Source organism: Photobacterium sp. Alg240-V54 (assembly GCF_900537155.1).
Taxonomy (GTDB): Bacteria; Pseudomonadota; Gammaproteobacteria; order Enterobacterales; family Vibrionaceae; genus Photobacterium.
In genome coordinates, this window is sequence record NZ_UNRL01000006.1 from 1 (window position 1) to 57,671 (window position 57,671).

The 57,671-nt window shown below is 42.4% G+C and carries 52 protein-coding genes, 14 tRNA genes and 1 pseudogene (1 of these 67 running past the window's edge); 44 read left to right on the forward strand and 23 right to left on the reverse strand.

What is annotated here, in order from left to right; all coding sequences use genetic code 11:
• Window positions 1-152: iron-containing alcohol dehydrogenase (locus tag G6R09_RS19985; RefSeq protein ID WP_163923231.1), on the forward strand; the 152-nt coding region annotated here is incomplete at its 5' end.
• Between the two features lie 46 nt (window positions 153-198).
• Here the strand turns inward: G6R09_RS19985 and G6R09_RS14500 are convergent.
• Together G6R09_RS14500 and G6R09_RS14505 are read right to left on the reverse strand one after the other, a co-directional pair.
• A pseudogene (locus G6R09_RS14500) lies at window positions 199-1,128 on the reverse strand (iron-containing alcohol dehydrogenase); the annotation flags it as partial.
• Between the two features lie 256 nt (window positions 1,129-1,384).
• Window positions 1,385-1,627: a hypothetical protein gene (locus G6R09_RS14505; protein ID WP_087845491.1), complete on the reverse strand. Its 243-nt coding sequence runs from the start codon at window positions 1,625-1,627 to the stop codon at window positions 1,385-1,387.
• A 558-nt stretch (window positions 1,628-2,185) separates the two neighbouring features.
• On the opposite strand from G6R09_RS14505, the gene G6R09_RS14510 reads away from it, so the two are divergent.
• Window positions 2,186-3,754 carry an SIR2 family protein gene (locus tag G6R09_RS14510; protein ID WP_163923234.1) on the forward strand — a complete coding sequence of 523 codons (1,569 nt, stop codon included), beginning with the start codon at window positions 2,186-2,188 and terminating at the stop codon, window positions 3,752-3,754.
• A gap of 197 nt (window positions 3,755-3,951) precedes the next feature.
• Here G6R09_RS14510 and G6R09_RS14515 read toward each other — a convergent pair whose 3' ends face one another.
• Window positions 3,952-4,296 carry a hypothetical protein gene (locus tag G6R09_RS14515; protein ID WP_065177065.1) on the reverse strand — a complete coding sequence of 115 codons (345 nt, stop codon included), beginning with the start codon at window positions 4,294-4,296 and terminating at the stop codon, window positions 3,952-3,954.
• Between the two features lie 633 nt (window positions 4,297-4,929).
• Window positions 4,930-6,942 (reverse strand): transketolase, encoded by a 2,013-nt coding sequence (gene tkt, locus G6R09_RS14520; RefSeq protein WP_163923237.1) that lies wholly within the window; start codon window positions 6,940-6,942, stop codon window positions 4,930-4,932.
• Between the two features lie 393 nt (window positions 6,943-7,335).
• Between tkt and metK the strand changes: the two genes are divergently transcribed.
• From metK to ruvX, 6 genes are all read left to right on the forward strand, one after another.
• Complete coding sequence (gene metK, locus G6R09_RS14525; protein ID WP_163923240.1) at window positions 7,336-8,490, forward strand: methionine adenosyltransferase; 1,155 nt, start codon at window positions 7,336-7,338, stop codon at window positions 8,488-8,490.
• Window positions 8,491-8,643: 153 nt separating this feature from the next.
• On the forward strand, window positions 8,644-9,132 hold the full coding sequence (locus G6R09_RS14530; RefSeq protein WP_163923243.1) for a SprT family zinc-dependent metalloprotease: 489 nt from the start codon (window positions 8,644-8,646) through the stop codon (window positions 9,130-9,132).
• Between the two features lie 127 nt (window positions 9,133-9,259).
• Window positions 9,260-9,991, forward strand: coding sequence for a 16S rRNA (uracil(1498)-N(3))-methyltransferase (gene rsmE, locus G6R09_RS14535; protein ID WP_163923246.1), 732 nt, complete (start codon window positions 9,260-9,262; stop codon window positions 9,989-9,991).
• A gap of 18 nt (window positions 9,992-10,009) precedes the next feature.
• Window positions 10,010-10,960, forward strand: a complete 951-nt coding sequence (gene gshB / locus G6R09_RS14540) for a glutathione synthase (RefSeq protein WP_061000765.1) — start codon at window positions 10,010-10,012, stop codon at window positions 10,958-10,960.
• Between the two features lie 120 nt (window positions 10,961-11,080).
• Window positions 11,081-11,644 (forward strand): YqgE/AlgH family protein, encoded by a 564-nt coding sequence (locus G6R09_RS14545; protein ID WP_065168393.1) that lies wholly within the window; start codon window positions 11,081-11,083, stop codon window positions 11,642-11,644.
• Complete coding sequence (gene ruvX, locus G6R09_RS14550; RefSeq protein ID WP_061000762.1) at window positions 11,641-12,072, forward strand: Holliday junction resolvase RuvX; 432 nt, start codon at window positions 11,641-11,643, stop codon at window positions 12,070-12,072. Before G6R09_RS14545 ends, ruvX begins: the two co-directional genes overlap by 4 nt.
• Window positions 12,073-12,428: 356 nt before the next feature.
• Here the strand turns inward: ruvX and G6R09_RS14555 are convergent, their stop codons facing one another.
• Entirely contained in the window at window positions 12,429-13,532 is a 1,104-nt protein-coding gene (locus G6R09_RS14555) for a PilT/PilU family type 4a pilus ATPase (RefSeq protein ID WP_065168391.1), read from the reverse strand.
• A 15-nt stretch (window positions 13,533-13,547) separates the two neighbouring features.
• Window positions 13,548-14,585: a type IV pilus twitching motility protein PilT gene (locus G6R09_RS14560; RefSeq protein WP_061000758.1), complete on the reverse strand. Its 1,038-nt coding sequence runs from the start codon at window positions 14,583-14,585 to the stop codon at window positions 13,548-13,550.
• A gap of 22 nt (window positions 14,586-14,607) precedes the next feature.
• Between G6R09_RS14560 and G6R09_RS14565 the strand changes: the two genes are divergently transcribed.
• The 7 genes from G6R09_RS14565 to hemW all read left to right on the forward strand — a co-directional run bounded on the left by G6R09_RS14565 (window position 14,608) and on the right by hemW (window position 19,498).
• On the forward strand, window positions 14,608-15,321 hold the full coding sequence (locus G6R09_RS14565; RefSeq protein WP_163923249.1) for a YggS family pyridoxal phosphate-dependent enzyme: 714 nt from the start codon (window positions 14,608-14,610) through the stop codon (window positions 15,319-15,321).
• 69 nt (window positions 15,322-15,390) lie between these two features.
• The gene (proC, locus tag G6R09_RS14570) at window positions 15,391-16,209 is read left to right on the forward strand and encodes a pyrroline-5-carboxylate reductase (RefSeq protein ID WP_065168389.1); all 819 of its coding nucleotides are present in this window, start codon (window positions 15,391-15,393) and stop codon (window positions 16,207-16,209) included.
• 9 nt (window positions 16,210-16,218) lie between these two features.
• Window positions 16,219-16,776 (forward strand): YggT family protein, encoded by a 558-nt coding sequence (locus G6R09_RS14575; RefSeq protein ID WP_065168388.1) that lies wholly within the window; start codon window positions 16,219-16,221, stop codon window positions 16,774-16,776.
• Entirely contained in the window at window positions 16,773-17,069 is a 297-nt protein-coding gene (yggU, locus tag G6R09_RS14580) for a DUF167 family protein YggU (RefSeq protein ID WP_065168387.1), read from the forward strand. The genes G6R09_RS14575 and yggU overlap by 4 nt, the downstream gene beginning before the upstream one ends.
• A 162-nt stretch (window positions 17,070-17,231) precedes the next feature.
• Window positions 17,232-17,705: a DUF4426 domain-containing protein gene (locus tag G6R09_RS14585; protein WP_065168386.1), complete on the forward strand. Its 474-nt coding sequence runs from the start codon at window positions 17,232-17,234 to the stop codon at window positions 17,703-17,705.
• 38 nt (window positions 17,706-17,743) lie between these two features.
• On the forward strand, window positions 17,744-18,334 hold the full coding sequence (locus G6R09_RS14590) for an XTP/dITP diphosphatase (protein WP_065168385.1): 591 nt from the start codon (window positions 17,744-17,746) through the stop codon (window positions 18,332-18,334).
• 3 nt (window positions 18,335-18,337) lie between these two features.
• Entirely contained in the window at window positions 18,338-19,498 is a 1,161-nt protein-coding gene (gene hemW, locus G6R09_RS14595; protein ID WP_163923252.1) for a radical SAM family heme chaperone HemW, read from the forward strand.
• A 120-nt stretch (window positions 19,499-19,618) separates the two neighbouring features.
• Here the strand turns inward: hemW and G6R09_RS14600 are convergent, their stop codons facing one another.
• The 3 genes from G6R09_RS14600 to trmB all read right to left on the reverse strand — a co-directional run bounded on the left by G6R09_RS14600 (window position 19,619) and on the right by trmB (window position 21,832).
• Window positions 19,619-20,017 carry a DUF2884 family protein gene (locus G6R09_RS14600; RefSeq protein WP_163923255.1) on the reverse strand — a complete coding sequence of 133 codons (399 nt, stop codon included), beginning with the start codon at window positions 20,015-20,017 and terminating at the stop codon, window positions 19,619-19,621.
• A 52-nt stretch (window positions 20,018-20,069) separates the two neighbouring features.
• A complete protein-coding gene (gene glsB / locus G6R09_RS14605) occupies window positions 20,070-20,990 on the reverse strand; it encodes a glutaminase B (protein WP_065168382.1) in 921 nt (306 codons plus the stop codon).
• Between the two features lie 104 nt (window positions 20,991-21,094).
• Window positions 21,095-21,832: a tRNA (guanosine(46)-N7)-methyltransferase TrmB gene (trmB, locus tag G6R09_RS14610; protein WP_061000740.1), complete on the reverse strand. Its 738-nt coding sequence runs from the start codon at window positions 21,830-21,832 to the stop codon at window positions 21,095-21,097.
• A gap of 252 nt (window positions 21,833-22,084) precedes the next feature.
• Here trmB and mutY point away from each other — a divergent pair, with 252 nt between their 5' ends.
• The 17 genes from mutY to G6R09_RS14695 all read left to right on the forward strand — a co-directional run bounded on the left by mutY (window position 22,085) and on the right by G6R09_RS14695 (window position 26,841).
• A complete protein-coding gene (gene mutY, locus G6R09_RS14615; protein WP_065177071.1) occupies window positions 22,085-23,134 on the forward strand; it encodes an A/G-specific adenine glycosylase in 1,050 nt (349 codons plus the stop codon).
• A 129-nt stretch (window positions 23,135-23,263) separates the two neighbouring features.
• Complete coding sequence (locus tag G6R09_RS14620) at window positions 23,264-24,025, forward strand: 5'-methylthioadenosine/adenosylhomocysteine nucleosidase (RefSeq protein WP_163923257.1); 762 nt, start codon at window positions 23,264-23,266, stop codon at window positions 24,023-24,025.
• A gap of 196 nt (window positions 24,026-24,221) precedes the next feature.
• Window positions 24,222-24,494 carry an oxidative damage protection protein gene (locus G6R09_RS14625; RefSeq protein WP_061000737.1) on the forward strand — a complete coding sequence of 91 codons (273 nt, stop codon included), beginning with the start codon at window positions 24,222-24,224 and terminating at the stop codon, window positions 24,492-24,494.
• A gap of 169 nt (window positions 24,495-24,663) precedes the next feature.
• A tRNA-Phe gene (locus tag G6R09_RS14630) sits at window positions 24,664-24,739 on the forward strand.
• A 45-nt stretch (window positions 24,740-24,784) separates the two neighbouring features.
• A tRNA-Asn gene (locus G6R09_RS14635) sits at window positions 24,785-24,860 on the forward strand.
• Between the two features lie 48 nt (window positions 24,861-24,908).
• A tRNA-Thr gene (locus G6R09_RS14640) sits at window positions 24,909-24,984 on the forward strand.
• Window positions 24,985-25,039: 55 nt separating this feature from the next.
• Window positions 25,040-25,115: transfer RNA gene (locus G6R09_RS14645), tRNA-Phe, on the forward strand.
• Window positions 25,116-25,161: 46 nt separating this feature from the next.
• Window positions 25,162-25,237 (forward strand) — tRNA-Asn (locus G6R09_RS14650).
• 56 nt (window positions 25,238-25,293) lie between these two features.
• A tRNA-Ser gene (locus G6R09_RS14655) sits at window positions 25,294-25,383 on the forward strand.
• Between the two features lie 505 nt (window positions 25,384-25,888).
• A tRNA-Phe gene (locus G6R09_RS14660) sits at window positions 25,889-25,964 on the forward strand.
• A 45-nt stretch (window positions 25,965-26,009) separates the two neighbouring features.
• A tRNA-Asn gene (locus G6R09_RS14665) sits at window positions 26,010-26,085 on the forward strand.
• A gap of 48 nt (window positions 26,086-26,133) precedes the next feature.
• Window positions 26,134-26,209 (forward strand) — tRNA-Thr (locus tag G6R09_RS14670).
• A 54-nt stretch (window positions 26,210-26,263) separates the two neighbouring features.
• Window positions 26,264-26,339, forward strand: a tRNA-Phe gene (locus G6R09_RS14675).
• Window positions 26,340-26,385: 46 nt separating this feature from the next.
• Window positions 26,386-26,461 (forward strand) — tRNA-Asn (locus tag G6R09_RS14680).
• Window positions 26,462-26,509: 48 nt separating this feature from the next.
• A tRNA-Thr gene (locus G6R09_RS14685) sits at window positions 26,510-26,585 on the forward strand.
• Window positions 26,586-26,643: 58 nt separating this feature from the next.
• A tRNA-Phe gene (locus G6R09_RS14690) sits at window positions 26,644-26,719 on the forward strand.
• Between the two features lie 46 nt (window positions 26,720-26,765).
• A tRNA-Thr gene (locus G6R09_RS14695) sits at window positions 26,766-26,841 on the forward strand.
• A 226-nt stretch (window positions 26,842-27,067) separates the two neighbouring features.
• On the opposite strand, the gene mrcB is transcribed toward G6R09_RS14695, so the two are convergent.
• Window positions 27,068-29,491: a penicillin-binding protein 1B gene (gene mrcB / locus G6R09_RS14700; protein WP_065168087.1), complete on the reverse strand. Its 2,424-nt coding sequence runs from the start codon at window positions 29,489-29,491 to the stop codon at window positions 27,068-27,070.
• Between the two features lie 130 nt (window positions 29,492-29,621).
• Window positions 29,622-32,114, reverse strand: coding sequence for an ATP-dependent helicase HrpB (gene hrpB, locus G6R09_RS14705; protein ID WP_163923259.1), 2,493 nt, complete (start codon window positions 32,112-32,114; stop codon window positions 29,622-29,624).
• 91 nt (window positions 32,115-32,205) lie between these two features.
• Between hrpB and sfsA the strand changes: the two genes are divergently transcribed.
• The 7 genes from sfsA (at window position 32,206) to panC (ending at window position 38,397) form a co-directional block, all read left to right on the forward strand.
• Entirely contained in the window at window positions 32,206-32,919 is a 714-nt protein-coding gene (gene sfsA / locus G6R09_RS14710; RefSeq protein WP_065168085.1) for a DNA/RNA nuclease SfsA, read from the forward strand.
• 129 nt (window positions 32,920-33,048) lie between these two features.
• Window positions 33,049-33,498: an RNA polymerase-binding protein DksA gene (gene dksA, locus G6R09_RS14715; protein ID WP_036793256.1), complete on the forward strand. Its 450-nt coding sequence runs from the start codon at window positions 33,049-33,051 to the stop codon at window positions 33,496-33,498.
• Between the two features lie 321 nt (window positions 33,499-33,819).
• Entirely contained in the window at window positions 33,820-34,704 is an 885-nt protein-coding gene (gene gluQRS, locus G6R09_RS14720; RefSeq protein ID WP_065168084.1) for a tRNA glutamyl-Q(34) synthetase GluQRS, read from the forward strand.
• Window positions 34,705-34,758: 54 nt separating this feature from the next.
• Entirely contained in the window at window positions 34,759-36,192 is a 1,434-nt protein-coding gene (pcnB, locus tag G6R09_RS14725; RefSeq protein ID WP_082955727.1) for a polynucleotide adenylyltransferase PcnB, read from the forward strand.
• Window positions 36,189-36,674, forward strand: a complete 486-nt coding sequence (gene folK / locus G6R09_RS14730; protein WP_065168083.1) for a 2-amino-4-hydroxy-6-hydroxymethyldihydropteridine diphosphokinase — start codon at window positions 36,189-36,191, stop codon at window positions 36,672-36,674. The genes pcnB and folK overlap by 4 nt, the downstream gene beginning before the upstream one ends.
• 24 nt (window positions 36,675-36,698) lie before the next feature.
• On the forward strand, window positions 36,699-37,493 hold the full coding sequence (panB, locus tag G6R09_RS14735) for a 3-methyl-2-oxobutanoate hydroxymethyltransferase (protein WP_065168082.1): 795 nt from the start codon (window positions 36,699-36,701) through the stop codon (window positions 37,491-37,493).
• A gap of 10 nt (window positions 37,494-37,503) precedes the next feature.
• Window positions 37,504-38,397 (forward strand): pantoate--beta-alanine ligase, encoded by an 894-nt coding sequence (gene panC / locus G6R09_RS14740; RefSeq protein WP_065168081.1) that lies wholly within the window; start codon window positions 37,504-37,506, stop codon window positions 38,395-38,397.
• 82 nt (window positions 38,398-38,479) lie between these two features.
• On the opposite strand, the gene G6R09_RS14745 is transcribed toward panC, so the two are convergent.
• Window positions 38,480-39,250: an ABC transporter permease gene (locus G6R09_RS14745; RefSeq protein WP_065168080.1), complete on the reverse strand. Its 771-nt coding sequence runs from the start codon at window positions 39,248-39,250 to the stop codon at window positions 38,480-38,482.
• A 19-nt stretch (window positions 39,251-39,269) separates the two neighbouring features.
• Window positions 39,270-40,184, reverse strand: coding sequence for an ABC transporter ATP-binding protein (locus G6R09_RS14750; RefSeq protein WP_065168079.1), 915 nt, complete (start codon window positions 40,182-40,184; stop codon window positions 39,270-39,272).
• A gap of 118 nt (window positions 40,185-40,302) precedes the next feature.
• Here G6R09_RS14750 and can point away from each other — a divergent pair, with 118 nt between their 5' ends.
• Window positions 40,303-40,986: a carbonate dehydratase gene (can, locus tag G6R09_RS14755; protein ID WP_065168078.1), complete on the forward strand. Its 684-nt coding sequence runs from the start codon at window positions 40,303-40,305 to the stop codon at window positions 40,984-40,986.
• Window positions 40,987-41,032: 46 nt separating this feature from the next.
• Here the strand turns inward: can and hpt are convergent, their stop codons facing one another.
• Window positions 41,033-41,566, reverse strand: coding sequence for a hypoxanthine phosphoribosyltransferase (gene hpt / locus G6R09_RS14760; protein WP_060998262.1), 534 nt, complete (start codon window positions 41,564-41,566; stop codon window positions 41,033-41,035).
• 220 nt (window positions 41,567-41,786) lie between these two features.
• Here hpt and G6R09_RS14765 point away from each other — a divergent pair, with 220 nt between their 5' ends.
• Window positions 41,787-42,395: a TetR/AcrR family transcriptional regulator gene (locus G6R09_RS14765; RefSeq protein ID WP_065168077.1), complete on the forward strand. Its 609-nt coding sequence runs from the start codon at window positions 41,787-41,789 to the stop codon at window positions 42,393-42,395.
• A 52-nt stretch (window positions 42,396-42,447) separates the two neighbouring features.
• Here the strand turns inward: G6R09_RS14765 and G6R09_RS14770 are convergent, their stop codons facing one another.
• The 6 genes from G6R09_RS14770 to G6R09_RS14795 form a co-directional block, all read right to left on the reverse strand.
• A complete protein-coding gene (locus G6R09_RS14770) occupies window positions 42,448-43,485 on the reverse strand; it encodes an ABC transporter ATP-binding protein (RefSeq protein ID WP_065168076.1) in 1,038 nt (345 codons plus the stop codon).
• Window positions 43,485-45,113 carry an iron ABC transporter permease gene (locus G6R09_RS14775; protein WP_163923263.1) on the reverse strand — a complete coding sequence of 543 codons (1,629 nt, stop codon included), beginning with the start codon at window positions 45,111-45,113 and terminating at the stop codon, window positions 43,485-43,487. Before G6R09_RS14775 ends, G6R09_RS14770 begins: the two co-directional genes overlap by 1 nt.
• A gap of 170 nt (window positions 45,114-45,283) precedes the next feature.
• Entirely contained in the window at window positions 45,284-46,297 is a 1,014-nt protein-coding gene (locus G6R09_RS14780; RefSeq protein ID WP_065168074.1) for a Fe(3+) ABC transporter substrate-binding protein, read from the reverse strand.
• A gap of 175 nt (window positions 46,298-46,472) precedes the next feature.
• Window positions 46,473-47,702 carry an ammonium transporter gene (locus G6R09_RS14785; RefSeq protein ID WP_065168073.1) on the reverse strand — a complete coding sequence of 410 codons (1,230 nt, stop codon included), beginning with the start codon at window positions 47,700-47,702 and terminating at the stop codon, window positions 46,473-46,475.
• Window positions 47,703-47,752: 50 nt separating this feature from the next.
• Window positions 47,753-48,091, reverse strand: coding sequence for a P-II family nitrogen regulator (locus tag G6R09_RS14790; protein WP_036793242.1), 339 nt, complete (start codon window positions 48,089-48,091; stop codon window positions 47,753-47,755).
• A 192-nt stretch (window positions 48,092-48,283) separates the two neighbouring features.
• Window positions 48,284-48,652 (reverse strand): YacL family protein, encoded by a 369-nt coding sequence (locus G6R09_RS14795; RefSeq protein WP_065168072.1) that lies wholly within the window; start codon window positions 48,650-48,652, stop codon window positions 48,284-48,286.
• A gap of 94 nt (window positions 48,653-48,746) precedes the next feature.
• Here G6R09_RS14795 and G6R09_RS14800 point away from each other — a divergent pair, with 94 nt between their 5' ends.
• The 3 genes from G6R09_RS14800 (at window position 48,747) to G6R09_RS14810 (ending at window position 52,449) form a co-directional block, all read left to right on the forward strand.
• Window positions 48,747-49,904, forward strand: coding sequence for a sugar diacid recognition domain-containing protein (locus G6R09_RS14800; RefSeq protein ID WP_163923368.1), 1,158 nt, complete (start codon window positions 48,747-48,749; stop codon window positions 49,902-49,904).
• A gap of 130 nt (window positions 49,905-50,034) precedes the next feature.
• Complete coding sequence (locus G6R09_RS14805; protein ID WP_163923265.1) at window positions 50,035-51,300, forward strand: GntP family permease; 1,266 nt, start codon at window positions 50,035-50,037, stop codon at window positions 51,298-51,300.
• Between the two features lie 15 nt (window positions 51,301-51,315).
• Entirely contained in the window at window positions 51,316-52,449 is a 1,134-nt protein-coding gene (locus tag G6R09_RS14810) for a glycerate kinase (protein WP_163923268.1), read from the forward strand.
• A 128-nt stretch (window positions 52,450-52,577) separates the two neighbouring features.
• Here G6R09_RS14810 and acnB read toward each other — a convergent pair whose 3' ends face one another.
• The 3 genes from acnB to aceF form a co-directional block, all read right to left on the reverse strand.
• Window positions 52,578-55,175 carry a bifunctional aconitate hydratase 2/2-methylisocitrate dehydratase gene (gene acnB / locus G6R09_RS14815; protein ID WP_163923270.1) on the reverse strand — a complete coding sequence of 866 codons (2,598 nt, stop codon included), beginning with the start codon at window positions 55,173-55,175 and terminating at the stop codon, window positions 52,578-52,580.
• A 305-nt stretch (window positions 55,176-55,480) separates the two neighbouring features.
• Window positions 55,481-56,908, reverse strand: a complete 1,428-nt coding sequence (gene lpdA / locus G6R09_RS14820) for a dihydrolipoyl dehydrogenase (RefSeq protein ID WP_065168069.1) — start codon at window positions 56,906-56,908, stop codon at window positions 55,481-55,483.
• A gap of 196 nt (window positions 56,909-57,104) precedes the next feature.
• Window positions 57,105-57,671: the end of a pyruvate dehydrogenase complex dihydrolipoyllysine-residue acetyltransferase gene (gene aceF / locus G6R09_RS14825; RefSeq protein ID WP_163923273.1), read on the reverse strand. It continues 1,317 nt past the right edge of the window; the window shows 567 of its 1,884 coding nt (coding positions 1,318-1,884); its start codon lies off the right edge, out of view — the gene reads right to left on this strand; it ends in the stop codon at window positions 57,105-57,107.

Consider the following 57,671-nt stretch of genomic DNA (forward strand, 5'->3'; position numbering starts at 1 on the left):
TAGGTACCAAGCAACGCCTAGCTGATTTGGGTGTCACTGAAGATAAGCTAGCGTTCATGGCGCAAAACGCTCTAAACGATGCGTGTTCTCTAACGAACCCACGCAAAGCGAGCCTAGAAGAAATCGTAGCGATCTTCAAAGCACGCATGTAATTACCTTAACTATTGGTAATTAACCTCTCAAAAAGGCCGCTGCGGTGTCGATACCCATAGCTTTAGCGATATCAACAAAACGTTCTGGTACTTGTTTGGCGTTAAAGCGCGAAACTTCTGCCAATAGGATAGCGTTACATAGGCCGTGAGCCAGGTCGTAAACACCTCCTAATTGGTGCGCCATTGAGTGAACGTAACCTAAAGAAGCATTAGAGAATGCCATACCAGCAAGATACTCGCCGTATTGCATTGCATCACGTGCTGCGCGATTTTGACCGTCGTTCACAGCTGTTTCTAGGTTGTTTACAATCAGCTCAATGGCTTTAATCGCTGATGCATCAGTGATTGGTGTTGCAGCTGTTGAAACATAGGCTTCAACCGCGTGAGTTAATGCATCCATACCGGTTGCAGCAGTTAGGAACTTAGGCATTGCTACCATTAGCTCTGAATCGTTCACTGCAATAATTGGCGTAAAGTGCTTATCAACTACTGGGTATTTGGTTTCATCTTCTTGGTTAGTGATGATGGCAAATACTGTCATTTCTGAAGCAGTACCCGCTGTTGTGTTCACAGTTACCAATGGAAGTTGTGGTTTTTTCGATAAGTGAACACCTTTAGAGTAATCACGAATATGACCACCGTTCGCTGCCACTAATGCGATACCTTTTGCAGTATCGTGAGATGAACCACCACCAAATGAAATCACAAAATCAGCATGGCTTTGTGCAAGAAGCGCAAGGCCATCTTCAATGTTTTTCTCAGTTGGGTTTGGCTGTACACCATCGTAAATAGTGTACTCAAGGCCGTGAGCAGTTAACTCGTCAGTGAGCTTGCTAACTAAACCCACTTCAACTAATACACTGTCTGTGACGATTAGGGCTTTTTGCAGCTCTTTTGATGCCAATTCAGCACCTAGAGATTGAATAGCGTTAGGACCCATTAGTGTTACAGGTGGCATGTAGAATACATTGCTCATAATGAAGCTCCGTTAATATTTATTAATTTATGTTGGCTTACCGCATGTGCCATAAGCCGGAATTTTTATAGCGATTGAAATAAAAGTGAGTGTTACCGACACCACATCTTTATTGTTATTTGTTGTTATTGGTGGTGTTGATGTCGATGTGATCATCTTCTCATTTACAGAAAAACAAACAATAGACTTAAAAAGCAAATAACTATTACTCATACGTAATAATCATATTGAGTGCATTAGCTGCTGCTATCTGTGGTTATTTATCTGCCGCTGATAGCAATTTTTCAGCAAAGCTTAAGTGCGCTTTAGGTTGGGTAAATACCACACCAGAGTGTGAACGCTCTGCGGTACCTTGCTTTTGGTAGTGTCCAGCATTTAGGCTATTAACGGCTGCTTTTTCAAACTGTACATTACCTGTGAAGGCACCATCTTTTGCTGATGCGTTGTAAGACATAGCGATAATAGCGGTGGCGATGGCTGCTTTAATAACTGTTTTCATGAGTAATAAAACCTTGTGTATTGATATTTGTGAACGCCTTGTGCGTTTCGATGGGGTTATTATCAATAATTACGCCAAAAACAACAATACCACTAAAATACAAAAGATTATTGCCAGATGGGAATAATAGAAAAAGCAGGAGTGAGGTTTTGAGGGTCGAGGAATAGCAAGGTAGTTGTCGCGATGGTGAGTATATGAGTTATGAGGGGTTTTAGTTGATTGGGTGTAAATGGGGTGAGTAGCAGCAATTGCGGTGGGTCGTAACTTGGTTAACAACCTCATAACCCCACTTTTAAACTGATTTAGCTCGATAACAGTTATAAAAACATCGGCTTTGCTAACATTATTCCTCGAACACTGATCACGAAGTGCGGATTAGATGCATACTGTTAAATACAACGTATTGACAAAAAATACTTTTAAAGAGGCTGACGTCCTCTTTGATTAATTTAAATATGATATACATAACGATAATGTTATGCTTTTAAAGTTATTTGTTGATTATATTGGCTATTTTTATAATCATTTGATTATGAATACTATGGCGCATAAATCATCATGACTATAATAAAAAAAAGGTTAATTGAAAATTTTAAAGATAGATCATCTGGTCCATTTCTTTTTATTGGCTCTGGTTTTTCAAAACGATATCTAAATTTAGATGATTGGAAAGGGTTGCTATCTAGATTTTGCACCACAGGAAAACCGTTTACATACTACATAGCAAAAGGTCGGGGTGATATACCACTTGCAGCTAGATTAATAGCTGAGGATTTTAATGAGCATTGGTGGGTTGATGAAAAATATGAACAAAGTCGATTGCAACATTCACATGAAATTAAAGATGAAACTACTGCTTTAAGAATTGAAATATCTAAATATCTTGAGACATTAGATACTAATCATGAATTAAACGAATTATATAGAAAAGAAATAGAAACAATCTCAGAACTTAATGTTGATGGAATAATAACAACTAATTGGGATATGTATCTAGAATCTCTTTTTCCTGATTATTGTGTTTATACAGGACAATCAGAGCTTTTATTTTCTAATCCGCAAAATATTGGGGAAATATACAAAATACACGGAAGTCGAAAAATACCTGATTCGTTAGTTTTAACTGATTCTGATTATAAAGATTTTAATGACAGAAACCCCTATTTAGCCTCAAAATTGATTACTATTTTTGTTGAGCATCCAGTAATTTTTATTGGGTATTCATTATCAGATCCAAATATTAAATCGTTACTTAGCTCTATCGCTAAATGTATTGGTTCAAATAACATTCAAAAACTAAGAAATAATTTATTATTTCTACAGAGATTAGACCCAGAAGATAAAGCAGATAGTATTCAAGATACTGTCATGGCTATTGATGATGTTCAAATTCCGATAACATTGATTAAAACGGATGATTTTTCACAAGTATATGAATCTATTATTGCAACAAAAAGAAAAATTCCCGTCCGTTTTTTGCGTCATTTTAAAGAGCAATTTTACAATCTAGTTAAAACAAACACCCCTGAAAATGAGAAGAAAATTTGTGTTATAGGAATAGATCAGATTGATGATTTTTCAGATGTTGAATTTGTTGTTGGTGTTGGTGTCGCAGAGCAACATAGATTATCTCAAATTGGATATGAAGGTTTGACAATTTCTGATTTAATTAATGATGTTTTATATGAACAAGTAAAATTTGATGGAGAAAAGATTCTAGATATTGTTATACCAAAGAAAATTGGCCATTTATCACCATACATACCAACATGGAAATACTTGAATCAAGTAGGCATTAGAAACATCAATGATTATAAAAAATCCATATATAACAAAAATTTAGATAAGTGGGCATTGATAAATATAAAAGATAAGTTGACAGGAAATAAAAACAATAAAATTAAATATGAAAAGAATCATGAATTTAAAACAATAACTGATTTAATCAAAACAATGACATTTGAGCAATCTGTAGATTTCATTCCTTTTATTCAAGAAAAAAATATTGATTTGGATGTTTTACAAAAATATTTAGTTGATCATAAAAATGAAATTAATGGTAAGAAATCAACACAATATAGAAAGCTAGCCTGTCTATATGACCACCTTAAATATAAAAATAATTAGTACATATTTTATCGAAAATGAGATAAGACAAACTCTAGTACGTATAAATAGACATTTTGTTAAGTACCGCCCTTTTGAGGCGGTATTTTTATATGCGGCGTTGGAGAATTTTGATTGTTATTTAGCGGGCGGATTATATTACAACCATAATCAAACAAGGCCGTTAAACGGCCTTGTCTTAGAATCTGTTAACGTTATTACCAAGCTAGACCGCATGCGCTCGCTTTTGCTTTCGCGAGGCTGTAGTACTTACGCTTAACTAAGTAGTTACCGTCGTTTTTAAGCCCTTCAACACGTAGCCATTTATTTTTGCCAAAACGGGCTTTAACCGGAACACCAACCGCAAAGCGTTTACCTGATTGGTATTTAGCAACATAAAAAGAATCGCGTACTTTAAAGATGTAGCCATTGCTACCACAAATTCGAGCGCTCTCAACACGGCCTTTTTTAGTTTCGCCCCAACGACCCCAATCATTTGCGTGACTCGGTAAAGACGTTAGCGCAACCATACCAAGCAATAACCCTAAAATAGCTTTTTTCATTATCATTCTCGAAAAAGTAAACTTATGAGTTTATTTTAATCATAAAAAATATCAATGAAAGAAAAATAATCCCATAATGTGAACAATTGACAAATGTCAGCAAAACATATCGCTTTCAGTATGGATTTATATAGAAATATAACTAATTAGTATGGTTTTAAGTGCTAGCTGTTTTTGAGGATTCGCTATTTTGAGTCATAAACGGAAAAAAGGCTTTGAACGAATTCGTTCAAAGCCTTCTTAGGAAATATTTTTAATGGTTAAGGCTAAGCCCTAACGTTGACTTTACTTAGTCATGTTGCCGCTTTTGTACATAGAAGCGAATACAGGCGTGTAAAGTGCAACAATTTTATTAACGATAGCAGTCATTTCTTTTTCCTCAATAAACTCAGTTTTAAATAGTACAACCATCGCCTATCCATTGAATCTATAAGGCTTGCGGTCGTGTTTTGATGGGGCTCATTATAGATATTTTAGTTAACTTGAAAAATGATAAAAACAACCACTTCGCATTAGTTTTTTTAATGTATTTTTTAAGTAAATAACTACTCGTTTTCACCACGAATCCCCCACTTACAACCATAAAAAAAGGCCGCAATTTGCGACCTTCAACTATGGGGCTAAAGCGAATAACTAGCCTAGTAACTCATTGGCGTTATTAACGATATTTTCAACCGTAAAGCCAAACATAGTAAATAGTTCATCTGCTGGTGCTGACTCACCAAAGGTTGTCATACCAATAATGCGACCGTTAAGGCCAACATATTTGTACCAGTAATCAGCAATACCGGCTTCAATCGCAATTCGTGCGGTTACATTTGCAGGTAATACACTTTCACGGTAAGCCGCACTCTGCTTATCAAATAAATCAGTCGCAGGCATTGAAACCAAGCGGACTTGGCGACCAGCAGCGGTTAACTCAGCATATGCTTGCGCGGCGATACCCACTTCAGAACCGGTTGCGATCAGAATTAACTCTGGCTCAGCGGCACAATCTTTAAGAATGTAGCCACCTTTGGTGATATTCGCTACTTGGTCTGCATTACGATCTTGCTGATCAAGATTTTGACGTGAGAAAATCAACGCTGTAGGGCCATCTTTACGCTCAATCGCGTATTTCCAAGCCACGGCTGATTCAACCTGATCACAAGGACGCCAAGTGCTCATATTTGGAGTTAAACGCAATGATGCGACTTGCTCTACAGGTTGGTGCGTTGGACCATCTTCACCTAAACCAATTGAATCATGAGTGTAAACCTGAATGTTCTGCACTTTCATTAGCGCTGCCATGCGTAGCGCATTACGAGCATATTCCATAAACATTAGGAAGGTTGCACCATAAGGTACAAAACCACCATGTAACGCAATACCGTTAATGATAGCTGTCATACCAAACTCACGCACACCGTAGTGAATGTAGTTACCTGATGCATCTGTTGGTGTGAGTGATTTAGAACCAGACCACATGGTTAAGTTAGACGGTGCTAAGTCAGCCGATCCGCCCATGAACTCAGGTAATAATTGGCCATAAGCTTCAAGTGCATTTTGTGACGCTTTACGTGAGGCAATATTGGCTGGCTTTGCTTGTAGATCTGCAATGATCTTTGATGTTTCAGCTTCCCAGTTGGCTGGTAATTCACCATTGATGCGACGGCTAAATTCAGCCGCTAATTGAGGGTAAGCAGCACTATAAGCGGCAAACTTTTGATCCCACGCTGTTTCTTTAGCGTTACCCGCTTCAGTAGCATTCCAATTAGCCGCAATCTCTGTCGGAATTTCAAATGGACCATGGTTCCAACCGAGGAACTCACGGGCTGCAGCAATTTCTTCAGTACCCAGTGGTGCGCCGTGACAATCATGCGAACCGGCTTTATTAGGCGAACCAAAACCAATGATAGTTTGGCAACAAATAAGGGTTGGCTTAGTGGTTTCGGCTTTTGCAGCTTCAATCGCGGCATTAATTGCCTCAGCATCGTGGCCATCAACAGTGGCTATTACATGCCAACCATAAGCTTCAAAACGTTTCGCAGTATCGTCTGAGAACCAGCCTTCTACTTCACCATCAATAGAAATGCCGTTGTCATCCCAAAAAGCAATTAACTTACCTAAGCCCAAAGTACCAGCTAATGAACATGCTTCATGAGAAATACCTTCCATCATGCAGCCATCACCCATAAAGGCATAAGTGTAATGGTCAACAATGTCATGGCCGTGCTGGTTAAATTGCTCTGCCATTGATTTTTCAGCCAATGCCATACCAACTGCATTGGTAATACCCTGGCCTAATGGGCCGGTGGTCGTTTCAACACCCGGTGCATAACCATATTCTGGATGACCCGGTGTTTTTGAGTGTAATTGACGGAAGTTTTTCAGATCATCAATCGATAAATCATAACCTGTTAAATGAAGCAGCGAGTAAATCAGCATTGAACCGTGGCCGTTTGATAGTACAAAACGATCGCGATCAGCCCAATTTGGATTGTGAGGATTATGATTCAAATGATCACGCCACAATACTTCAGCAATATCTGCCATTCCCATCGGTGCACCAGGGTGACCTGAGTTCGCTTGTTGCACACCATCCATACTAAGTGCACGAATTGCATTGGCCAGTTCTTTACGAGACACCGCATTGCTAGAAGACATATCTGCTCCAAATAGTCATAAAATAATAATTGCCGTCAAAATAGTGGCTGCTTTTTATTGGCAGTCACTTAATTGCGTTTGAGTATTGTCTCAAATAGAGGCAGCCGACTGCAAACGTTTTCGTTTTTAAAAAAGCTATTTTATTCAATACTATGCAACTTACACCAATAACGCTTTTGACAACCAATGTCTGTAAAATTAATAGCTTAATATTGAATAAGTTAGCGTTTTGACTAAATCCTTACAGATTACATTGTTGATTTTATAACTGGTCGGGGTATTATAGACGTCTAGACGGAGGTAGCTCCATACATATAAACGTATGGAATGCAATGCAGTATCAGTATTACCGCTACCGTTCTAATAAATTTATGAATATAAGTGAGATCACTAATGGCTAAACACTTGTTTACTTCTGAGTCAGTATCGGAAGGACATCCAGATAAAATTGCAGACCAAATTTCAGATGCAGTCTTGGATGCAATTCTAGAGCAAGACCCGAAAGCGCGTGTTGCTTGTGAAACTTACGTAAAAACTGGCATGGTAATGGTCGGTGGTGAAGTAACGACTTCAGCATGGGTTGATATCGAAGAAATCACTCGTGAAACAGTACGTGAAATTGGCTACGTTCATTCTGATATGGGCTTTGACGCTAATTCTTGTGCAGTACTAAATACTATTGGTAAACAATCACCAGACATCAACCAAGGCGTTGATAAAGCAGACCCTAAAGAGCAGGGCGCTGGTGACCAAGGTATTATGTTTGGTTACGCAACTAACGAAACTAAAGAATTGATGCCTGCACCAATTACTTACTCTCACCGTCTTGTTCAACGTCAAGCGGAAGTACGTAAGAACGGTACGCTACCTTGGTTACGTCCTGATGCTAAATCTCAGGTAACGTTTGAATACGATCAAGGTAAGATTGTTGGTATTGATGCAGTTGTACTATCAACTCAACACAGTGATTCAATTTCAACAGCGGATCTACGTGAAGCTGTAATGGAAGAAATCATCAAACCAGTATTACCACAAGAGTGGCTACGTAAAGATACCAAATTCTTTATCAACCCAACCGGTCGTTTTGTTATCGGTGGCCCAATGGGTGACTGTGGCCTAACTGGTCGTAAAATTATTGTTGATACTTACGGCGGTGCAGCACGTCACGGTGGCGGTGCATTCTCTGGTAAAGATCCATCAAAAGTTGACCGTTCAGCAGCATACGCAGCACGTTATGTAGCGAAAAATATTGTTGCTGCTGGTATGGCTGAGCGTTGTGAAATTCAACTTTCATACGCTATCGGTGTTGCAGATCCAACATCTATCATGATTGAAACGTTTGGTACTGAAAAAGTACATCAAGATATTATTATTGAAGCTGTTCGTCAGCACTTCGACCTACGCCCATACGGCCTACAAGAAATGCTAAACCTGCTTCAACCTATCTACAAAAAGACCGCAGCATATGGTCACTTTGGTCGTGAAGAGTTCCCTTGGGAAAAAACTGACAAAGTAGACGTATTACGCGAGTTCGCTAAACTTAAATAATAATAAATTTAAGATTATCAAACACTAAGGGACGATTATTCGTCCCTTTTTTTATATCTAAAATAAAATAATCGTCAATGTTTATCCTGCGGTGTATAGTCTGCGGTAGTTATTCCCTACTCGGTGACCGATTAATCTAGGATATTTCACGCTATGACCCCGCTACAAAAGCAAGTACTTACTCACGTAGAACATTGCATCAAACATGCCAATCAACGCCTCAATAAACGACTGCAACTGCCCGCGGTTAATTTTACTCAACGTGGAAAAATTGCCGGTACTGCGCACTTACAAAAATGGGAACTACGCTTCAACCCAATTCTATTGGCTGAAAATCCAGAAGCGTTTTTAAATCAAGTGGTGGCCCATGAAGTTGCCCATTTAGTGGTATTTAAATTATTTGGCCGCGTGCGTCCTCATGGTCGAGAATGGCAACTGATCATGACTGAAGTGTTTAATGTTGCGCCTAAAACCACCCATAATTTTAATGTTAGCTCAGTCGCAGGAACAAGTTATATTTACCACTGCCCATGTAGTGAATACCCACTAACTATTCGTCGTCACAATAAAGTTAACCGTGGTCAAGCCAGTTATCATTGCCGTAAATGTCGCCAACCATTAGTGTTTAAAACTGTCGCTTAATGGTCACTCTCTTCTTCTAACGACCACAATTCGTTGTTACTGACTAGCAATTAACTTTTGCCCTCCCTCTGCTGCTAACCGTGGTAATATCTGGTATTACTCAACCATTACTACAGATGACCGCATCATGAGAATTCCACGAATTTACCATCCACAACCTTTACCAAGCCAAGGTACGGTTATGCTTAGCGACGATGCGGCTAACCATGTTGGTCGTGTTATGCGAATGCAAGTTGGGCAACAAGTGTTGCTGTTTGATGGCAGCAATGCTGAATTCCCCGCTGTTATTAGTAGCGCCAGCAAAAAAGCGGTTGCAGTTGAGATTCAAAGCCGTATTGAGCATAGTATTGAATCACCACTTGATATTCACTTAGGCCAAGTGATTTCACGTGGTGACAAAATGGAGTTCACCATTCAAAAATCGGTTGAGCTCGGTGTTAACACTATTACCCCTCTTATTTCAGAGCGTTGTGGCGTTAAACTCAATGCAGAGCGATTTGAAAAGAAACTTGAGCAATGGCAAAAAATCGCGATTGCAGCCTGTGAACAATGTGGCCGTAATGTTGTGCCAACCATTCGTCCGGTGATGAAACTAGAGCAATGGTGCGCTGAAGAATATGATGGTTTAAAACTAAACTTACACCCTCGTGCACATTATTCTATTAACACCCTTCCTACCCCTGTAACCAAAGTACGGTTATTAATTGGACCTGAGGGTGGCTTGTCTGCTGAAGAGATCAGCATGACTGAGCAATATAAATTTGATGAAATTTTATTAGGTCCACGTGTATTACGCACTGAGACTACCGCAATGACAGCCATTACCGCACTCCAAGTTCGTTTTGGTGATCTAGGCTAAGTTAAGCAGGAGAAAACAATGATCAAGCTAGGTATTGTGATGGACCCTATCGAGTCTATCAATATCAAAAAAGATTCGACCTTTGCCATGATGATGGAAGCACAACGTCGTGGTTGGGAATTACACTACATGGAAATGAGTGATCTTTCTTTAGAGCAAGGTGTTGCGATTGCACGTACTCGTACGGTAACAGTAAAAAAAGATCCTAACGATTGGTTTGAATTCCATAATGAGCAAGAGATTCCACTCGCGGATCTTGATGCAGTATTAATGCGTAAAGATCCTCCGTTTGATACTGAATACATTTATGCGACTTACATTCTTGAGCGTGCAGAAGATAACGGTGCGTTGATCGTAAACAAGCCACAAAGCCTACGCGATTGTAATGAAAAACTATTTACAGCATGGTTCCCAGAGCTAACCCCAACTACTATCGTGACCCGTCGTGCTGAGAAACTAAAAGCGTTCCACCAACAGCACGGTGATGTGATCTTAAAGCCACTTGATGGCATGGGCGGCTCGTCTATTTTCCGCGTAATGAAAAATGATCCTAACGTATCGGTGATCATTGAAACATTGACCGCAATGGGCGAAAACTACTGCATGGCACAAACTTTCGTGCCTGATATCAGTAATGGCGATAAGCGTATTCTCGTGGTTGATGGTGAGCCAATGCCATACTGCCTAGCGCGTATTCCGGCTAAAGGTGAAACCCGTGGTAACTTAGCAGCCGGTGGTCGTGGTGAAGCACGCCCTATTAGCGATACTGATCGTAAAATCGCTGAAACTGTGGCCCCAATTTTAAAACAAAAAGGCCTAATCTTTGTTGGCCTTGATGTGATTGGTGACAAGTTAACTGAAATTAACGTTACTAGCCCAACGTGTATCTGTGAAATTGAAGCTGCGTTTGATATTTCAATCACAGGTAAACTAATGGATGCGATTGAGCGCCGAATTAACGCTAACTAAGATCACCTAAGCGCTAAACATCAGCCATAATCAAACCAACAACGCAGCGATTGCATGTGATCGCTGCTTTTTACTATCAACACCATCAACGGTGCTGACATGTATTTAATGGTATTGTAAATGAACCTGACCAATCATTTTTTAGTGGCAATGCCCACTATGGAAGATCCAAACTTCAAACACAGTGTGATTTATGTGTGTGAGCATAATGATGAAGGTGCGATGGGTATCATCATCAATCAGCCAATTGAAATCTCAATTGCCGATATGCTTGAGCAAATTGATGTCGAACGCACACTGCCTTTAGTTGATCCATTAAGCCTTGAATACCCAGTTCTCAATGGCGGCCCAGTTGCTGAGGATCGCGGCTTTGTACTGCACACACTTCAAGCCGGTTATGACTCCAGCATTACAATTACACCGCAACTTGCCGTCACTACTTCACTGGATATTTTAGCGCAACTTGGCACTCAACAAGCACCGCAACAATTTATTGTAGCACTCGGTTACGCAGGCTGGGATGAAGGTCAGCTGGAGCAAGAATTAGCCGACAATAATTGGCTGACAATTGAGGCTAATAACACCATTATTTTTTCCACTCCGATAGATCAACGCTGGCACCAAGCCATCGCAATATTAGGGGTTAGCCCTGCGAATCTATCATCAGATATAGGTCATGCATGAGTCAATCTCGTAGCGTATTAAGCTTTGATTACGGCACCAAAAGTATTGGGGTTGCAATCGGCCAAGAACTCACAGGCACAGCGAGTCCATTAGCCGCTTTAAAAGCCAAAGATGGTATTCCTAATTGGGATGATATTGAAAAAATCCTTAAAGAGTGGCAGCCCGATTTAATCGTCGTTGGTCTGCCATTAGATCTCAATGGTAAAGAACTGGAAACCATTGCACCACGAGCGAAGAAATTTGCTAATCGCATTCATGGTCGTTTTGGTTATGCGGTCGAATTACACGATGAACGCTTAAGCACTGTTGAAGCGAAATCGGAGTTATTTGAACGCGGTGGTTACCGCTCATTGAGCAAAGGCAACATTGATTCACAATCAGCTGTGGTTATTTTAGAAAGCTGGTTTGAACGTCAATACGGCGCTTAATCTGCCGCTATTTATTGAATATGACTCCACTGTAAAAAGATAAAAAAAGACCCGTTCCATGTGGAGCTGGTCTTTTTTTTGGCTGGTACAGCTTTAGTTAATAAGATCATCACAAAGCTGACAGCGGTTTTCCTTGGCGCTTATATCGTTTTATCAAGCCACGTAATCTCTCACTTGATCAGCTTGTACAGCTTTTTGATCATTTAAACCCAAGAACTAAACAACGGTATTAGCGTTATCCATAAAAAATAAAATCAATTTAAAATCAACAATTTAATTAAAAACCATTAACTGATAGTAATTATTGTCAATTGTATCATGATGATCCTTTAGCAAAAGGATCATCATGAGCATTATTATTTATCAAGCGTAACGCCAGATAAACTATTTAACGGTTTGGAGCTAGGATCACCGACTTTGATCATCAACCGTAAATCGTTAGCTGAGTCGGCGTGGTGCAGCGCATCTTGCTCACTGATCTTACCTTCACTGAATAACTGATACAGCGATTGATCAAACGTAATCATTCCCGCTTCGGTTGATTTCGCCATCACATCTTTAATTTCATACAGATCGCCGCGTCGAATAAGATCCGCGACGCGTGGCGTATTGAGCAATAATTCATACACGCCATGACGACCGACACCGTTAGCATCAGCCACTAACTGTTGCGCTAAAATACATTTAAGATTGAGTGACAGATCAAATAAAAATTGCTCGCGGCGCTCTTTGGGCACTAAATGCAAAATACGTTCTAATGCCTGATTAGCATTATTGGCATGCAACGTTGCCATACATAAATGGCCTGTTTCAGCAAAATTCATCGCATATTCCATGGTTTCAGGAGTACGAATTTCACCGATTAAAATCATGTCTGGTGCTTGGCGTAAGGAGTTTTTTAATGCCACTTCATAACTGGCGGTATCAAGCCCAACTTCGCGCTGAGTGATAATGCATTTGTTATGTTGATGGACAAATTCAATCGGATCTTCAACCGTTAAAATATGACCACTGCGATGCTGATTACGATAGCCTGTCATTGCCGCCATCGAGGTCGATTTACCCGATCCGGTTGCGCCAACAATTAACACTAAGCCACGTTTTGATAATGCCAGTCGCTCCATATCAATCGGTAACTGTAAATCCTCCATTTGTGGTATTTGAGTTTCAATGCGACGGATCACCATTCCCGGTAATTCTCGTTGCCAAAACGCACTAACACGAAACCGGAATCCATTCCGCACTAACGCAAAATTGGCTTCTTTGGTGGTGATAAATTCTTGGCGCAAGCTGGCATCCATAGCTTGATCAAATAACCTATCTACCCTATCGCGATCGAGCACTTCGCCAACATCATGCAGATTGCCATCAATTTTTAATAAACACGCACAATCAACCGTGATGTATAAATCGGAAGCCTTTTTAGCCACCATTTGCTCAAGAATGTCGTCTAAGGTCATCAGTTATTCCTTTAATTAAAACCCACGTTTACTGCTATCAAGAATACGACGTCCTTCTTCTGATTCGACCATGCCTTGTGCCACCAGCATTTTGACGCTTTGTTCCATGGTCTGCATTCCAAGGGACGCGCCGGTTTGAATCATTGAATACATCTGGGCAATTTTATCTTCACGGATCAAATTTCGAATCGCAGGGGTTGCCATCATCACTTCATGACAGGCGACTCGGCCACCGGAGGTACACTTCAATAGATTTTGCGCTACTACTGCGCGTAATGATTCCGACAGCATTGAGCGTACCATCGATTTATCACTACCAGGAAAAACATCGATAATACGGTCAACCGTTTTCGCCGCCGAACTAGTGTGCAAGGTGCCAAGCACTAAGTGGCCAGTTTCGGCTGCGGTTAAGGCTAAGCTAATGGTTTCTTGATCGCGTAATTCCCCCACCACAATCACATCGGGATCTTCACGTAATGATGATCGCAACGCATTTTGAAAACTTAAGGTATCGCGATGCACTTCACGCTGGTTGATCAAACAACTTTTACTGGTATGAACAAATTCAATCGGATCTTCAATGGTCAGAATATGGCGTTGATAGTTACTATTGATGTAATCTACTAAGGCGGCAATAGTGGTTGATTTACCAGAACCTGTCGCACCCGTTACCAGCACCAGACCACGACTTAGCTGAGCAATATCATAAAAAACCTCAGGTACATTGAGTGAGGCTAAAGTTGGTATATGGATCGGAATGGTACGCAGCACAGCTGAACAGCCACGCGACTGATGAAAAGCGTTAACCCTAAAGCGACCAATGTCGGGTAATTCAAAAGAAAAATCGACTTCTAATTTTTCTTCATACTCTCGACGCTGAGCATCGTTCATAATATCAAATATTAACCGATGGACTTCGCTATGATCTAAAGCTGGTAAACTGAGCTTTCTCACATCACCATCAACTCTTATCATTGGTGGAACGCCCGCAGAAAGGTGCAGATCTGATGCGTTATGCTTTACACTAAAATCGAGTAATTCGGTGATATCCATACATTTTCCTCAAGAATCAATTATGAACAGTATTAAGCAAAATATTACACAGGTCATCAATGAGATGGCACTAGCAACTGAAAAATGCGGCAGAGCCGCCGATTCGGTGCAACTGTTGGCTGTAAGTAAAACCAAGCCCGTTGCTGCGATCGAACAAGCGATTGATGCAGGTCTGGTTGCCTTTGGTGAAAATTATGTTCAAGAAGGGGTCGATAAAGTCAATTATTTTGCGAGTCACCCTGCGGCAGAGCAATTAGTGTGGCATTTTATTGGCCCGATTCAATCCAATAAAACGCGCCCGATTGCCGAGCATTTTGATTGGGTACACTCAATTGATCGTCTTAAAACGGCAACCCGTTTAAATGACCAACGCCCAACCACCATGGCACCATTAAATGTGCTATTACAAGTTAATACCAGTGGTGAAGCCAGCAAATCAGGGATTAGTGCTGATGAGGTAATGGAACTCGCCGCAGCGATTGCCACCATGCCACAATTAGTTTTACGTGGATTAATGTCGATTCCGCAACCCGAAACCGATTATGATAGTCAATTCGCAGCTTTTAAAGCATTAGCGGATGTATTTGAACAACTTAAACCACACCACCCGCAACTTGATACCCTATCAATGGGCATGAGTGGTGACATGGAAGCTGCAATTGCAGCAGGGAGTACCATGGTGCGTATTGGTACTGCTTTGTTTGGTGCGCGTGATTATGGCAACCAAGCCCAATAATAGTTTATAAATAACGGTTAACGACTCAGCCTAGCTCTTGAGTGTCGTACCAACAGCAAAGGATATTACATGGAACAGCGCTCTATCGCTTTTATCGGTGCCGGTAACATGGCACGTTCAATCATCGCTGGCTTAATTGCCAGTGGTTACGATGCTAAGAAAATCACGGCGACAGCGCCAAGTGAAACTCGCCTGGCACCGTTAAAGGATGATTTTGGTATTAATACCGACAGTGATAACCTGCGCGCAGCGCAACAAGCTGACGTAGTGGTACTGGCAGTAAAACCACAATTAATGGCCGATGTATGTTTGCCATTGCAAGCGGTCGACTTCAGTAATAAATTAGTGATCTCAATTGCTGCTGGTATCAATAGTGCTCGCTTAGCAACCATGCTTGATAGCCAACTGCATTTAGTGCGCGTAATGCCAAATACACCAGCATTAATCGGTAAAGGCATGAGTGGCTTATACGCAGAATCGACATTAGCACCGCAAGATCATCAATTTGCTAGCGAGCTCTTACAAGCTGTTGGTGAGATTTGCTGGGTTAAACACGAAGCAGATATCAATGGTATCATTGCCGCAGCAGGCAGTGCGCCGGCTTACTTCTTCTTGTTTATGGAAGCAATTCAACAACAAGCAATGGCACAAGGTTTTGATGAGCAAACAGCACGCTTGTTAGTTCAACAAACAGCATTAGGCGCGGCAGAAATGGTACAAGCCAATCCAGAAACGGATCTTGCCACATTACGCCAACAAGTAACGTCTAAAGGCGGTACCACCGCAGAAGCGATTAATACATTCAACCACCATCATTTAACAGAAATAGTGGCTAAAGCAATGCAAGCTGCGGTTGCTCGTGCTCAAGAAATGGAACAATTGTTTTAAGGTTTAATTATGAATTCAATGGCTTTTTTAATCTCCACAGTATTTGATTTATATATCATGATTGTGTTGTTACGGGTGTGGCTACAATGGTCACGTGCAGATTTTTATAACCCGTTTTCGCAGTTTATTGTCAAAGCAACCCAACCGGTTGTAGCGCCATTACGTCGTGTGATCCCATCTATTGGATCATTTGATATGGCGACCATTTTATTTGGTTACGTATTGTGTGTAGCCAAATTTATTTTGCTACAACTAGCATTAACTGGCGGTGCGTTTGCCTTTAGTCCTAGCTTTTTACTGTTAGGTTTATTAGCACTGGTTAAAGCTGCGGGCGGATTATTATTCTGGGTACTATTAATTCGTGCGATTTTAAGCTGGGTCAGCCAAGGCCGTAACCCAATTGAATATGTGATGCATCAGCTAACTGAACCTCTAATGGCACCGATTCGTCGTGTGCTACCGGCAATGGGCGGTTTAGACTTAAGTATTCTAGTGATCTTCTTAGGATTGCAGTTTGCTAACTATTTGATGGGTGATTTAATTGGGCCGATTTGGTTCCAGTTATGAGTGTTAATGCTGTCTGTCGCCAAGGGGATGATGTGGTTATTCGACTTTACATTCAACCCAAAGCCAGTCGCGATCAAATTGTTGGCTTACATGGCGATGAAATTAAAATCGCCATTACAGCGCCACCCGTTGATGGAAAAGCTAATGCCCATTTAGCCAAGTTTTTAGCTAAGCAATTCAAGGTTGCTAAAGGTTTAGTGCATGTGGAAAAAGGCTTTCAAGGCCGTCACAAGCAAATTCGCATTGAAGATCCTAAACAGATCCCCGAACCGATTGCGAGCCTGATGCAATAACATCAACCACTAGCCCACAGCTAAAAAGCGAATATTTCGATAATATTCGCTTTTTTTATCACTGAATCTCACTCCACGATAATAACCGCAATAAATTTCTATCTTGAAAGCCAGAGTTAATTACACTGCGCCAACAAATAATGGCACTTTATGGCTCTAAATATGAAATACCTGTTATGTGTAATATTATTACTGATTAGCCAACTCAGTTATGCTGATCACAGCCACCAATTTGAACAACTTGAAGTCCGTTATTCAGTTATTCCAACCACCTTTATCAGCGATAAAATTGCAGCCACTTACGGTATCAAACGTAAGCAATGTTATGCCTTAATGAAGGTAAGCGTATTTAATACAGAGCAAGCAGGTAAACCAAGCCTAAACACCAAGATCGATGGCAAAATATTCAGCGGTCTTGGTGAAAAAAAACGGCTGCGATTTCGACGTATTCAAGAAGGCTATAAAATTTATTATCTCGCTCAATTTAAGCATCCACCTCAGGCTGAGTTTAAGTTTGTGGTAAATATTCATCACCAAAATAAGCCTCATCAGTTCAAGTTTAACCAAACATTATTCAGTGATAACGAACCGTTTTCAGCCTCAGCGTTGTTATTATACCCACAACGGCTATCATAGCGGTTATTGGCGAATTATGGTTTTTAAAAGGCATCAATATGAGCAAACTAGTACTGGCAACAGGCAATCAAGGCAAAGTAAAAGAAATGGCTTCCCTACTTGCTGACTTTGGGTTTGATGTTGTCGCTCAAAGCGATTTCAATGTTTCAGAAGTGGCTGAAACCGGCACCACTTTTATTGAAAATGCGATCATCAAAGCGCGCCATGCTGCTAAAGAAACGGGCTGCGCAGCTATTGCTGATGATTCAGGGCTTGAGGTTGATTTTTTAAACGGTGCACCGGGTATTTACTCAGCCCGTTTTGCTGGTGAAGGTGCCACTGATGCGGAAAATATTGATAAGCTATTAGCGGCAATGGACGGTGTACCTGAAGCACAACGCAGTGCCCGTTTTCATTGTGTATTAGTGATGATGCGCCATGAAAATGATCCAACGCCGTTAGTGTGTCATGGCTCATGGGAAGGCAGCATTTTAACGCAGCGTCATGGCGATAATGGCTTTGGTTATGATCCTATTTTCTGGGTGCCAGAAGATCAATGTGCTTCAGCGCAATTAGATCCAAGTCGTAAAAAGCAGCTGTCACACCGTGGCAAAGCACTTCAACAACTTTTCAGTGCACTAAAAGGCTAACTCATGCTTGTTCCTCCACCACTCAGCTTATATGTTCACATTCCTTGGTGTGTTCAAAAGTGCCCCTATTGTGATTTTAATTCGCACGCGCTAAAAACTGAATTGCCAGAACTTGATTATATTGATGCGTTAATTGATGATCTTGAAACCGATCTAATGGCCTACCAATTAGTTAACAGTCAGCGACCACTGCATTCAATTTTTATTGGTGGTGGTACGCCTAGTTTGCTCTCGCCAGCTGAAATTGGTCGTCTACTGCGCGCCATTGAAGCTCGCATTCCTTTTAGTGACAATATTGAAATCACTATGGAAGCCAATCCAGGCACAGTGGAAGCAGGACGTTTTGAAGGCTACCGCCAAGCAGGTGTAAACCGAATTTCAATTGGCATTCAAAGTTTTCAAAACGACAAGCTCCAGCGTTTAGGCCGTATCCATGGCCGCGATGAAGCAATTAAAGCAATTGAACTGGCAAAGTCAGCGGGATTAAACAGTTTTAATACCGATCTGATGCATGGCTTACCTGATCAATCTATTGCTGATGCGATCAGTGATCTCAAGCAAGCGATCGCACTTGATCCACCGCACTTATCTTGGTATCAGCTAACGATTGAACCCAATACTCTGTATTACTCAAAACCACCAACATTGCCTGATGACGATGACTTATGGGATATTTTTGAGCAAGGACATGCGTTATTAACTGCGGCTGGTTATCAGCAATATGAAATCTCTGGCTACAGTAAGCCTAATAAGCAATGCCAACATAATCTTAATTATTGGCGCTTTGGCGATTACTTAGGCATAGGCTGTGGCGCCCATGGCAAGATCAGCTTTGATGATAGCCGTATTGTGCGTACGGTGAAAGTCAAACATCCACGTGGATATTTACAAGCGGATAAGCCTTATTTGAGTGAACAAGTGGCAGTGGCTGACAGTGAACGACCGTTTGAGTTTTTCATGAACCGGTTTCGATTATTAGAAGCCTGTCCAAAGCAAGACTTTATCGATCGTACTGGCTTACCGTTAACAACCATTGCTGCCAATATCGATTGGGCGCTTGAACAAAATTATTTACAAGATAATGGCGATCAATGGCAGATCACTGAACACGGTAAATTATTTTTAAATGATTTGCTGGCTGCATTTGTTGAAGATGATGGTTAGCATAATCTAAGTGCTAAATGATGCTACCAACAAAAAAGCGAGGGCTGGTCGTTAACGGTTATTTAACCATTTAACCTCTTGTCTCTCGCTTTTTTATGAGCGTTATTATCAAGTGTAACGTTATAATAAATTAACGCTTTCCCAGCTTTTCAGCGCGGGAATATGTTGTCTTATTTGGCGCTCTTGTTGCATGCGTAGATTGACAAACTGACACACTTTGGTATTTACATGCTGCCCATGCGACAGCAAATAAGGCAGATCATTATTAATGGTTTGGTAATATTGCACTAATAACTGCGTTTGGTCTGGGTCGAGTTTAACTTTGTGAATATCAAAATATAACTGACCATCATCTTTGATCACAAAGGTTTGCTTAGATTGTGATAGCGTCAGTTTATCATCGCTGATACTGACACTATTGTGCCATTGTGGCTCGCACTCGCCAGCGATAAGGGTTGAGCTAAATAGCAACATCAAACCACTACTACCAATTGTACTCATGATTATTTTTAATCTCATGCAACTTCCCTTCTTAAAGTGGGTAGCTGCACCTAGCCGCTGCATTTACCCATTAAAAAATAGAACGTCCAATCCGTTCTGAAAGCTTTTCTAATACCGCAGTGCCCACTAATGAGTTACCTGATGGATCTAGCTCTGGCGACCATACTGCAATAGTCATCTCTCCAGGCACAATGGCAACAATACCGCCACCAACACCTGATTTACCCGGCATTCCGACCCGATAAGCAAATTCTCCAGCACCATCATATAAACCACATGTCGCAAGCAATGCATTTATATGCTTACTTTGAGTTTGGCTAATAATTGGCGTTTTTGCACCTAAAGGCTGACCTTTATTTGCTAAATAAGAAAATGTTCGTGCTAAATCAACACAACTCATCTTTAAAGCACAATAACTAAAATAGTTATTTAGCACTGGCATTACTTCATTATTAAAGTTGCCAAATGAACGCATTAAATAAGCAATTGAAGCATTACGATCACTGTGTTGCATCTCTGAATTAGCTACAACTTTGTCGTATACAATGTGTGGATTGCAGGATAATTCACGCACTAATTCCAACATTCGATACTGCGGCGCACAGAGGCGGCTATAAAGCATGTCAGAGATAACAATCGCACCTGGGTTAATAAACGGATTACGCGGAATACCATTTTCTAACTCGAGCTGAATCATCGAATTAAACGCCTGACCTGAGGGCTCTTTACCAACTCGCGCCCATAATTCTTCTGGCTCATAGAGTGACATTGCCAGTGTTAACGCTAAAACTTTGGAGATCGATTGAATAGAAAAACTTTCTTGGCTATCACCTGCTTGAATAATTTCACCATCGTTATAACACACCGCGATGCCTAATTTACTCGCAGGAACTTCCGCTAACGCAGGAATATAGTCAGCCACTTTTCCTTGACCAATCAAAGGTCTAACTTCATCTAAAATGCCTTTTAGTAAGGTCTCTGTTGGCTTCATTTACTTCATCTCCAATAACAAAAAAGCCAACAAAAGTTGGCTTTCTAAATAAATAACGCAATAACAGCTGCTACCCTAATCGATAGTCACTGCAATGTCTGCAATTATTCAGTACGCATATACTTCATGTCCCATACGCCATGACCTAGGCGATGACCGCGTGCTTCAAACTTGGTTAAAGGACGATCTTCTGGACGTGCAATGTAAGCACCATCTGTAGCAGTATTTTTATAGCCTGGCGCTGCATCCATTACTTCTACCATGTGCTCTGCGTAGTTTTCCCAGTCTGTTGCCATATGGAAAATACCACCAATTTTAAGCTTTTTACGTAGCATCTCAGCAAATTCAGGCTGAACGATACGGCGCTTATGGTGACGCGCTTTATGCCATGGGTCAGGGAAGAACAACTGCACCATATCAAGGCTGCCATCAGGGATCATGTGTTCAAATACTTCAACACCGTCATGGCACATTACGCGCAAGTTGGTTAAGTTGGCCGCTTCAGCGCCCATTAAACAGTGACCAACACCTGGAGTGTGAACTTCGATACCAACGAAGTTTTTCTCTGGCGCCGCTTGTGCCATTTCAACCAATGATGCACCCATGCCAAAACCGATTTCTAATACAACTGGCGCTTCGCGGTTAAAGACTTGTGTCCAGTCCAGCATTTCAGTGGCGAAATCAATACCCATAGCTGGCCAGTTTTTTTCCATCGCATTTTCTTGGCCCTTGGTTAAACGGCCTTCACGACGAACAAAACTACGGATCTTACGAACCATTTTGCCTTCATCGGTAAATTCAGTCAGGGTTACGTCACCTGACTTTTTTGAAACTTCGCTCATGCTAACTATCCAAACAAAAAAAGAAACGGAACGGCATTATCCAAAGTTATAGACTCAATTCAAGTCTATCAATTGTGATAATCGCCAGTTTATGATGCAATCTTAGTCAATAACGTCATTATAGACGCCATTACATTAATGAGTTGCAGTATAAGGGATCGTCCCCACGGACTCCAACTTTCCGCAACTTCATTCGATAATAAAGCCCAACATGACATTTTTATTATGTCTATTTAGTAAAGTGAGCCCATTGTGAGTACTGCTTTTTCCGACGCTATTTTAGCTTGGTATGATAAATTCGGCCGTAAAACCCTACCGTGGCAACACCAAAAAACCCCTTATAAAGTATGGTTATCAGAGATCATGTTGCAGCAAACTCAAGTTGCCACAGTGATCCCTTACTTTGAACGTTTTATGGCGCGCTTCCCTAGCGTGGCAGATCTTGCCGCAGCCGAGCAAGATGAAGTGTTACATTTATGGACCGGGTTGGGCTATTACGCTCGCGCACGTAACCTTCACAAAGCGGCTCAATTAATTGTCACTGAGCATAATGGTGAATTTCCGACCACCATTGAGGAAGTTGAAGCCCTGCCGGGTATTGGCCGTTCAACCGCAGGCGCAGTGTTATCACTATCGTTAAAACAGCATCATCCTATTTTAGATGGCAATGTTAAGCGTACTTTAGCGCGTTGTTATGCCATCGAAGGTTGGCCGGGCAAAAAAACGGTTGAAAATGCGTTGTGGAAGATAGCGATTGAAAATACCCCTGCGATTGGTGTTGAGCGCTACAACCAAGCAATGATGGATATGGGCGCTATGATTTGTACTCGTAGCAAACCTAAATGCGATTTGTGCCCTATTGAAGCGCAATGCATTGCCAAAGCACAACAACGACAAAGTGAATTTCCGGGCAAGAAACCCAAAAAAGTGATGCCAGAAAAACAAACTTGGTTTGCCATTTTACGTTATGGCGACAAAGTATGGCTTGAGCAACGTCCTCAAGTGGGTATTTGGGGCGGCTTATGGTGCTTTCCACAGCATGATAGCGACGATCTCACTGATCTTTTGTTGCAACAACTAGGCCAGCCGCAAACCATGATTGCCAGTCAGCAACAGTTAATCGCATTTAGACACACATTCAGCCATTACCACCTTGATATTGTGCCAGTATTATTCACTTTAAACACTCTTCCTGATGTGATCCATCAGCGCCAAGGGCAATGGTATGATCTCTATGATCCTGCCAAAATTGGTTTAGCAGCACCGGTACAAAAGATCCTTGATGGATTGTTATACCTATAGTTGTAGTTATAAATACATTTATCACTAGTTACATTTTTATGCTCACAAAACCCGATTTGTGATGTCATTTTAAAATGTAACTAGTTACTATCGCGGCCTTATTAACCTACAAATAAACTCACTGATATTATGAAAAAATTCACTTATTTATTTGCTGCTGTACTCGCTAGTTGTTCTTTTTGCGCCTCTGCAAAGCAAACGATTGCCATTGTTGGCGCAATGGATGCTGAAATTACCAATTTACTGCCTCATATTAAAAACAAGCACACCGTTACGATTGGTCAACATCAGTATTATCAAGGCAAAATCGGTAACCACTCGGTTGTTGTTACTCGCTCGGGCGTCGGTAAAGTCAATGCCGCCGTTACCACCACAACCTTAATACGTGAATTTAAGGTCGATAAATTAATCTTTACCGGTATTGCAGGCGCGGCAGCAGCGGAACTATCACCTACTGATGTGGTGGTATCAACCGCATTGGTACAACATGATGTTGATTTAACTGTTTTTGGCAATAAACCAGGTCATATGGACGGATTTGATGATCGTTACTTTTATGCGGATCCGCAATTAACCGCGCAAGCTTTTGCCGCAGCGCAACAGGTTCTTGATAACAAAAAGGTTTTTCAAGGCGTTATTGCAACCGGCGATCAGTTCATTGCTGATAAACAAAAAGTGAACTTTATTCATAATGAATTCAATGCAATGGCAATTGAAATGGAAGGCGCAGCAGTAGCACAAGTTGCCTTTATGTTTAATAAACCATTTGTTGTTATTCGTACTATTTCAGACAAAGCCGATGGCTCAGCACACTTTGACTACCCTAAATTAAAGCAAATAACGGCTGATAATTCGGTGGCGATCACCCTAGCAATGCTAGCTAGCCACTAACCCAGCTCAGCATGTAACCCACATTAATGACACGGTTGTTATTCCAGCCTCGACCCTAGCCGCTACTGGTCGAGTCTGGTATAACTATTGCTATAATACTGCTGTTATAAACAACACTGCAGTTATAAAAATTACCGCAATTATAAATACAGCCCTTCTCGCTGTGATTTAATGATACATACATAAGGAATATTCCATGAGCCGTACTGTTTTTTGTGTCCATCTCCAACAAGATGCTGAAGGTCTAGATTTTCAATTGTACCCAGGTGAACTTGGCCAGCGTATTTTTGATAGTATTTCAAAACAAGCATGGGCACAGTGGCAAGCAAAACAAACCATGCTGATTAATGAAAAAAAACTCAATATGATGAATGTTGAACATCGCCAATTACTTGAGACAGAAATGGTTAATTTTTTGTTTGAAGGTAAAGATGTGGTGATTGATGGTTATACCCCACCAACAAAATAATATTGAGATCAAAGAGATATTCCGCCGAGACTCAAACGGCGGAAAACATTAAAAAAAGTAAAAAATCACGCCACAACGAACAAAAAGCCAACACTCAAACATAATAATCATTTTTTATTAAAAAAAGGGTTGACGAAAAGGCTCAAAACCCTTTTAATAGCGCCCCGTTGCCTCGATAGCTCAGTCGGTAGAGCAGAGGATTGAAAATCCTCGTGTCGGTGGTTCGATTCCGCCTCGAGGCACCATTTCTTCTCTTTTGAAGTTTGGTGCCAAGCAACGACAAAATCTGTTCCCTCTTAGTTCAGTTGGTAGAACGCCGGACTGTTAATCCGTATGTCACTGGTTCAAGTCCAGTAGAGGGAGCCACTATTTATTTCTTRGCTCAATAGAGCGRAGAGATTACAGAATTTATGTGCCGACTTAGCTCAGTAGGTAGAGCAACTGACTTGTAATCAGTAGGTCACCAGTTCGACTCCGGTAGTCGGCACCATTTATTCTCTTACTTCGGTAAGAAATGCAAAAATAGCAATTTAATTGCTGTGTTTGCCTCGATAGCTCAGTCGGTAGAGCAGAGGATTGAAAATCCTCGTGTCGGTGGTTCGATTCCGCCTCGAGGCACCATATTAAAATTTGATACGATTTATCGTGTTAAATAGTAAAAGTTAATTCCCTCTTAGTTCAGTTGGTAGAACGCCGGACTGTTAATCCGTATGTCACTGGTTCAAGTCCAGTAGAGGGAGCCAAACAAGAAAACCTTGTCGAAAGACAAGGTTTTTTTTCGTCTGTCGATTGGTGAAATCCCCTCTTAGTTCAGTTGGCGACACTTTATGAGAAGCTTGGCGGACTGCTAATTCGTATGTCACTGGTTCAAGTCCAGTAGAGGGAGCCAAACAAGAAAACCTTGTCGAAAGACAAGGTTTTTTTTCGTCTCGATTTTGGCAAAACAAAACTGCATTGATCAGGTTTTTATACCATCACGATAATTCTATCTTCGTTCAGTTGGCGACACTTTATGAGAAGCTTGGCGGACAGCTAATCCGTCTATCACTGCCTATTCTCCGTGATCTATTCACAGCGTTATTGAGCCTAAAAGACATCAGCTAAAATAATCAATCTACAACTCGCGAATAGTAGATTCCCTATCGCCCTCGCGGGCATTCACTGTCGGGAATGACGATAAATTAGACTTGTATGCCACCACTACTTTTTATCAAATACTTTTTCTTAACGCTTTTACCACATAATTAGCATCTTCCACTGTGACTGACAAACACCGAAAAACCCAACAATTAAGCGCAAAATAACAGCAATCAGAGTAAAAAAGATAATGTTGATAACTATTTGAAAAAAAACCATTGACGAAAAGCTCAAAAACCTTTTTAATGCGCTCCGTTGCCTCGATAGCTCAGTCGGTAGAGCAGAGGATTGAAAATCCTCGTGTCGGTGGTTCGATTCCGCCTCGAGGCACCATTTCTTCTCTTTTGAAGTTTGGTGCCAAGCAACGACAAAATCTGTTCCCTCTTAGTTCAGTTGGTAGAACGCCGGACTGTTAATCCGTATGTCACTGGTTCAAGTCCAGTAGAGGGAGCCACTATTTATTTCTTGGCTCAATAGAGCGGAGAGATTACAGAATTTATGTGCCGACTTAGCTCAGTAGGTAGAGCAACTGACTTGTAATCAGTAGGTCACCAGTTCGACTCCGGTAGTCGGCACCATTTATTCTCTTACTTCGGTAAGAAATGCAAAATAGCAATTTAATTGCTGTGTTTGCCTCGATAGCTCAGTCGGTAGAGCAGAGGATTGAAAATCCTCGTGTCGGTGGTTCGATTCCGCCTCGAGGCACCATATTAAAATTTGATACGATTTATCGTGTTAAATAGTAAAAGTTAATTCCCTCTTAGTTCAGTTGGTAGAACGCCGGACTGTTAATCCGTATGTCACTGGTTCAAGTCCAGTAGAGGGAGCCACTATTTATTTCTTAGCTCAATAGAGCGAAGAGATTACAGAATTTATGTGCCGACTTAGCTCAGTAGGTAGAGCAACTGACTTGTAATCAGTAGGTCACCAGTTCGACTCCGGTAGTCGGCACCATTTATTCTCTTACTTCGGTAAGAAATGCAAAAGTAGAGACTTAACCATCACTACTTCTGCCTCGATAGCTCAGTCGGTAGAGCAGAGGATTGAAAATCCTCGTGTCGGTGGTTCGATTCCGCCTCGAGGCACCATATTAAAGATAATGAGTCAGCTCATTATTTAAAAAGAATTTAGTGTGCCGACTTAGCTCAGTAGGTAGAGCAACTGACTTGTAATCAGTAGGTCACCAGTTCGACTCCGGTAGTCGGCACCATCTTTTGAAAGCCTCATCTTTGATGAGGCTTTTTTTTCGTCTGAAGAAAAGGGTTCGAGGGTTCGAGGGTTCGAGGGTTCGAGGGTTCGAGGGTTCGAAATTTTCAGCACCTGCAACATCATTGTCAATAATAATCTTGCTACAGCCCTTACTCGTCCCTGCCATTACCTAGCTTCTGCTCTTCCTCGCCCCGCGAATACTCGTCCCTGCTGTTACCTAGCTTCTACTAACCCGCAAACATATGCTTGATCCACGTTGCGGGCTGATTGTCCTGACACTTAGCCTTTAAATCCCCATTTTTATCCCACGCAGGTAAGGCAACGTTGCCGTTACAGTCAAACCGCAAACTGCCATTAGCTGTGCGTTGATACTTAACCGTGGTGATATAAGGCGGCCAGCCGATATTTAATGGTAATGGTTGGCGACGAGCAAGATAATCAGCATAAACCCGTAGCGCGCCGCTAGAGCCCGTCAAACGTACAGGCGTGTTATCGTCACGCCCAACCCACACCACGCCAACTTCGCGTCCATCAGCACCAGCAAACCAACTATCACGATTATTATCGGTAGTACCTGTTTTACCGGCTAATTTAGCTGAACTAAATTTCGTTTGTAGAAAACGCGCTGTTCCTTGGCTAACCACTCTTTTCATATCATAGGTCGTTAACCAAGCAGCTTGCTCTGGCACGACTTGTTCAATCTGAGCGTGATGTTGGTATAGCACCCGCCCCTGACTATCAACTACCGCATCAAGGCTATACAACGGCGCTTTACGGCCATGATTAGTAATACTCTGGAACATTTGCGCCACTTCAAACGGTGACAAGCTAAATGCGCCTAATAATATTGAAGGTAAGCGGGGAACTTGATCACGGTTAACCCCTAACTTAGCAATGGTGTTAATTACCGTATTAAGCCCAACCTTTAAGCCTAAGTTCACTGTTGGCACATTTAATGAATATGCCAATGCATAATAGAGTGGTACTTGACCACGAAACTTACGATCATAGTTTCTTGGTCGCCATGACGTTCCTTTACTGCCCTTTAATACAATCGCCTGATCATTAAGGGTAGTGGCTAAACTAAACTTTTGCGGCTGACTCAAAGCGGCCAAATACACTGCCGGCTTTGCCAATGAGCCAATTTGACGACGAGCATCAAGAGCGCGATTAAAACCAGCATAGCCGGGACGACTACCACCAATAAGCGCGCGCACTGCACCATCTTGTCGATCAACCACCACCATCGCTGTCTCGACTTTAACTCCGGCTTTTTTATTTAGCCGTGGCACCATGGTTGCAATGGTTTTTTCAGCTGCTTGCTGAGACAACGGATCAAGGGTACTGAAAATCCGCAGTCCTTTACCTGATTTATAGATATCACCAACGTCTAGTTGTAACTCACGCTGCAACTGCTGAAAATACGCGGGTTGACGACTGGCTATTTTAGCGGTTTTTTGTACCCCTAATGGTTCAGAAAATGCCTGTTCATATTGAGCTTCAGTTAGGTAATCATTTTTAGCTAATAGTGATAATACTAAGTCACGGCGTTTAAGGGTTCGCTCTGGATGACGCCAAGGGTTAAATTGCGATGGACCTTTCACCATTCCAACCAGCATTGCCAATTGATCTACCCGTAGCTCTTCTAATGGGCGTCCAAAATAGAATCGTGCCGCCAATGGAAAACCATGTATTTCTTTGGCGCCATTTTGACCAAGGTAAATTTCATTTAAATACGCTTCAAGTACGCGATCTTTACTGTAACGGTGATCAATAATCACCGCGATATAGGCTTCACGGACTTTACGCCACAAGCTACGTTCACGACTTAAGAATAAATTTTTCGCCAATTGTTGCGTAAGGGTACTACCACCTTGCACGGTATGACCCGCTTTAAGGTTGACCACCATCGCTCGCAGAATCGCTAATGGCGATACACCATCATGCTCATAAAAATCACGATCTTCGGTGGTTAACAGCGCATCAATCAGCAGCGGAGGAAATTGATCCCGCGCCATAAAAATGCGTTGTTCATTGCCCGATAGCCCTAGCATACCGAGTAATTTAGGTTCAATTCTAAGGGTTTTTAATGGTCGGTTTGTGGTGACATCAACGATCGAAGCCAGTTTAGCGCCGGTAAACGTTAGCATCACATGCTGTTGCGGTTGCGAACCATCAACAAACTTAAATGGACGTCGAATTAATTCAATTCGAGTTGAAGAAGCAGAATACTCCCCCATTTTTCGCGGACTACGCACTTTATGATATTGCAGTACATCTAACTCTCGTCGCACATCACTGATCGTCAGCGCTTGGCCTGGATGTAAGGTTAAGACTCGGCCATAGACGACGGAGGGTAAATCCCAAATTGGGCCATCCATTTTATTACGCACCACAGTATCTAAATAAATACCGATCACGAGTAAAATAGCCACACCTACTAAGGTCATTTTTAACCCTAAACTGCCAAGCTTGCGTAACCATGGATGCGATCCAGCGAATTTTTTAGAGGCTGTTTTTTTAGATGTGGCTTTTTTCGGTGCTGCTTTTTTTGCAGGCTGTTTTTTAGCAGTTGGTTTTACAGCGGCCTTTTTTCGTGCAGCGGCAGGTTTCTTCTGCTGTGGTTTAGGGGGCTGTGGTGACTTACTCATAATGCATCAACTACCGTTATTCCTGTATGTAAGCAGAGTCCATGATTGAGCTCTGCTGTTATGATTCAGTATTAAGATCTTAGCAACTATAACTGATTATATATACAGGTATCGAACTTGTTTAGCATCGCTAAAGGTATTTTTTGATTTTGCGGGTTGGACAATGATTCGCAGGATCGTCAGGCCAAGGATGCTTTGGATAACGGCCCTTCATCTCTTTCTGGACATCTTTATACGATCCTTGCCAAAAACCAGCTAAGTCTTGCGTGATCTGTAACGGTCGTTGCGCCGGTGATAATAGCTCTAATACCAAAGCAACTTTACCGTTAGCGATTGTCGGTGTGGTTGGCTCTCCAAACATTTCCTGTAACTTAACCGCTAATACCGGTTGTTGTTGGGCTTGATAACGAATGGTAATTTTTGAACCTGTTGGTACCTGATAATGGGTTGGCAACAATTGATCAAGCTGTTGTTTTTTATTCCAACCGAGATAAGCCTCTAATGCTGCAACCAGGTTAACTTTTTGCAGCCCTTTTAAGGTAGTAATTCCATTAAGATATGGCAATAACCATTGTTCAGCATTAGCTAATAAACTTGCCTCATCCAATGGCGGAAAATCAACCTCAGGTAGCCATTCACATCCACAGCGACCACGCGTCAGCAGCAGTGTCGCAGCTGGAGTCCAATTTAATACCGCCAAGCCTTTACGCTTAACTGCATTTAACAATGCTGCACTCGCTAAGGTCGCATCGGGAGTGGCTGCAAGACTGCGTGCAACAATTAACTTGCCGCAATAGGTACGATGCTCGGCACTTAAACGGCCCTTTTTATCGTCCCAATCAAGCCACTCACATTGATTAAATAACTTCGGCAATGCGTGTTGTAGCCCGTTTAAATCAGCACTGATCGCCGAGAAGATTCGACTATCACCTTGGCGAGTTTTAACCACATCAGCCACCACTAACAAAGACTGACTCGCTAATCCTTGGCTGCTCTCAAGCATTACCCCTTGGCCATTGGCTAATTGATAGCGGCCATCATCTGCACGAGATTGCGCGATTCGATCTGGAAAACCCACCGCTAATACTATCGCTGCCCAATCGTTATTGACCTTTAATTCACTATGTTTAGCAGCACCTAAAGTCGCCAGATGTTGTTGAGCACGCTGAATATAAGCATGACTTTTCGCCAGTTTTTTAGTTTCAAGTAAATGCAGCTGAAACGCTAAATCTGGATTATCCATACCACGAGGCGGATCTTCTAGTAATGCCACCAGCATCGCCGCGGTGGTCAAAATAGTGGTATCAGCTTGTTGGTGTGCTATTTGTTTTGCAAACGCGAGCATCGCGCCATGACGCGGATCAACACCTAAGGTTTGCATCACTTGACCACGTGGCGTTTGTTGACCACGTTCATCAATTGCACCGAGTTGCTGTAATAACTGCCGCGACTGCTGTAAAGCAAGTGCTGGCGGTAGATCTAACCACTGCAAATCTTGTGGATCATGACACCCCCACTGGATCAGATCCAGCGCCAGTGCGGTTAAATCACTGCGTAAGATTTCTGGTTGCGGCGTTGCAGGTTGGCGTTGAAGTGACTCTTCGCTGTACATTCGCAAACACATACCCGCTTCCAAACGGCCAGCACGCCCTGCGCGTTGTTCAGCTGAGGATTGCGCTATGCGTACTTGCTGCAAGCGGCTGATTCCGGTTTTAGGATCCCACTGTGCGATGCGCTCTAAGCCGCTATCCACCACCAGTCGAATCCCTTCAATGGTTAAGCTGGTTTCAGCAATATTGGTTGCCAGTACCACTTTGCGCTGCCCAGCAGGCGCTGGATTAATCGCTTGTTGCTGTTGCTCAATCGGTAATTGACCATACAAGGGACAAATATTGATCTTGCTATTGGCTGGCGTTAAACGCGTGGCTAATGTTTGTGCCAAGCGTTTAATTTCACCGACGCCGGGTAAAAAAACTAATACCGAACCTGATTCTGTGGTTAACAACTGATTAATCGCGACCGCCATTTGCTCAACCATATCGCGCGGATCATTCACTGCTTGATAGCGATACTCAACCGGAAAGCAACGCCCTTGAGATTCGACATAATAGGCCTCTGGCAACAGTTGTGCCAACGCGGTTTGATCTAGGGTGGCAGACATCACCAATAACTGCAGATCGTCTCGTAGTGCTTGTTGTACTTCAATCGCTAACGCCAGCGCGGTATCGGCATGAATACTGCGTTCATGAAATTCATCAAAAATAATCAGCCCAACGCCTGCGAGTTCAGGATCGTGCTGCAACATGCGCGTCATCACACCTTCGGTGACAATCTCTAGCCGTGTTTGCGCACTGACTTTAGTTTCACCTCGCACTCGTAAGCCAACGGTTTGTCCGACACGTTCACCCAATTGCTGCGCCAGATAGCCGGCAATATTCCTTGCCGCTAACCGTCGCGGTTCAAGCATGATGATCCGTCCTTGAATAACGGTTTTATCTAATAGCGCCAACGGCAACCGCGTTGATTTACCCGCTCCCGGTGGTGCTTTTAAAATCACTTGAGTATGGTGAGTTAACGCGCTAAATAAGGTTGCTAAAACCTCATCAATTGGGAGTTGTGACAATGGTGCCACCTTATGTCATGATCAAAACGAAATCACATTGTAACGAAAGCCACCCCGCAACTAAAAATAATAATCGATGCACGAGGCGATAATGAAGTTTGACCCACCACTACAAGCTGCCACTTTAATTCAACGCTACAAACGTTTTTTAGCTGATATCACTTTAGATGATGGTGAGATTAGAACGATTCACTGTGCTAACACTGGAGCAATGACTGGCTGTGCTGATCCCGGCACCACGGTATGGTATTCAACCTCTGATAATAAAAAGCGTAAATATCCTAATAGTTGGCAACTGGCACACACTGCAGCTAATGATTGGATTTGCGTTAATACCGTTCAAGCCAATCACCTTGTTAAAGAAGCGATTGAACAGCAACGCATACCAGAGCTCAGCGGTTATGATCAGCTACGAACCGAAGTGAAATATGGCACTGAAAATAGCCGTATCGATCTATTACTTGAATCACAAACCCGCCCAGCCTGCTATATTGAAGTAAAAAGCGTGACCTTATTAGCGAATAATGGCCAAGGTTACTTTCCTGATGCCGTTACAACTCGTGGTCAGAAACATCTACGCGAACTGACGCAAATGGCACAATTGGGCTCACGCGCTATACTGTTTTTTGCAGTGTTACATACTGGTATCAAAAAGGTTGATGTTGCACAGCATATTGATGCTGAATATGCCCAATTATTACAACAAGCTCTCACCGCTGGTGTCGAAATAATTTGCTATCGGGCCACCATTAACGCAACCGAAATAAATCTTACCGACTGTATACAATTTCAGCATTTGACATAAAAAATGCCGTTTTCTTCACATTGACGTAGAATTGAAGTTATACAGTAATTGCCACATCGTAACCTTTCTGGTATAGATACCGCCCAAAATTAACCAGTGACGGTTATTAGGTACATTAGGAGATGCTATATGCCAGAGACCAACGTTAAAAAATCACTAGGCATCCTGGCTATTGCTGGGGTTGAACCTTATCAGGAAAAAGCTGGCGAAGAATACATGGGCGAAGCTCAATTAGAGCATTTCCATAAAATTCTATCAGCATGGCGTAACCAGCTTCGCGTTGAAGTTGATCGCACTGTAAACCACATGCAAGATGAAGCCGCTAACTTCCCCGATCCAGTGGATCGCGCCGCACAAGAAGAAGAGTTCAGCCTTGAACTTCGTAACCGTGACCGCGAACGAAAACTGATCAAGAAAATTGACAAGACACTTAAGCGTATCGAAGAAGATGATTTCGGCTTCTGCGACTCTTGTGGTGTTGAGATTGGTATTCGCCGTCTTGAAGCTCGTCCAACCGCTGATCTTTGCATCGACTGTAAAACACTTGCAGAGATCAAAGAAAAGCAAATGGCTGGCTAATTTACGCCTTTATCAGGTTAAGCTAATTTTAGAGGGAGCGTAAGCTCCCTCTTTCGTTTACACTAGCGCTCAAAATAACACGCAGTAACTAACCCAATGGTTATTTACTTACCGATGTCGCACGAGCTCTGCCTGTTTAGTCATAATCTCGCGTTATAGATCAATAGGCACCAAACTGAATAGTGTTCTCATTTTAGAGAGCATTATTCAGTTTGGAGGGAATATATTTTGTTATATCTACCCCTGACTCTGGGCGACATTTACGCTGCCGTACCAAGTTCAATAATAAACAACTTGGATTTTATAACCGTTTATTAATGTATGACTAACACAAATCAATATGTCGGTCGCTTTGCACCATCGCCCTCAGGGCCATTGCATTTCGGATCGTTAATTGCTGCTCTTGGTAGCTACCTACAAGCAAAATCTCAGCAAGGAAAATGGATCGTTAGGATCGAAGATCTTGATCCACCTCGCGAAATGCTTGGGGCTGCTGATGATATTCTGCGTACACTAGAAGCGTTTGGCTTCATGTGGGATGGCGATATCATGTATCAGAGTTTACGCCATGATGCCTATCACGCTCAAATTGACGCTTGGTTAGCTCAGGGTAATGCTTACTATTGTCAGTGTAGTCGAAAAGACATTAAACAAGCGGGCGGCTTTTACCCTGGTACCTGTCGTACCCTCAATCAACGGCACAGTAATGGTGCGGTTCGATTACAAGTAGACACACCAATAACCCATTTCGATGACCTGTTACATGGTCGTATCGAGTTGCCATTAGCATTAGCGAATGAAGATTTTATTATTCATCGCCGCGATGGTTTATTTGCTTATAATCTTGCTGTAGTGCTAGATGATATCGAGCAAGGGATCACTGAAGTTGTTCGTGGTGCAGATCTCATTGAGCCTACTGGGCGTCAAATTGGTCTTTACCATCAACTCGGGCACCCTGAAGTTCGTTATTTGCACTTACCGCTTGCCATTACCGACAATGGTAATAAATTGTCGAAACAAAATCATGCGCCAGCGATTGATAAACTTAATCCTCGGCCTGCATTAATGGCAGCGCTATGCTTTTTAGGCTTTTCGCCACCGACAGAGCTTGTCACTGAAAGCGTAGAACAAATATTACAGTGGGGCATCACTCATTGGCAGCTCAAACAGCTACCAAAGACAACTGCTATCACACTAGCATTCTAAAATAGTCTGCCGTGATATATCATACACGGCTGTTTGTTGAACCAAGTGCACAATATGGGGTGTATTATCTTTAATCGAGTAGCCAGCTTTTGCCGTAAAGTATTGAATCGCGACAGTAGTACTCGCGTTCCAGAGGAACAAACTTTGCAAGTTTACCAACGCCCAGAGCACGGCATTTCACGAAAAGATATCAGCGAAAATGCGCTGAAAGTACTATATCGTCTAAACAAAGCCGGTTACGACGCTTACCTTGTTGGTGGCGGCGTCCGCGATTTATTGCTCCACAAACAGCCTAAAGACTTCGATATTGCGACCAATGCAACCCCCGAAGAAATCAAAAAACTGTTTCGTAACTGTCGTTTAATCGGCCGCCGTTTCCGTCTAGCGCACATTCTTTTTGGGCGTGACATTATCGAAGTTGCGACTTTCCGTGGCCACCATTCTGATGCCCCCGCACAAGTTGTAGCCCCGAAAGACAATAAGCAAAAACCGCAAATTTCTTCTCGCAGTGAAGAAGGGATGCTATTACGTGATAATGTTTACGGCACCATCGAAGAAGATGCAGAACGTCGTGACTTTACCATTAATGCTTTGTACTACAGTGTCAAAGATTTCACCGTTACCGACTATGCTCAAGGCATTGAAGATCTAAATAATCGCGTTGTGCGCTTAATGGGTGATCCAGAAACCCGTTACCGCGAAGATCCAGTACGTATGCTACGTGCAGTTCGCTTTGCGGTTAAACTTGATATGGATATTGAGCCAGTAACGGCAGCACCAATTCGCGAACTAGCGACATTGATGCAAGATATTCCAGCAGCACGTCTGTTTGAAGAAAGCCTTAAACTACTGCAATCAGGTCAAGGTTTAGAAACCTACCGTATGCTGCGTGAATACAATTTATTCCAGCAGTTATTCCCGATCCTATCGGATCACTTTACCGAGAATAACAGCAGCAAAACTGAAAAAATGATCGAGCACATTCTGGCCTCGACCGATAAACGTATTGCTGAAGATAAGCGAGTAAATCCAGCCTTTATCTATGCCGCAATGTTGTGGTATCCAATGATGATCCGCGCTGAAGAAGTCTCTTTTGCCAGTGGTTTATCATTCTATGATGCCTTTATGGTTGCTAGTAACGACATTCTTGATGAACAAGTACGTTCGATTGCGATTCCACGCCGCCATACCACTACGGTACGTGACATTTGGCAGCAACAACTACGCTTTAGTCGTCGCAGTGGCAAACGCGCATTTAAGACCATGGAACACCCTAAATTCCGTGCAGCTTATGATTTCCTTGAAATGCGTAGTTTGTTTGAAGGCAGTGACATCAAAGAGCTAGCGCAATGGTGGAGTGAGTTCCAAAACGCCGATTATAACCAACGCGGCCAAATGGTAACTCATATTAATGATGGTGGTAGTCGCCGCCCACGTCGTCGTCGCCCACAGCAACCACGTCGTAAAAAGCCACAAGTTAAATCATGATCCGTGCTTATATAGCTATTGGTAGTAACTTGGGCGATCCCGTCGCCCAAGCTAAAACAGCCATTGAAGCACTGCACCACTTACCACATAGTCAGGTGGTTAGTGTGTCCTCGTTGTACAGCAGTACTCCGATGGGACCACAAAACCAACCTGATTATATTAATGCGGTTGTCGCTATTGATACCGTATTAGCTCCGCTTGAGTTACTTAACCAGACTCAAGCGATAGAGCTTGAACAAGGACGTGTTCGCAAAGATGAACGCTGGGGTCCAAGGACGTTAGATCTCGATATTATTTTATATGGTGATCTGCAACACCAGTGCGAGCGCCTTACTGTGCCGCACTATGGAATGAAGGTACGGGAGTTCGTACTGTATCCACTGGCCGAAATTAACCCTGATTTAGTTTTACCTGATCACACTTCTTTACGCACGTTATTGACTCAGGTTAACCGTAATGGCTTAGCTATTTGGCAAGCATAAATTCATCAGGGCGAGGAACAAGCTATGAAAAAAATCACTATCAACGATCTCCTAAAATGGAAGCAAGAAGGTCGCAAGTTTGCATCAGTAACAGCATATGACGCCAGTTTTGCCCAATTATTTGAGCAACAGAATATGCCGGTTATGTTAGTAGGCGATTCATTAGGCATGGTTCTCCAAGGCCGCAATGACACCCTACCCGTAACCATTGATGACATCGCCTACCATACCCGTAGCGTTCGTGCAGGCAGCCCTAATTCGCTGCTAATGGCTGACATGCCATTCATGACCTTCGCAACCCCAGCACAAGCGTGTGAAAATGCCGCAAAACTAATGCGTGCCGGGGCTAACATGGTAAAAATCGAAGGTGGCGCTTGGGTTGCTGAAACTATTTCAACCCTGACACAACGTGCAGTACCTGTCTGTGCCCATCTTGGTTTAACCCCTCAATCTGTCAATATTTTTGGCGGTTATAAAGTTCAAGGCCGCAATTTGGATCAAGCTGAGACCATGGTAAATGACGCCATTACTCTCGCTCAAGCTGGTGCCCAAATCATCGTATTGGAATGTGTTCCAGCAAGCCTTGCTGAACGTATTACCAAGGCGGTGGATGTGCCTGTAATTGGTATCGGTGCGGGTAATGCGACTGATGGCCAAATACTGGTTATGCACGACATGTTTGGTATTTCTGCAAACTATATGCCGAAGTTCTCTAAGAACTTCCTTGCAGAAACAGGCGATATGCGTGCTGCGGTTACTAAATACATTGAAGATGTTGAGTCTGGTGCATTTCCAGGGTCTCAACATACCTTTGAATAAGGAATAAGAGATGCAAACATTCGCCGAGATTGCCCAACTAAGAGAGCAGATTACGACGTGGCGCCGCGCCGGTCGTCGAATTGCCTTTGTTCCAACGATGGGCAACTTGCATGAAGGTCATCTTACGTTAATGCGTAAAGCCCGTAAGCATGCCGATGTTGTTGTTGCGAGTATTTTTGTTAACCCAATGCAGTTTGAGAAAGCGGAAGATTTAACCAATTATCCTCGTACTCTTGAACAAGATATTGCTAAATTACAACAACAAAATATGGTGGATGTAGTCTTTACTCCAACCCCAGAAATCATGTATCCAGCTGGCCTTAACAATCAAACCTTCATCGACGTGCCAGGATTATCGACGATGTTAGAAGGTGAATTGCGTCCAGGTCACTTTCGTGGCGTAGCAACCATCGTCAATAAACTGTTTAATATCGTTCAACCTGATGTCGCCTGTTTTGGCGAAAAAGATTACCAACAATTGGCGCTTATTCGTCAAATGGTGATTGATTTAGCGATGGATATTAAGATTGTTGGTGTGCCAACGGTACGCGAAATGGATGGCTTAGCCATGAGTTCACGCAATGGTAATCTAACCGTTGATGAACGCCAACGTGCGCCAGTTTTAGCCCGTACAATGCGTTGGATCAGCAGCCAAATGCGTGGTGGTCGTAGTGACTATGACGAATTAATTGTTGATGCTAACGATCAATTACGTGCCGCCGGTCTGCAACCTGATAAAAGCTTTATTCGTGATGCAGTGACTTTGTTACCGATTACTGACACCACTCAACAAGCGGTTATTCTGATGTCAGCCCAATTAGGTAAAGCACGTTTAATTGACAACCAAGTGGTAGATTTATCTCCTGCTGTAACGGTTGAAGAAGATGTCGCTGAAGCTAATTAATTGCTAAACGTCGACTAAAAAAATACCGCTCGTTAGCCATTAACGCGCGGTATTTTTTTAACTGTTGTTATTGGAATAACGCTTATGAACGCAAACCAATACCTCGCGAAATCAAATAATAAGCCACGCTATAAAGCGCAATAACAAACACACTTAATACCGCAAATGATGTCCCAATACCGACATCAGACACCCCGAGAAAACCATAACGGAAGGCATTAACCATATACACAATCGGGTTAACCTTCGATACTATTTGCCACACTTCTGGCAGCAAATTAATCGAATAAAACACGCCCCCCAAGTAGGTTAAAGGGGTTAGAACAAAGGTTGGAATAATACTAATATCATCAAAAGTCCGCGCAAAAATTGCGTTAATCAGTCCACCCAGTGAGAACACAATCGAGGTCATTACTACCGTCGCAACAATTATCCCTAAATGAGCAATATTGAGCGATACAAACAGCAGTGATACTACCGACACGATAAAACCAACCCCTAAGCCACGTAATACACCACCGCCGACATAGCCCGCAATAATAATATAGTTCGGCACCGGCGCGACTAATAGCTCTTCGATATTATGTTGAAATTTGGCACTAAAAAAGGAGGAAGCAACATTGGAATAAGAGTTAGTGATCACCGACATCATGATCAATCCCGGCACAATGTATTCCATGTAACTAAAGCCTTCCATATCCCCAATACGCTTACCAATCAAATTACCAAAGATAATAAAATACAGCGTCATGGTGATCGCAGGTGGAACTAATGTTTGCACCCAGATCCGTGTAAAACGGTGGATTTCTTTCGTAATTAAGCTTTTGAATGCAACCCAATATTGTCTTTTCATTTATGATTATCCACCACGCCTATGCTTGATCTTTGTTGACTAAATTAACAAACAATTCTTCTAAACGATTACTTTTATTTCGCATTGAACGCACCATCACCCCTTGGGCTGTCAGCGCACTAAAGACACGGTTTAAGTCATCGCCTTTGTTAAGATCGACTTCTAAAGTCGTGCTATCAATTAAGCGACATGAACCAATATCCAGCGTCGGTGTTACTGCTGTGGCATCAATATCTAAAATAAACGTTTCTAATTCCAATTGACTCAATAACGCCTTCATCGACGTATGCTCAACCAACTCACCATGATTAATAATACCAATATTACGACATAGCATTTCAGCTTCTTCAAGGTAATGGGTGGTCAAAATAATGGTCACCCCTTCTTGATTTATACGCTGTAAAAATGTCCACATCGAACGCCGTAATTCAATATCAACTCCAGCGGTTGGCTCATCTAAGATCAATAACTTGGGTTCATGCATTAATGCGCGTGCAATCATTAGACGCCGTTTCATACCACCAGAAAGATTACGAGCACGATCATGACGTTTACCCCACAAATCTAATTGGGTTAAATATTTTTCAGCTCGCTGTTTTGCCAGTGGGCGTTCCACCCCATAAAATCCGGCTTGATTAACTACAATCTGTTCTACGGTTTCAAATGGATTAAAGTTAAATTCTTGCGGCACTAAACCAAGTTGATTTTTAGCATCCACTTTTTGCGTATCAAGGTCATAGCCAAAAATACTGACTGAGCCTGAGGTTTTATTGACTAACGAGCTGATAATGCCGATAGTGGTCGACTTACCCGCACCATTGGGGCCTAGCAACGCAAAAAAATCGCCTTGCTCGACATTAAGGCTCATATTTTTCAGCGCCTTGACGCCGCCTTTGTAAGTTTTACTTACATTTTTTATTTCTAAAGCATTCATTATATGCAATCTTTCTGTTAAATATTTATAGGCTAGTGACAAAACGCTAACAACTAATCCGATTTGCTATCAGCGCAGCTTGTGTATAGTAAGGAACATATTAATATAAGGTATTATCATGGCAGATATAAAGCAGCTCTTCGCAAACAACCTCTCGTGGTCAGAGAACATTAAGGATGAAGATCCAGAGTTTTTCTCTCACCTCGCAGAAGCACAACATCCTCAATACCTTTGGATCGGCTGTTCTGACAGTCGTGTGCCAGCAGAACGCCTTACCGGCTTAACCTCTGGTGAATTGTTTGTACACCGTAATGTGGCCAACCAAGTTATTCATACCGACTTAAACTGTTTATCAGTGGTTCAGTATGCTGTTGACGTACTGAAGGTTAAACATATCATCATTTGTGGCCACTATGGCTGTGGTGGTGTGACTGCGGCAATCGAAAATCCACCACTTGGTCTTATCAATAATTGGTTATTACACATTCGCGATCTGTATCTTAAACATCGCTCAGACCTTGGTAGCCTACCACGTGAAAAGTGGGATGATAAATTATGTGAGATTAACGTCGCATCACAAGTTTACCATCTTGGTAATTCAACTATCATGCAACAAGCATGGGAGCGTGGCCAAGAAGTTAAAATTCACGGGTGGATTTATGGTACCAGCAATGGCATTTTAAAAGATCTTGGCGTTACTGCTACCAGTCGTGAAGGACTTGAAATCGCTTATCAAGCAGCAATGTCATCATTATTGCCACCGCTTGAGCAACAATTACAGCAGCTAGAAAACAATAAATAGCAGCCATAAAAAAAGCGACCACCATTAGGGGTCGCTTTTTTGATTGTTATTCTGCGTCTGGAATAACTTTACCAATAAACGGTAAATGACGGTATTTTTGTGCGTAATCGATACCCACACCAACCACAAACTCATCCGGAATAATAAAGCCGTACCAATCAACCTTCACATCCACTTCACGACGTTCTGGCTTATCTAATAGCGTACAGATACTGATTGATTTAGGTTCACGTAGCGATAGAATTTCACACACTTTACTTAGCGTATTACCAGTATCGATAATGTCTTCAACCAACAACACATCTTTACCTTTAATGTCGTCATCCAAATCTTTTAGAATACGAACATCACGGCTACTGTGCATAGTATTGCCGTAGCTTGATGCTGTCATGAAATCAACTTCATGAGGGATCTCAATCGCACGTGCTAAATCTGCCATAAAGACAAACGAGCCACGCAGTAAGCCGACCATAACTAAATCTGTAGAGTCTTTATAATGCTCGGTGATCTGCTTTCCTAGCTCTTTGATGCGTTCCTGAACATCCTGCTCAGAAATCATTACTTCAATAGTGTGCTTCATTTTATTCTCCATCAACGCGGCTGCGTTACTCGACTACGGCGATATATTCCAAAGGTCATTATTGTAGCATTCATTCATCTTAAGCGTTATTTAATCAATAGTGTCCAAAATTCGAAACACTTATTGATAGTTCAGTTTGAATACACTTAGTTGCTGCTGTAGGGTTTATGTATAAAAAATAAACATCATTATTATAAATACGGCTAGGGAGTTAATAATTATGGATACGATTACTAAAAAACCACGCACGCGCTTATCACCAGAAAAGCGCAAACAACAGTTACTTGATTATTCAATTGAAGTTTTTTCTCGGCGTGGTATTGGCCGCGCAGGTCACGCTGATATTGCAGAAATGGCTAATGTCTCGGTTGCAACTGTGTTTAATTACTTTCCGACTCGAGAGGAATTAGTTGAACAAGTATTAATGGAAGTTGCGACTCAATTTAATGATTTACTAACAGAATGTATTGGTGCGCCAAATAAAACCTTACATGCGCGCTTAACCTGTATCAGCAATAATTTAATTGATGCGGTATTAGAACAACAAGATTGGATCAAAGTGTGGTTTGAATGGAGTACATCCGTTCGCGAAGATGTGTGGCCACAATTTATCGAAAGTAACCAAAAAAATCTTAAGCAAGTACAGCAAGTATTTACTCAAGCAATTGATAATGATGAAATTACTTCAAATCAAACCCCTGATAACTTAGCTAAAATGCTCCATGGCATGTGTTATGTGATTTACATGCAGGCTAACCAGCATCCTGATCAAGATATTTTACGTGAACAAGCACAAATTTATCTGCAAGTGTTAACCCAAAAAAACTAAGTTAATAGCAATTAAATCAGCAAGGCTTAGCGTTAATAAGCCTTGCTGGTTGTTAAGCCGTTGCGAAAATAACCGGCTGATGCGGCGTAACACTGACCGTTACTCGCTGACCGACATTCAATAATAAATTAGAATTAATCACTAATTTATGCCCTTCAAACTCAACAATATAGCGGCAACTATCACCCATAAACTGTTGCTCAATGATTACTGCTAAACCATCATCCTCAGGCATCACTGCTAAATGCTGTGGTCGTAGTAACCAATCCACATCGGTTGTCTGCGCCAGTTTTTGCTGAGCCGCTAATGCTAACTCTCCAAATGGCGTATTTAACTGCTGATTAGCCGTAACTGTAGCTGGTAAATAAGAGCCAACACCTAAAAACTCCGCCACAAAGCGACTACTTGGCTGGTAATAAAGCTCAGTTGCGGTACCAAATTGTTCAATCACCCCATGATTCATTACCGCCATTTTATCTGCAAAAGCAAACGCTTCTTCACGGCTATGAGTAACAAAAATCGCCGTCACACCTTGGTCTTTAAATATTTGGCGAATATCACGAATCAAACTATGCCGCACTTGAGTATCAATATTAGAAAACGGCTCATCCAATAAAATCAAATCCGGCTCGTTGGCTAACGCACGTGCAATTGCCACGCGCTGCTGTTGACCACCAGAAAGTTGATGCGGATAACGATCATCAAGTTCGGTTAAATGCACCAGTGCTAACATTTGCTGTATTTTAGCTGTTACACGGGCTTTATCCCAATGGCGCAAACCAAAAGCAATATTTTCAGCCACCGTTAAATGCGGAAATAACGCGTAATCTTGAAATATCATCCCAATATTACGTTGCTCAGGTGGCAAGCACAGTGACTGATCAACAATGCTACGATCATTGATCGCGATGCTACCTTGAGTCAGCGGTAATAATCCTGCAATCGCTTTCAATAATGTGGTTTTGCCACAACCACTGGCGCCAAGCAAACACACGATTTCACCACGCTCAACCGCTAACGATAAGTCTTGTAATATCGGCTGTCCATGGTAGCTACAGCTAAGATCGGTGACAGACAATGCATGTTTCATCAGTGTTTTTGCTCCAAAGAACGGTTAACCATCACTAACGGAATTAATCCGACAATAACCAATAAAATCGCCGGAAAAGCAGCAACTTCTAATTGCTCATCAGAGGCGAAATTAAATACATAAGTGGCTAAGGTTTCAAAATTAAACGGCCGTAATAATATCGCAGCGTTAAGCTCTTTCATTGATTCAATAAATACCAGTAAGCCTGCAATTAAGCATCCACGGCGAATCAATGGTAAATGCACTTTACGTAACATCGCTGTCGATGCATAGCCCATGGTTTTAGCAGCCATGTCTAATGACGGTGGAATTTTAACTAAACTAGTTTCAATACTGCCGATAGCGACCGCAGCAAAGCGCACCACAAAAGCAAAAATAATCGCAAACATAGTGCCAGAAAAAATAAGTCCCGGACGGCCCAGATCTAAACTTCGCGCGACATCATTAACCAAGTGATCGGCACTGGTTAGCGGGATCATCACTCCAATCGCCAATACTGTACCCGGTACAGCATAACCTAACGATGCTAATCGCATCGGTACAGTGCTAATACTGCTGCTGTCTAAGCGTTGATAAAAATTAACTATCAAGGCTAATAACACCGCAAATATCGCCGCAGCCAACGACACCATTAAGCTGTTTAAACTATAGTTCTTAAATTGTTCAGTCCAGCTTTGAGCAAAGTAATCGATCGCGTAAACAACCAATTGCAACATTGGTAATAGAAATGCACAACCGACTAATCCCCAACACCAACCAACAGCTAACCATTTTTTCCAACCTGTAAGTTGATATTTAGTATGGCTATCGTTACCACATTGCTGTTGAAACATTTTTTGTTTACGGCGGCTAAAACGCTCACTACTGATCAGTAAAAAAATCACCAGTAACATAATCGCGGAAATTTTAGCGGCCGCATTAAGATTAGAGTAGCCCAGCCAGGTATCATAAACCGCAGTCGTCAGCGTATTTAAGGCAAAGTAACTTACAGTACCAAAGTCACCTAATGCTTCCATCGCCACCAATGATACCCCAACCGCAATCGCTGGACGCGCTAAGGGTAATGAAATGCGACGAAAACTTTGCCACGGCGAACAACCAAGTAACCGTGCTGATTGAAGTAAGTTATTACTTTGCTCCATAAAAGCAGCGCGCACTAACAAATACACATAAGGATAAAGCACTAAAGCGAGAACGAAACATGCGCCCCATAATGAGCGTAAGTCAGGAAACCAATAATCGCTAACATGTTGCCAACCAAAAAGTTCACGTAGCCAAATTTGAATTGGACCAGCGTAATCAAACCAATGGGTATAAAGGTAGCCAACAATATAACCGGGCATCGCGAGGGGGAGAATAAGTGCCCATTGAAGTATCCTTTCACCGGGTAAACGGCACATTGCCATTAACCACGCGCAAGGAAGCCCAAACACTAACGTCAGTAATACTGTACCAACCACCAGCCCAAGGGTATTTAATGCGTAGGTAGACATCACTGTATTCATCAAGTGTGAGAACACTTGATCAGAGTTACCCATGGCGGTAATGAATATAGCGATAATCGGCAATACCAACAGCGAACCTAATAACCAGCTGCTAATCCGCCAAAATAAAAACTTTTCTTTCATTTACTACTACTTAGTACGTTTTTCAATATATTTAAGCCTGCATAATCAGGCCACTTTTTCAGTAAATACATTCACTGTAAGCAAGCATGAGAAGCTACCACAACTTATTGCAAAAGAGACTAAGTTAAACTGAAAAATGGGGCTTAAAGCCCCATTTATTTTGTAACTAATTACAGATCAAACTTCACTTCATCCAGTAGCTTGATTGCAGCTTGATGATATTGAGCAACCTGATCAAGTGATACATCATCAGCTTTAAATTCACCCCATGATGCAACTAACTCAGAGCGCTTAACACCTGCTTTAACTGGGTATTCATAGTTCACTTCTGCATACATTTGCTGCGCAGTCGTTGCCGTTAAGAATTCCATTAACTTCAGTGCGTTATCTTTGTTAGGTGCGTACTTCGCCATCGCCATACCGCTGACGTTTACGTGAGTACCGTTACCTTGTTGACCAGGGAAGTTAATCTCAACTGCTTCTGCCCATGCTTTTTGGTTTGGATCGTTAACCATTTTGCCCAGGTAGTAGCTGTTACCAATCGCGATATCACATAAACCTTCTTTAACCGCTTGAACTTGACCGCGATCGTTACCTTGAGGCTTACGGGCTAAGTTGGCTTTTACGCCTTCTAGCCATGTTTTGGTTTCAGCTTCGCCATTATGGGCAATCATTGCTGATACTAGAGACACGTTGTATGGGTGCTTACCAGAGCGAGTACAAAGTTTACCTTTCCACTCAGGTTTAGCTAAATCACTGTAATCAAAAGAAGCAGGTAATTTACCAACACGATCTTTTGATGAATATACATTGCGAGAGCGCAGTGTTAATGCAAACCACTCGTCTTCATTATCACGGAATTGTGCAGGAATGTTAGCATCAATAATTTTGCTATCGACTGGCTGAACCAGCTTCTTATCAGACAACTCAACCAAACGACTAATATCTGTCGTTAATACCACGTCTGCAGGGCTGTATTCACCTTCTTGCTGTAATTTTTCAGCAATACCCGCTTTAGCAAACTTAACGTTAACTTTAATACCGGTTTCTTTCGTAAACTCATTAAACATTGGTTCAACAAGGAAAGGCTGACGATATGAGTAAACGTTGACTTCTTCAGCAGCAGTAGCGACTTGAGGCGCAGCTAAACCAAATAGAACTGCTGTAGCTAAAAGTTTCTTCATTGCTAAATCCCTTAATGCAAAATGTAATGATAATGTTTCTCAATTAGATTAATGCAGATTATACGGCTTTCGGCTGTGAACACAATCAAGCTGTAACACTTCATTACAAAAAAGCGCCACCGCTAATGGTGACGCTTTTTTTGACTTTAATAACTGCTAAATAGCGCTATTATTACTACTTTAAACTGACAAATTCAGGATAAGCATCTACACCACAGTCATGTAGGTCCATGCCTTCAAGCTCTTCATCTTCACTAACACGAATACCAATGGTGAGTTTTAAAATACCCCAAACGGCTAAGCTAGCACCAAATACCCATCCAAAAATAACTGCGGCACCAAATAACTGCGTCATAAATGCAGCATCAGGATTACTCAATGGCACCACCATTAAGCCAAATAAACCACACACACCGTGGACTGAAATCGCACCGACAGGATCATCAATTTTTACCTTATCAAAGCCAATGATACTAAACACCACTAATGCACCAGCAACACCACCAATAGCAACCGCAGCCAGTGGTGACGGTGACAATGGATCAGCAGTTATTGCAACTAAGCCCGCCAATGCACCATTAAGAATCATGGTTAAATCTGCCTTACCCCACATGGTTTTACATACAGCCAGTGCAATAATCGCACCTGCAGCTGCGGCAGCATTGGTATTTAAGAATATTTGTCCAACCGCAGACGCATTTTCAAAGTCAGATAACATTAACTGTGAGCCACCGTTAAAACCAAACCAACCGAACCACAAAATAAAAGTACCTAGAGTGGCTAATGGCATATTTGAACCCGGAATCGGATTGATCTCACCGTTCTTACCATATTTACCTTTTCGAGCGCCCAACAATAAAACACCTGCTAATGCTGCAGCGGCACCAGCCATATGCACAATACCAGAACCGGCAAAGTCACTAAAACCCGCTTCAGCAAGGAAGCCACCACCCCATGTCCAATAACCTTCAATCGGATAAATTAATCCAGTAAGTACCACTGAGAACAGTAAAAATGACCATAGTTTCATACGCTCAGCAACCGCACCAGAGACAACAGACATTGCTGTAGCGACGAAGACAACCTGAAAAAAGAAATCGGATTCTAAAGAGTGGTCGGCGCCTTCGGCTTGCGTACCTATTAGTGCACCAAACGATGGTAGCCAACCACCAGCACTGTTGTCGACATACATAATGTTGTAGCCAACCAATAAAAACGTGGTACACGCAATGGCGTATAAACAAAAGTTCTTAGTTAATATTTCAGTGGTGTTCTTTGAACGTACTAGCCCGGCTTCTAACATTGCAAAACCAGCTGCCATCCACATTACTAATGCACCTGAAATCAAAAAGAAAAATGTATCGAGTGCATAACGTAGTTCAATTACTGTCGCTGATAATTCCATGGTTACCTTCCCCTAATAACTTGTCTTAATTATCTTGCTACTGACTGTGATTAAAGCGCTTCCCTATCGACCTCTCCGGTACGAATTCGCACAGCATGTTCAAGATCATAAACAAAAATTTTACCGTCACCGATTTTGCCAGTTTGCGCAGCCTTACTGATGGCATCGACAATGTCATCTAAGTTTTCTGCTTGGGTAGCAATTTCTAATTTTACTTTTGGTAGAAAATCGACTTGATATTCAGCGCCACGATAAAGTTCTGTGTGGCCCTTTTGGCGTCCAAAACCTTTAACTTCCGATACTGTCATACCTTCAACGCCAACATCAGCTAACGCTTCGCGGACATCGTCTAATTTAAATGGCTTAATAATCGCATTAATTATTTTCATGGTTTGCTCCTTAACTCTGGTATTCTTCCTCGTTATGGTTAAACAACAAACAATCATCATGCCAATTATTTAAGGTGTTGTTTAATATGTATATTTACTAAATTCTTGGTCCCAACAAAAAAAGGCTGCACCATATAGGTGCAGCCTTTTCACTGTAATGTGGCATTTAATTGTTACTGACAAATTACTCGATTAGAAACGGATCACAAATGCTCGCCACGCGGCTAATGCTTGGGCAAGATCTTCAAAACCACATACCGACATACTTTCTTCATCATAAAAATGAAAATCTTCTTCAAAATCTTCATCTTCTTCTGAAAACAAGCAGTTAGCTTGAACTAAGGCTTCATTATCTTGTAAACATAATGTCAGCTCTTCACCCGATAAGCGCCACTCTTTAGTACTATTTTTCAATGCACTAAGTTGATCCATTATCATATCTATTTTATCGACATCCTTGCCTAACTCATCAATGATCCAACGGCCTAATACTTCATGACCCATTGAAAAAATGGCATGATAACTACCGTCCAAGGTATTTTTTTTAAACTCGTAATCCATACCTTTAGTACCTCATCTATGATCATTTTTGTTGTTAACTGCTAAACTGCCAGCAGAATGCGCTTGGCGCCCATTGTCAGGATCTGTCACTAAAATGCAACTCAATACCACTATTGCTCGACAAATCGTCGCTCGTACCATGAAAATCATTAAGCATTCAGTCAATGTGATGGATAGCGATGGTCGTATTATTGGATCAGGCGATCCTCGCCGTTTGCATCAAAAACATGACGGTGCGATTTTGGCACTGAATAATCACCATATTATAGAAATAGATCACGCCACTGCGCAGCAATTACAAGGCGTTAAGCCCGGTATTAATCTGCCGATTATATTTCAGCAACAAGCCATTGGTGTGGTGGGCATCTCGGGTGATCCCGATAACGTACGTAACTATGGCGAATTAGTTAAAATGACGGCAGAGCTGATTGTTGAGCAAGCCGCTTTAATGACCCAAGTTGAATGGCATAAGCGCCACCGTGAAGAACTGGTAATGCAGTTAATCAATGACACCAATTTAGATGATGTGCAACTAACAACCATTGCCGAACGGCTTGAAATCGAATTACAACAACCTCGAATTGCAACCATCATCAAAGTATTACCTCAAGATGGCGCAGCTTTTTCTCTAGAGAACCTGCAGCATTTAGTCCATCTGCTTGAATACCCTGAGCGTGATAACTTAGTCGCTATCAGTTCCGTTTCTCGTAATGAAGTGGTAGTGCTAAAGCCAATTACTGTTACTGATGATGGTTGGTCACGTGATCTTGAACAAAAACGGGTTTATAAACTGCTTAAACGCATCGGCAAAGAGGCTAACTACAGTATTAAAATCGCGTTAGGTGATTACTTTCCAACAATTCATGGTCTAGCGCAGTCTTATTTAACAGCCTCAGCAACCATGGAGGCAGCCCTCAATAGTCATCAATATACTCAACAGCAGGTGTTTTTTTACCAAGATCATATTTTGCCAGTACTGCTTAATCAAATAAAAGCTGAACCTTGGCGTTATCAACAATTGCAAGCTCCACTTGAAAAACTCCACTGCCATGATCCCCGTGGTAGCCTAATAAAAACCCTGACTGCATTTTTTGATCAAAATTGTGATTTAGCTCAAACATGCCAAGTGCTACATATTCATCGCAATACTCTGCGCTACCGACTAGATAAAATAGAACAAATAACAAACTTAAAAATCAATAAGATAAGTGATATCACTCGTTTGTATTTAGCCGTCATCAGTCAGTCATAATTGGTTACTTTTGTGCATTTGCACAATTTACCAGCCAAGTAAGCGCGGTTTATTTGTTCGTTTGCCTAAAGCTTCCACCGTCAAAATTCACTACAGTGCAGCCCATCTTAACTTTTCACTGGAATGGAACATGGTTGAAGTATCCACCCTTGGTGCAGTTGCTGCACTGATCGTCGCAATCGGACTGATCTTAAAACGCGTCCCCCCGGCTTATGGCATGATCATTGGTGCTTTAGTTGGCGGCATTGTTGGTGGCATATCTTTAACTGATACCGTGACCATGATGATTGGTGGCGCACAAGGCATTGTCACCGCAGTATTACGTATTCTCGCAGCAGGTGTGTTAGCGGGAGTATTAATTGAATCTGGGGCTGCGACCTCCATTGCCGAAACCATTGTTAAAAAAGTCGGTGAAACGCGGGCATTATTAGCGCTAGCGATGGCGACGATGATCCTTACTGCGGTAGGGGTATTTGTGGATGTAGCGGTTATTACTGTGGCGCCGATTGCATTGGCGATTGCCCGTCGTGCTGATCTTTCCAAAATGGCGATTTTGCTGGCGATGGTCGGTGGCGGTAAAGCGGGTAACGTAATGTCACCCAATCCAAACTCAATTGCCGCAGCGGATGCGTTTCATGTTCCACTAACATCGGTGATGGCCTCGGGTGTTATTCCCGGTTTGTGTGGAATGTTATTTGCCTATTTTATTGCCAAGAAATTAGTTAATAAAGGCAGTAAAGTTCAAGCCCATGAAGTGATTAATGTCGATTTAAGCCGCTTACCCTCTTTTGCGACCGCTATTGTTGCGCCACTGGTTGCTATCGCATTATTAGCGCTACGCCCTATTGCAGGCATTAATGTTGATCCGCTAATTGCATTGCCTTTAGGTGGTTTGATGGGCGCTATTGCTATGAAGCGTTTTCGTGATAGCAACCACTTTGCGGTATCGGGCTTAAACCGTATGGCACCAGTGGCTGTGATGTTACTTGGTACCGGAACACTAGCAGGTATTATCGCCAACTCAGGCTTAAAAACCGGCTTGATTGATGTGTTAACAGCATCAGGGTTACCGTCTTATTTATTAGCACCAATTTCTGGTGCGATGATGTCGCTAGCAACCGCCTCAACAACCGCAGGTACGGCAGTAGCGTCAAGCGTATTTAGTCACACGATTTTAGAATTGGGTGTCCCTGCAATTGCTGGTGCGGCGATGATCCATGCTGGTGCGACAGTATTTGACCACATGCCTCACGGTAGCTTCTTCCATGCCACTGGCGGTTCAGTTCACATGGACATGCATGAACGCTTAAAACTGATCCCTTACGAAACAGCGGTCGGCTTAATGATAGCGACAGTATCGACTCTTATCTTTGGTGTATTTGGCTTCACAATTTAACAAGGCTGATTGATTATGAAAATTATTATTGCTCCTGACTCATACAAAGAAAGCCTAACCGCAATGGAAGTGGCAACCGCGATTGAAACCGGTTTTCGTCAACTGATGCCAACTGCCGAATACATTAAATTGCCGATGGCTGATGGCGGTGAAGGCACAGTACAGTCACTAATTGATGCCACTAACGGCACTATTATTCAGCACGCAGTCACCGGGCCTTTGGGCGAACCAGTAGCAGGCTTTTTTGGCATTATGGGTGATGGTAAAACCGCCGTGATTGAAATGGCAGCGGCATCAGGCTTGCATCTGGTTAGTCCACAGTTGCGCAATCCACTATTAACCACCAGCTATGGTACTGGTGAATTGATTTTAGCGGCACTCGATCATGGCGTTGAGCATATTATTGTCGGTATCGGTGGCAGTGCCACGAATGACGGCGGTATCGGTATGGCGCAAGCACTTGGTGTACAACTGCTAGACAGTAATGGTCAGCCTTTAGGATTTGGTGGCCAAGCACTGGCACAGTTGGCGACGATAGATATCAGCCACATCGATCCGCGTCTCGCGACCGTCAAACTAGAAGTTGCGTGTGATGTTGATAATCCACTTTGTGGTCAAAAAGGCGCGTCGCAAGTGTTTGGCCCTCAAAAAGGAGCCACCCCAGCGATGGTGGTCGAGCTTGATCAAAACCTTGCTCACTATGCCGCTATCATGAAACGTGACTTAGCCATTGATGTTAAGCATATGGCTGGTGCAGGTGCTGCTGGCGGTATGGGAGCAGCATTATTAGGTCTATTTAACGCCCAATTACGCTCAGGGATCGAGATCGTGATTGATGCGGTTAACTTAGAGGCAATAGTAAAAGATGCTGATCTGGTGATCACTGGCGAAGGTCGTATTGATAGCCAAACGATTCATGGTAAAACGCCAATTGGTGTTGCTCGCGCAGCCAAGAAATTTAACAAGCCAGTAATTGGTATTGCAGGCTGTTTAAGCCAAGATTGTGGGATTGTCCATCAACACGGTATCGATGCGGTATTTAGTATTGTGCCTGCGGCAATGAATCTTGAGCAAGCCTTTAAGGATGCGGCAATCAACGTTGAATTAACTGCACGTAATGTCGCGGCAATGTATTGTTTAGGTCGTTAAGCAACATCTTCGCTAATATAAACATTACCCCAATATCCATATTACTCTAATAACAACGCCGCGATGATTCGCGGCGTTGGTTTATCTAGTATTTTATTTACTAAACGTTACATCATCAACAGCAGCTATTAAGCTGGTTGCTGAATGATCACTTCATCGGCTTTATTGGTGTAATCAGCCATACGATCAAAGTTAAGGTAACGATAAGTATCTGCCGCGGTTGCATCAATTTGCTGAGCGTAAGTTAGGTATTCATCCATGGTTGGAATCCGTCCTAAAATTGCCCCAACAGCGGCTAATTCTGCAGAAGATAAGTACACGTTAGCGCCATTACCTAAACGGTTAGGGAAGTTACGGGTCGAGGTCGACATTACCGTTGCTTTGTCTTTCACTCGTGCTTGGTTACCCATACACAATGAACACCCAGGCGTTTCAACCCGCACCCCTGCGCGACCAAAGATACCGTAATATCCTTCTTCGATCAGTTGATCACGATCCATCTTGGTTGGCGGCGCAACCCATAATCGAGTATCTAATTGACCACCAAATTTCTCGAGTAATTTACCAGCGGCACGGAAATGACCAATGTTAGTCATACATGAACCAATGAATACTTCGTCAATTTGCGTACCTTGTACCTCTGATAACAAACGCGCATCATCAGGATCGTTAGGCGCACATAAAATTGGCTCTTTAATGTCTGCTAGATCAATCTCGATCACATGCGCATATTCAGCATCTTTATCTGCCGTCATCAGCTCAGGATTAGCTAACCATGCTTCCATCGCGGTAATTCGACGCTCAATGGTACGACGATCACCATAACCTTCAGCGATCATCCACTTCAACATCACGATGTTAGAATTTAAATATTCAGTGATCGACTCTGGCGATAACTTAACGGTACAACCCGCTGCACTTCGCTCTGCCGATGCATCAGAAAGCTCAAACGCTTGCTCTACTGATAAATGCTCAACCCCTTCAATCTCAAGTACACGCCCTGAGAATTCATTGATCTTACCCGATTTTTCAACCGTCAGTAGCCCTTGCTGAATCGCGAAATAAGGAATGGCATGGACTAAATCACGCAGGGTGATCCCCGCTTGCATCTCACCTTTAAAGCGCACTAGCACTGATTCCGGCATGTCCAACGGCATTACACCTGTTGCTGCAGCAAATGCCACTAAACCAGAACCTGCAGGGAATGAAATACCCAATGGGAAACGGGTATGTGAATCACCGCCGGTACCGACCGTATCTGGCAATAACATGCGGTTAAGCCATGAGTGAATTACACCATCTTTAGGACGTAAAGCGACACCACCACGATTCATAATAAAATCAGGCAATGTATGATGAGTATTAACATCGATCGGTTTTGGATAAGCTGAAGTATGACAGAATGACTGCATGGTTAGATCGGCTGAAAAGCCTAAACAAGCTAAGTCTTTCAGCTCATCACGGGTCATCGGACCGGTAGTATCTTGCGAGCCAACAGTAGTCATTTTAGGCTCACAGTAAGTGCCAGGGCGAACGCCTTCAACACCACATGCTTTACCGACCATTTTCTGCGCTAGGGTATAGCCTTTACCGCTATCTTCTACCGCCACCGGACGACGGAAGACATCAGAGGTAGGTAAGTTCAATGCTTGACGGGCACGATCTGTTAAACCACGACCAATGATCAATGGAATTCGACCACCAGCACGCACTTCATCAATCAGCACATCAGTTTTAAGTTTAAACGTTGATACTAATTCATCGCTATCATGACGGCGCACTTCACCTTTAAACGGATAGACATCAATCACATCACCCATCGCTAGCTTAGTAACATCGACCTCAATCGGCAATGCGCCTGCATCTTCCATGGTATTAAAGAAGATCGGGGCGATCTTACCACCGAGTACATAACCACCGGCGCGCTTATTGGGTACATAAGGAATATCATCGCCCATGAACCACAATACTGAGTTAGTCGCCGACTTACGCGAAGAACCAGTACCTACCACATCACCAACATAAACCAACTGATGACCAAGCTTTTTTAGCGCTTCAATTTGAGTAATTGGACCAATAGTGCCAGCTTGATCTGGAGTGATCCCTTCACGCTCAATTTTCAACATTGCTAATGCGTGCAATGGAATATCTGGTCGCGACCATGCATCAGGGGCTGGCGATAAGTCATCGGTATTAGTTTCACCTGTGACCTTAAAAACAGTTAAAGTAATTTTTTCAGCAAGCGCAGGTTTAGATAAGAACCACTCGGCATCAGCCCAAGACTGCAGCACTTGCTCGGCAAAAGCATTGCCTGATTTGGCTTTTTGCTCAACATCATAAAATGAATCAAACATCAGTAATGTATGTGATAACGCCGTCACTGCAATTGGCGCCAGTTCAGCATCATCAAGTAATGCAATCAACGGCTCAATATTATAACCACCTTGCATAGTGCCTAATAATTGCGCCGCTTTTGCTTTGCTAACCAATGGCGATTGGGTCTCGCCAGTCGTGATCGCAGCTAGAAAACCTGCCTTAACATAGGCGGCTTCATCTACACCCGGTGGAATTCGATTTTCTAATAAATCCAGTAATGCAGCTTCCTCACCTTGCGGTGGATTTTTTAATAGCTCAATTAGAGCGGCAACTTGTTCTGCATTTAGCGGCTGGGCAACAACCCCTTCAGCCGCACGTTCTTCGACGTGTTTACGGTAGGCTTCTAGCACGACATATTCCTCATATATTGGCTCGACGATGACGTCGAACATCCTTGGAAGTTGAATGATCTCTCACTGATCAATCATTGACGTTTATTATAAATTCGACGCCTTAGCTGTAAATCAGAGAGATAAGCTGTTAAATACCATATCACTTTTAACTTAAATTTAAAATAAATCGATGTTTTACAACATTCACAAAATTGTAAGTTGGTCGCACTTATTGGGGTTAATTTTCAATCGTTATCAAATTTCAGCCACAAAAAAAGCGCCAATCAGGCGCTTTTTAGTTAACAGAGCAAGTTAAGCGAGATTTACTTACGCTTTACTGCTTTTGCATTAGGAAGGTCAGTAATTGAACCTTCAAATACTTCTGCTGCAAGACCAATCGACTCGTGCAGTGTTGGGTGAGCGTGGATAGTTAATGCGATATCTTCTGCATCACAACCCATCTCGATCGCTAGACCGATTTCACCTAACAATTCACCACCGTTAGTACCAACGATAGCACCACCGATAACACGGTGAGTGTCTTTATCGAAGATCATCTTAGTCATACCATCTGCACAATCAGATGCGATAGCACGGCCAGATGCAGCCCATGGGAAAGTAGCAACTTCGTAGTTTAGACCTTCAGCTTTTGCTTCTTTCTCAGTCTTACCTACCCACGCAACTTCTGGCTCAGTGTAGGCAATTGAAGGAATAACTTTAGGATCGAAGTAGTGCTTCTTACCCGAAATAACTTCTGCTGCTACGTGGCCTTCATGCACACCTTTGTGCGCCAGCATTGGTTGACCAACAACGTCACCAATCGCATGAATGTGAGCAACGTTAGTACGTAGTTGCTTATCAACGTTAATAAAGCCACGCTCATCAACATTGATACCGGCTTTTTCAGCATCGATCAGTTTACCGTTTGGTACACGACCGATAGCCACTAGCACTGCATCGTAACGAACAGGCTCAGCTGGGGCTTTTTTGCCTTCCATTGATACGTAGATGCCGTCTTCTTTAGCTTCAACTGCTGTCACTTTCGTTTCTAGCATTAAGTTGAATTTCTTAGAAATACGCTTAGTGAAGACTTTAATAATATCTTTATCAGCTGCTGGAATAACTTGATCGAACATCTCAACAACGTCGACATCAGAACCTAGCGCGTGGTAAACCGTACCCATTTCAAGACCAATGATACCGCCGCCCATAACAAGTAACTTTTCAGGTACTTCTTTTAGCTCTAGCGCATCTGTTGAATCCCAAATACGTGGGTCTTCATGTGGAATGAAAGGTAGCTTAATTGGGCGTGAACCCGCAGCGATAATTGCATTGTCAAAAGTAACTGTGGTTTGACCATCAGCACCTTCAACAACGATTGAATTAGGACCAGTAAATTTACCGTAACCGTTAACAACGTTAACTTTACGCATCTTAGCCATACCGCCAAGACCGCCAGTAAGTTGGGTAATTACTTTATCTTTCCATAGACGGATTTTATTGATATCGGTTTGTGGCTCGCCGAAAATCACGCCATGTTCTGCCATCGCTTTTGCTTCTTCAATAACTTTCGCTACGTGAAGTAGAGCTTTTGATGGAATACAGCCGACGTTAAGACATACGCCGCCTAGAGTATTGTATTTTTCGATTAGAACCGTATCTAGACCTAAGTCTGCACAACGGAATGCCGCAGAATAACCTGCAGGGCCTGAACCCAACACCACTACTTGGGCTTTAATTTCTTTGCTCATCATGACCTCGTTGTAAGTCTTTTATCCCTAACAGGCTATCAGCAATGCTGTACTTTTTAATGCTAAATTTACCGTCAAACTGATTAACAACTTTATCAAGTTGTTAATGGAATGAAAAATAAATTACCGCAGCCTGTGAGCTAAACAACAATTCCATGCCTACTCAGCGTAGGCATGGCGTTGTGGATGTGAAACCTTATAGTACCAAACGGCGGATGTCTGATAGACAACCATTTAGGTAAGTAATGAAACGTGCACCTTCTGCACCATCAATCACACGGTGATCGTATGACAGTGATAATGGCAGTTGTAGACGCGGTTCAAACTCTTTACCGTTCCATACTGGCTTCATTTCAGACTTAGATACACCAAGGATACCTACTTCTGGAGCATTCACGATTGGTGTGAATGCAGTACCACCTAAGCCACCTAGGCTTGAGATAGTGAAACAGCCACCTTGCATATCAGATGCCGTTAGCTTACCAGCACGTGCTTTCTTAGAGATAGTCATTAGCTCTTCAGATAGCTCGTAAATACCTTTCTTGTTAACGTCTTTAAATACAGGAACAACCAAGCCATTCGGAGTATCTACCGCGATGCCGATGTTGATGTATTTCTTCAAAATCAAGCTCTCGCCATCATCAGATAGTGAAGAGTTGAATGAAGGGAACGCTTCAAGTGCTTTCGCAGCAGCTTTAAGAATGAACACAAGTGGCGTGATCTTCATGCCAGAGTCTTTCTTCGCTTCGATAGCATTTTGGTC

What these genes read in the sequence shown, in the direction of transcription:
- metK (WP_163923240.1), top strand. Translation starts at nt 7,336, where the DNA reads ATGGCTAAACACTTGTTTACTTCTGAGTCAGTATCGGAAGGACATCCA.
- panB (WP_065168082.1), top strand. Translation starts at nt 36,699, where the DNA reads ATGAAAAAAATCACTATCAACGATCTCCTAAAATGGAAGCAAGAAGGT.
- mrcB (WP_065168087.1), bottom strand. Translation starts at nt 29,491, where the DNA reads ATGAGTAAGTCACCACAGCCCCCTAAACCACAGCAGAAGAAACCTGCC.
- G6R09_RS14620 (WP_163923257.1), top strand. Translation starts at nt 23,264, where the DNA reads ATGAAAAAATTCACTTATTTATTTGCTGCTGTACTCGCTAGTTGTTCT.
- G6R09_RS14745 (WP_065168080.1), bottom strand. Translation starts at nt 39,250, where the DNA reads ATGAAAAGACAATATTGGGTTGCATTCAAAAGCTTAATTACGAAAGAA.
- G6R09_RS14810 (WP_163923268.1), top strand. Translation starts at nt 51,316, where the DNA reads ATGAAAATTATTATTGCTCCTGACTCATACAAAGAAAGCCTAACCGCA.
- G6R09_RS14510 (WP_163923234.1), top strand. Translation starts at nt 2,186, where the DNA reads ATGACTATAATAAAAAAAAGGTTAATTGAAAATTTTAAAGATAGATCA.
- G6R09_RS14750 (WP_065168079.1), bottom strand. Translation starts at nt 40,184, where the DNA reads ATGAATGCTTTAGAAATAAAAAATGTAAGTAAAACTTACAAAGGCGGC.
- yggU (WP_065168387.1), top strand. Translation starts at nt 16,773, where the DNA reads ATGAGTGTTAATGCTGTCTGTCGCCAAGGGGATGATGTGGTTATTCGA.
- sfsA (WP_065168085.1), top strand. Translation starts at nt 32,206, where the DNA reads ATGAAGTTTGACCCACCACTACAAGCTGCCACTTTAATTCAACGCTAC.
- gshB (WP_061000765.1), top strand. Translation starts at nt 10,010, where the DNA reads ATGATCAAGCTAGGTATTGTGATGGACCCTATCGAGTCTATCAATATC.
- G6R09_RS14590 (WP_065168385.1), top strand. Translation starts at nt 17,744, where the DNA reads ATGAGCAAACTAGTACTGGCAACAGGCAATCAAGGCAAAGTAAAAGAA.
- gluQRS (WP_065168084.1), top strand. Translation starts at nt 33,820, where the DNA reads ATGACTAACACAAATCAATATGTCGGTCGCTTTGCACCATCGCCCTCA.
- G6R09_RS14770 (WP_065168076.1), bottom strand. Translation starts at nt 43,485, where the DNA reads ATGAAACATGCATTGTCTGTCACCGATCTTAGCTGTAGCTACCATGGA.
- pcnB (WP_082955727.1), top strand. Translation starts at nt 34,759, where the DNA reads ATGGGGTGTATTATCTTTAATCGAGTAGCCAGCTTTTGCCGTAAAGTA.
- G6R09_RS14800 (WP_163923368.1), top strand. Translation starts at nt 48,747, where the DNA reads ATGCAACTCAATACCACTATTGCTCGACAAATCGTCGCTCGTACCATG.
- folK (WP_065168083.1), top strand. Translation starts at nt 36,189, where the DNA reads ATGATCCGTGCTTATATAGCTATTGGTAGTAACTTGGGCGATCCCGTC.
- hemW (WP_163923252.1), top strand. Translation starts at nt 18,338, where the DNA reads ATGCTTGTTCCTCCACCACTCAGCTTATATGTTCACATTCCTTGGTGT.
- G6R09_RS14775 (WP_163923263.1), bottom strand. Translation starts at nt 45,113, where the DNA reads ATGAAAGAAAAGTTTTTATTTTGGCGGATTAGCAGCTGGTTATTAGGT.
- G6R09_RS14545 (WP_065168393.1), top strand. Translation starts at nt 11,081, where the DNA reads ATGAACCTGACCAATCATTTTTTAGTGGCAATGCCCACTATGGAAGAT.
- can (WP_065168078.1), top strand. Translation starts at nt 40,303, where the DNA reads ATGGCAGATATAAAGCAGCTCTTCGCAAACAACCTCTCGTGGTCAGAG.
- G6R09_RS14515 (WP_065177065.1), bottom strand. Translation starts at nt 4,296, where the DNA reads ATGAAAAAAGCTATTTTAGGGTTATTGCTTGGTATGGTTGCGCTAACG.
- G6R09_RS14530 (WP_163923243.1), top strand. Translation starts at nt 8,644, where the DNA reads ATGACCCCGCTACAAAAGCAAGTACTTACTCACGTAGAACATTGCATC.
- G6R09_RS14565 (WP_163923249.1), top strand. Translation starts at nt 14,608, where the DNA reads ATGAACAGTATTAAGCAAAATATTACACAGGTCATCAATGAGATGGCA.
- G6R09_RS14790 (WP_036793242.1), bottom strand. Translation starts at nt 48,091, where the DNA reads ATGAAAATAATTAATGCGATTATTAAGCCATTTAAATTAGACGATGTC.
- tkt (WP_163923237.1), bottom strand. Translation starts at nt 6,942, where the DNA reads ATGTCTTCTAGCAATGCGGTGTCTCGTAAAGAACTGGCCAATGCAATT.
- lpdA (WP_065168069.1), bottom strand. Translation starts at nt 56,908, where the DNA reads ATGAGCAAAGAAATTAAAGCCCAAGTAGTGGTGTTGGGTTCAGGCCCT.
- G6R09_RS14780 (WP_065168074.1), bottom strand. Translation starts at nt 46,297, where the DNA reads ATGAAGAAACTTTTAGCTACAGCAGTTCTATTTGGTTTAGCTGCGCCT.
- panC (WP_065168081.1), top strand. Translation starts at nt 37,504, where the DNA reads ATGCAAACATTCGCCGAGATTGCCCAACTAAGAGAGCAGATTACGACG.
- rsmE (WP_163923246.1), top strand. Translation starts at nt 9,260, where the DNA reads ATGAGAATTCCACGAATTTACCATCCACAACCTTTACCAAGCCAAGGT.
- trmB (WP_061000740.1), bottom strand. Translation starts at nt 21,832, where the DNA reads ATGAGCGAAGTTTCAAAAAAGTCAGGTGACGTAACCCTGACTGAATTT.
- G6R09_RS14625 (WP_061000737.1), top strand. Translation starts at nt 24,222, where the DNA reads ATGAGCCGTACTGTTTTTTGTGTCCATCTCCAACAAGATGCTGAAGGT.
- G6R09_RS14585 (WP_065168386.1), top strand. Translation starts at nt 17,232, where the DNA reads ATGAAATACCTGTTATGTGTAATATTATTACTGATTAGCCAACTCAGT.
- G6R09_RS14555 (WP_065168391.1), bottom strand. Translation starts at nt 13,532, where the DNA reads ATGACCTTAGACGACATTCTTGAGCAAATGGTGGCTAAAAAGGCTTCC.
- G6R09_RS14505 (WP_087845491.1), bottom strand. Translation starts at nt 1,627, where the DNA reads ATGAAAACAGTTATTAAAGCAGCCATCGCCACCGCTATTATCGCTATG.
- G6R09_RS14575 (WP_065168388.1), top strand. Translation starts at nt 16,219, where the DNA reads ATGAATTCAATGGCTTTTTTAATCTCCACAGTATTTGATTTATATATC.
- glsB (WP_065168382.1), bottom strand. Translation starts at nt 20,990, where the DNA reads ATGAAGCCAACAGAGACCTTACTAAAAGGCATTTTAGATGAAGTTAGA.
- ruvX (WP_061000762.1), top strand. Translation starts at nt 11,641, where the DNA reads ATGAGTCAATCTCGTAGCGTATTAAGCTTTGATTACGGCACCAAAAGT.
- dksA (WP_036793256.1), top strand. Translation starts at nt 33,049, where the DNA reads ATGCCAGAGACCAACGTTAAAAAATCACTAGGCATCCTGGCTATTGCT.
- G6R09_RS14600 (WP_163923255.1), bottom strand. Translation starts at nt 20,017, where the DNA reads ATGAGATTAAAAATAATCATGAGTACAATTGGTAGTAGTGGTTTGATG.
- hpt (WP_060998262.1), bottom strand. Translation starts at nt 41,566, where the DNA reads ATGAAGCACACTATTGAAGTAATGATTTCTGAGCAGGATGTTCAGGAA.
- G6R09_RS14785 (WP_065168073.1), bottom strand. Translation starts at nt 47,702, where the DNA reads ATGGAATTATCAGCGACAGTAATTGAACTACGTTATGCACTCGATACA.
- G6R09_RS14795 (WP_065168072.1), bottom strand. Translation starts at nt 48,652, where the DNA reads ATGGATTACGAGTTTAAAAAAAATACCTTGGACGGTAGTTATCATGCC.
- G6R09_RS14560 (WP_061000758.1), bottom strand. Translation starts at nt 14,585, where the DNA reads ATGGATATCACCGAATTACTCGATTTTAGTGTAAAGCATAACGCATCA.
- G6R09_RS14805 (WP_163923265.1), top strand. Translation starts at nt 50,035, where the DNA reads ATGGTTGAAGTATCCACCCTTGGTGCAGTTGCTGCACTGATCGTCGCA.
- proC (WP_065168389.1), top strand. Translation starts at nt 15,391, where the DNA reads ATGGAACAGCGCTCTATCGCTTTTATCGGTGCCGGTAACATGGCACGT.
- G6R09_RS14765 (WP_065168077.1), top strand. Translation starts at nt 41,787, where the DNA reads ATGGATACGATTACTAAAAAACCACGCACGCGCTTATCACCAGAAAAG.